62 protein-coding genes are annotated in these 54629 nt (G+C 66.4%); 24 read left to right on the top strand and 38 right to left on the bottom strand.

The window, feature by feature from the left end; all coding sequences use genetic code 11:
• Positions 1-250 precede the first annotated feature (250 nt).
• Complete coding sequence (locus tag VF992_05385; GenBank protein ID HEX9340587.1) at positions 251-1795, bottom strand: kelch repeat-containing protein; 1545 nt, start codon at positions 1793-1795, stop codon at positions 251-253.
• Between the two features lie 88 nt (positions 1796-1883).
• Entirely contained in the window at positions 1884-2813 is a 930-nt protein-coding gene (gene trxB / locus VF992_05390; protein ID HEX9340588.1) for a thioredoxin-disulfide reductase, read from the bottom strand.
• A gap of 87 nt (positions 2814-2900) precedes the next feature.
• Between trxB and VF992_05395 the strand changes: the two genes are divergently transcribed.
• On the top strand, positions 2901-4121 hold the full coding sequence (locus VF992_05395; GenBank protein ID HEX9340589.1) for a hypothetical protein: 1221 nt from the start codon (positions 2901-2903) through the stop codon (positions 4119-4121).
• A gap of 9 nt (positions 4122-4130) precedes the next feature.
• Here the strand turns inward: VF992_05395 and aceA are convergent, their stop codons facing one another.
• From aceA to VF992_05410, 3 genes are all read right to left on the bottom strand, one after another.
• Positions 4131-5471 (bottom strand): isocitrate lyase, encoded by a 1341-nt coding sequence (gene aceA, locus VF992_05400; protein ID HEX9340590.1) that lies wholly within the window; start codon positions 5469-5471, stop codon positions 4131-4133.
• Positions 5472-6205: 734 nt separating this feature from the next.
• Positions 6206-7144, bottom strand: a complete 939-nt coding sequence (locus VF992_05405; GenBank protein ID HEX9340591.1) for a deoxyribonuclease IV — start codon at positions 7142-7144, stop codon at positions 6206-6208.
• 60 nt (positions 7145-7204) lie between these two features.
• The gene (locus VF992_05410) at positions 7205-7927 is read right to left on the bottom strand and encodes a class I SAM-dependent methyltransferase (GenBank protein HEX9340592.1); all 723 of its coding nucleotides are present in this window, start codon (positions 7925-7927) and stop codon (positions 7205-7207) included.
• Between the two features lie 106 nt (positions 7928-8033).
• On the opposite strand from VF992_05410, the gene VF992_05415 reads away from it, so the two are divergent.
• From VF992_05415 to VF992_05430, 4 genes are read left to right on the top strand one after another with little or no spacing between them, the layout of a single operon-like run.
• The gene (locus VF992_05415) at positions 8034-9485 is read left to right on the top strand and encodes an aldehyde dehydrogenase family protein (GenBank protein HEX9340593.1); all 1452 of its coding nucleotides are present in this window, start codon (positions 8034-8036) and stop codon (positions 9483-9485) included.
• A 4-nt stretch (positions 9486-9489) separates the two neighbouring features.
• Positions 9490-10035: a gamma carbonic anhydrase family protein gene (locus VF992_05420; GenBank protein ID HEX9340594.1), complete on the top strand. Its 546-nt coding sequence runs from the start codon at positions 9490-9492 to the stop codon at positions 10033-10035.
• Between the two features lie 44 nt (positions 10036-10079).
• Positions 10080-10508, top strand: a complete 429-nt coding sequence (locus VF992_05425) for a thioesterase family protein (GenBank protein ID HEX9340595.1) — start codon at positions 10080-10082, stop codon at positions 10506-10508.
• Positions 10505-11449, top strand: a complete 945-nt coding sequence (locus VF992_05430) for an NAD-dependent epimerase/dehydratase family protein (protein ID HEX9340596.1) — start codon at positions 10505-10507, stop codon at positions 11447-11449. Before VF992_05425 ends, VF992_05430 begins: the two co-directional genes overlap by 4 nt.
• A gap of 134 nt (positions 11450-11583) precedes the next feature.
• Here VF992_05430 and VF992_05435 read toward each other — a convergent pair whose 3' ends face one another.
• From VF992_05435 to VF992_05465, 7 genes are all read right to left on the bottom strand, one after another.
• Entirely contained in the window at positions 11584-11784 is a 201-nt protein-coding gene (locus VF992_05435; GenBank protein ID HEX9340597.1) for a hypothetical protein, read from the bottom strand.
• Positions 11785-11908: 124 nt separating this feature from the next.
• Positions 11909-12139: a hypothetical protein gene (locus VF992_05440; GenBank protein ID HEX9340598.1), complete on the bottom strand. Its 231-nt coding sequence runs from the start codon at positions 12137-12139 to the stop codon at positions 11909-11911.
• Positions 12140-12296: 157 nt separating this feature from the next.
• On the bottom strand, positions 12297-14402 hold the full coding sequence (locus tag VF992_05445; protein ID HEX9340599.1) for a thioredoxin domain-containing protein: 2106 nt from the start codon (positions 14400-14402) through the stop codon (positions 12297-12299).
• A 25-nt stretch (positions 14403-14427) separates the two neighbouring features.
• Complete coding sequence (msrA, locus tag VF992_05450) at positions 14428-14994, bottom strand: peptide-methionine (S)-S-oxide reductase MsrA (GenBank protein ID HEX9340600.1); 567 nt, start codon at positions 14992-14994, stop codon at positions 14428-14430.
• A gap of 81 nt (positions 14995-15075) precedes the next feature.
• Positions 15076-15927 carry an amidohydrolase family protein gene (locus VF992_05455; GenBank protein HEX9340601.1) on the bottom strand — a complete coding sequence of 284 codons (852 nt, stop codon included), beginning with the start codon at positions 15925-15927 and terminating at the stop codon, positions 15076-15078.
• A gap of 50 nt (positions 15928-15977) precedes the next feature.
• A complete protein-coding gene (locus VF992_05460; GenBank protein HEX9340602.1) occupies positions 15978-16721 on the bottom strand; it encodes an NRDE family protein in 744 nt (247 codons plus the stop codon).
• A 9-nt stretch (positions 16722-16730) separates the two neighbouring features.
• Positions 16731-17342, bottom strand: a complete 612-nt coding sequence (locus VF992_05465; protein HEX9340603.1) for a hypothetical protein — start codon at positions 17340-17342, stop codon at positions 16731-16733.
• Between the two features lie 83 nt (positions 17343-17425).
• Here VF992_05465 and VF992_05470 point away from each other — a divergent pair, with 83 nt between their 5' ends.
• Positions 17426-17926 (top strand): hypothetical protein, encoded by a 501-nt coding sequence (locus VF992_05470; protein ID HEX9340604.1) that lies wholly within the window; start codon positions 17426-17428, stop codon positions 17924-17926.
• 3 nt (positions 17927-17929) lie between these two features.
• On the opposite strand, the gene VF992_05475 is transcribed toward VF992_05470, so the two are convergent.
• The 7 genes from VF992_05475 to VF992_05505 all read right to left on the bottom strand — a co-directional run bounded on the left by VF992_05475 (position 17930) and on the right by VF992_05505 (position 23838).
• Positions 17930-18256, bottom strand: a complete 327-nt coding sequence (locus tag VF992_05475) for a 6-carboxytetrahydropterin synthase (GenBank protein ID HEX9340605.1) — start codon at positions 18254-18256, stop codon at positions 17930-17932.
• A gap of 48 nt (positions 18257-18304) precedes the next feature.
• Entirely contained in the window at positions 18305-18640 is a 336-nt protein-coding gene (locus VF992_05480) for a cupin domain-containing protein (protein HEX9340606.1), read from the bottom strand.
• A gap of 52 nt (positions 18641-18692) precedes the next feature.
• Complete coding sequence (locus VF992_05485; GenBank protein ID HEX9340607.1) at positions 18693-19346, bottom strand: 7-cyano-7-deazaguanine synthase; 654 nt, start codon at positions 19344-19346, stop codon at positions 18693-18695.
• Between the two features lie 110 nt (positions 19347-19456).
• Positions 19457-20584, bottom strand: coding sequence for a hypothetical protein (locus VF992_05490; GenBank protein HEX9340608.1), 1128 nt, complete (start codon positions 20582-20584; stop codon positions 19457-19459).
• A gap of 88 nt (positions 20585-20672) precedes the next feature.
• Positions 20673-21452, bottom strand: coding sequence for an enoyl-CoA hydratase-related protein (locus VF992_05495; GenBank protein ID HEX9340609.1), 780 nt, complete (start codon positions 21450-21452; stop codon positions 20673-20675).
• A gap of 126 nt (positions 21453-21578) precedes the next feature.
• Positions 21579-22367, bottom strand: coding sequence for an enoyl-CoA hydratase-related protein (locus VF992_05500; protein ID HEX9340610.1), 789 nt, complete (start codon positions 22365-22367; stop codon positions 21579-21581).
• A gap of 52 nt (positions 22368-22419) precedes the next feature.
• Positions 22420-23838: a hypothetical protein gene (locus VF992_05505; protein HEX9340611.1), complete on the bottom strand. Its 1419-nt coding sequence runs from the start codon at positions 23836-23838 to the stop codon at positions 22420-22422.
• Positions 23839-23902: 64 nt separating this feature from the next.
• On the opposite strand from VF992_05505, the gene VF992_05510 reads away from it, so the two are divergent.
• Both VF992_05510 and VF992_05515 read left to right on the top strand, forming a co-directional pair.
• Positions 23903-24187 carry a hypothetical protein gene (locus VF992_05510; protein ID HEX9340612.1) on the top strand — a complete coding sequence of 95 codons (285 nt, stop codon included), beginning with the start codon at positions 23903-23905 and terminating at the stop codon, positions 24185-24187.
• Between the two features lie 51 nt (positions 24188-24238).
• Positions 24239-24517 (top strand): hypothetical protein, encoded by a 279-nt coding sequence (locus VF992_05515; protein ID HEX9340613.1) that lies wholly within the window; start codon positions 24239-24241, stop codon positions 24515-24517.
• A gap of 40 nt (positions 24518-24557) precedes the next feature.
• On the opposite strand, the gene VF992_05520 is transcribed toward VF992_05515, so the two are convergent.
• On the bottom strand, positions 24558-25313 hold the full coding sequence (locus VF992_05520; protein ID HEX9340614.1) for a class I SAM-dependent methyltransferase: 756 nt from the start codon (positions 25311-25313) through the stop codon (positions 24558-24560).
• A gap of 121 nt (positions 25314-25434) precedes the next feature.
• On the opposite strand from VF992_05520, the gene VF992_05525 reads away from it, so the two are divergent.
• The 4 genes from VF992_05525 (at position 25435) to VF992_05540 (ending at position 27545) form a co-directional block, all read left to right on the top strand.
• Positions 25435-25581: a DUF2080 family transposase-associated protein gene (locus VF992_05525; GenBank protein HEX9340615.1), complete on the top strand. Its 147-nt coding sequence runs from the start codon at positions 25435-25437 to the stop codon at positions 25579-25581.
• 9 nt (positions 25582-25590) lie between these two features.
• Entirely contained in the window at positions 25591-26652 is a 1062-nt protein-coding gene (locus tag VF992_05530) for a HisA/HisF-related TIM barrel protein (protein ID HEX9340616.1), read from the top strand.
• A gap of 124 nt (positions 26653-26776) precedes the next feature.
• Complete coding sequence (locus VF992_05535; GenBank protein HEX9340617.1) at positions 26777-27214, top strand: DUF1761 domain-containing protein; 438 nt, start codon at positions 26777-26779, stop codon at positions 27212-27214.
• A 58-nt stretch (positions 27215-27272) separates the two neighbouring features.
• A complete protein-coding gene (locus tag VF992_05540) occupies positions 27273-27545 on the top strand; it encodes a hypothetical protein (protein ID HEX9340618.1) in 273 nt (90 codons plus the stop codon).
• A 36-nt stretch (positions 27546-27581) separates the two neighbouring features.
• Here VF992_05540 and VF992_05545 read toward each other — a convergent pair whose 3' ends face one another.
• The gene (locus tag VF992_05545; protein ID HEX9340619.1) at positions 27582-27995 is read right to left on the bottom strand and encodes a deaminase; all 414 of its coding nucleotides are present in this window, start codon (positions 27993-27995) and stop codon (positions 27582-27584) included.
• Positions 27996-28122: 127 nt separating this feature from the next.
• Between VF992_05545 and VF992_05550 the strand changes: the two genes are divergently transcribed.
• Entirely contained in the window at positions 28123-29316 is a 1194-nt protein-coding gene (locus tag VF992_05550; GenBank protein ID HEX9340620.1) for a winged helix DNA-binding domain-containing protein, read from the top strand.
• A gap of 93 nt (positions 29317-29409) precedes the next feature.
• Here the strand turns inward: VF992_05550 and VF992_05555 are convergent, their stop codons facing one another.
• The 3 genes from VF992_05555 to VF992_05565 all read right to left on the bottom strand — a co-directional run bounded on the left by VF992_05555 (position 29410) and on the right by VF992_05565 (position 31833).
• Positions 29410-29592: a hypothetical protein gene (locus tag VF992_05555; protein HEX9340621.1), complete on the bottom strand. Its 183-nt coding sequence runs from the start codon at positions 29590-29592 to the stop codon at positions 29410-29412.
• 65 nt (positions 29593-29657) lie between these two features.
• Positions 29658-30014 carry a hypothetical protein gene (locus VF992_05560; GenBank protein HEX9340622.1) on the bottom strand — a complete coding sequence of 119 codons (357 nt, stop codon included), beginning with the start codon at positions 30012-30014 and terminating at the stop codon, positions 29658-29660.
• A 97-nt stretch (positions 30015-30111) separates the two neighbouring features.
• Positions 30112-31833 carry a long-chain fatty acid--CoA ligase gene (locus VF992_05565; GenBank protein ID HEX9340623.1) on the bottom strand — a complete coding sequence of 574 codons (1722 nt, stop codon included), beginning with the start codon at positions 31831-31833 and terminating at the stop codon, positions 30112-30114.
• 93 nt (positions 31834-31926) lie between these two features.
• Between VF992_05565 and VF992_05570 the strand changes: the two genes are divergently transcribed.
• Entirely contained in the window at positions 31927-32691 is a 765-nt protein-coding gene (locus tag VF992_05570; GenBank protein ID HEX9340624.1) for an enoyl-CoA hydratase/isomerase family protein, read from the top strand.
• 125 nt (positions 32692-32816) lie between these two features.
• On the opposite strand, the gene VF992_05575 is transcribed toward VF992_05570, so the two are convergent.
• Positions 32817-33350: a hypothetical protein gene (locus VF992_05575; GenBank protein ID HEX9340625.1), complete on the bottom strand. Its 534-nt coding sequence runs from the start codon at positions 33348-33350 to the stop codon at positions 32817-32819.
• 149 nt (positions 33351-33499) lie between these two features.
• On the opposite strand from VF992_05575, the gene VF992_05580 reads away from it, so the two are divergent.
• Positions 33500-34702 (top strand): homoaconitate hydratase, encoded by a 1203-nt coding sequence (locus VF992_05580; GenBank protein HEX9340626.1) that lies wholly within the window; start codon positions 33500-33502, stop codon positions 34700-34702.
• A gap of 73 nt (positions 34703-34775) precedes the next feature.
• Here the strand turns inward: VF992_05580 and VF992_05585 are convergent, their stop codons facing one another.
• Positions 34776-35738: an EamA family transporter gene (locus VF992_05585; GenBank protein HEX9340627.1), complete on the bottom strand. Its 963-nt coding sequence runs from the start codon at positions 35736-35738 to the stop codon at positions 34776-34778.
• A 148-nt stretch (positions 35739-35886) separates the two neighbouring features.
• Here VF992_05585 and VF992_05590 point away from each other — a divergent pair, with 148 nt between their 5' ends.
• Positions 35887-37143: a 3-isopropylmalate dehydratase large subunit gene (locus tag VF992_05590; protein HEX9340628.1), complete on the top strand. Its 1257-nt coding sequence runs from the start codon at positions 35887-35889 to the stop codon at positions 37141-37143.
• Here the strand turns inward: VF992_05590 and VF992_05595 are convergent.
• Positions 37140-37523: an aspartyl protease family protein gene (locus VF992_05595; protein HEX9340629.1), complete on the bottom strand. Its 384-nt coding sequence runs from the start codon at positions 37521-37523 to the stop codon at positions 37140-37142. The genes VF992_05590 and VF992_05595 overlap by 4 nt on opposite strands.
• Positions 37524-37628: 105 nt before the next feature.
• Here VF992_05595 and VF992_05600 point away from each other — a divergent pair, with 105 nt between their 5' ends.
• The gene (locus VF992_05600; GenBank protein ID HEX9340630.1) at positions 37629-38135 is read left to right on the top strand and encodes a 3-isopropylmalate dehydratase small subunit; all 507 of its coding nucleotides are present in this window, start codon (positions 37629-37631) and stop codon (positions 38133-38135) included.
• 9 nt (positions 38136-38144) lie between these two features.
• Here VF992_05600 and VF992_05605 read toward each other — a convergent pair whose 3' ends face one another.
• Entirely contained in the window at positions 38145-38636 is a 492-nt protein-coding gene (locus tag VF992_05605; GenBank protein ID HEX9340631.1) for a peroxiredoxin, read from the bottom strand.
• A gap of 237 nt (positions 38637-38873) precedes the next feature.
• Between VF992_05605 and VF992_05610 the strand changes: the two genes are divergently transcribed.
• Together VF992_05610 and VF992_05615 are read left to right on the top strand one after the other, a co-directional pair.
• Positions 38874-40001 carry an isocitrate/isopropylmalate dehydrogenase family protein gene (locus VF992_05610; GenBank protein HEX9340632.1) on the top strand — a complete coding sequence of 376 codons (1128 nt, stop codon included), beginning with the start codon at positions 38874-38876 and terminating at the stop codon, positions 39999-40001.
• 1 nt (position 40002) lies between these two features.
• Positions 40003-41631: an MFS transporter gene (locus tag VF992_05615; protein ID HEX9340633.1), complete on the top strand. Its 1629-nt coding sequence runs from the start codon at positions 40003-40005 to the stop codon at positions 41629-41631.
• Between the two features lie 63 nt (positions 41632-41694).
• On the opposite strand, the gene VF992_05620 is transcribed toward VF992_05615, so the two are convergent.
• The 7 genes from VF992_05620 to lipA all read right to left on the bottom strand — a co-directional run bounded on the left by VF992_05620 (position 41695) and on the right by lipA (position 47385).
• Complete coding sequence (locus tag VF992_05620) at positions 41695-42459, bottom strand: ABC transporter permease (protein ID HEX9340634.1); 765 nt, start codon at positions 42457-42459, stop codon at positions 41695-41697.
• Positions 42460-42461: 2 nt separating this feature from the next.
• Positions 42462-43208, bottom strand: a complete 747-nt coding sequence (locus tag VF992_05625) for a hypothetical protein (GenBank protein HEX9340635.1) — start codon at positions 43206-43208, stop codon at positions 42462-42464.
• 4 nt (positions 43209-43212) lie between these two features.
• On the bottom strand, positions 43213-44139 hold the full coding sequence (locus VF992_05630; protein HEX9340636.1) for an ABC transporter ATP-binding protein: 927 nt from the start codon (positions 44137-44139) through the stop codon (positions 43213-43215).
• A gap of 57 nt (positions 44140-44196) precedes the next feature.
• Entirely contained in the window at positions 44197-44661 is a 465-nt protein-coding gene (locus VF992_05635; GenBank protein ID HEX9340637.1) for a VOC family protein, read from the bottom strand.
• Positions 44662-44822: 161 nt separating this feature from the next.
• Complete coding sequence (locus VF992_05640; GenBank protein HEX9340638.1) at positions 44823-45365, bottom strand: GNAT family N-acetyltransferase; 543 nt, start codon at positions 45363-45365, stop codon at positions 44823-44825.
• A 5-nt stretch (positions 45366-45370) separates the two neighbouring features.
• Positions 45371-46492 carry a pyruvate dehydrogenase (acetyl-transferring) E1 component subunit alpha gene (gene pdhA, locus VF992_05645; protein ID HEX9340639.1) on the bottom strand — a complete coding sequence of 374 codons (1122 nt, stop codon included), beginning with the start codon at positions 46490-46492 and terminating at the stop codon, positions 45371-45373.
• The gene (gene lipA, locus VF992_05650; GenBank protein ID HEX9340640.1) at positions 46489-47385 is read right to left on the bottom strand and encodes a lipoyl synthase; all 897 of its coding nucleotides are present in this window, start codon (positions 47383-47385) and stop codon (positions 46489-46491) included. The genes pdhA and lipA overlap by 4 nt, the downstream gene beginning before the upstream one ends.
• A 276-nt stretch (positions 47386-47661) precedes the next feature.
• Between lipA and VF992_05655 the strand changes: the two genes are divergently transcribed.
• Positions 47662-48252 (top strand): hypothetical protein, encoded by a 591-nt coding sequence (locus VF992_05655; GenBank protein HEX9340641.1) that lies wholly within the window; start codon positions 47662-47664, stop codon positions 48250-48252.
• Here the strand turns inward: VF992_05655 and VF992_05660 are convergent.
• Positions 48249-48563, bottom strand: coding sequence for a 4Fe-4S dicluster domain-containing protein (locus tag VF992_05660; GenBank protein HEX9340642.1), 315 nt, complete (start codon positions 48561-48563; stop codon positions 48249-48251). The genes VF992_05655 and VF992_05660 overlap by 4 nt on opposite strands.
• Before the next feature lie 154 nt (positions 48564-48717).
• Between VF992_05660 and VF992_05665 the strand changes: the two genes are divergently transcribed.
• Genes VF992_05665 through VF992_05680 form a run of 4 tightly spaced genes read left to right on the top strand, consistent with a single transcriptional unit; the run spans position 48718 to position 52543 of the window.
• The gene (locus tag VF992_05665; GenBank protein ID HEX9340643.1) at positions 48718-49317 is read left to right on the top strand and encodes a 4-vinyl reductase; all 600 of its coding nucleotides are present in this window, start codon (positions 48718-48720) and stop codon (positions 49315-49317) included.
• A 54-nt stretch (positions 49318-49371) separates the two neighbouring features.
• Positions 49372-50664 (top strand): FAD-dependent oxidoreductase, encoded by a 1293-nt coding sequence (locus tag VF992_05670; protein ID HEX9340644.1) that lies wholly within the window; start codon positions 49372-49374, stop codon positions 50662-50664.
• Complete coding sequence (locus VF992_05675) at positions 50661-51482, top strand: electron transfer flavoprotein subunit beta/FixA family protein (protein HEX9340645.1); 822 nt, start codon at positions 50661-50663, stop codon at positions 51480-51482. The genes VF992_05670 and VF992_05675 overlap by 4 nt, the downstream gene beginning before the upstream one ends.
• Positions 51479-52543: an electron transfer flavoprotein subunit alpha/FixB family protein gene (locus tag VF992_05680; protein HEX9340646.1), complete on the top strand. Its 1065-nt coding sequence runs from the start codon at positions 51479-51481 to the stop codon at positions 52541-52543. Before VF992_05675 ends, VF992_05680 begins: the two co-directional genes overlap by 4 nt.
• On the opposite strand, the gene lipB is transcribed toward VF992_05680, so the two are convergent.
• Together lipB and lpdA are read right to left on the bottom strand one after the other, a co-directional pair.
• On the bottom strand, positions 52494-53210 hold the full coding sequence (lipB, locus tag VF992_05685; GenBank protein ID HEX9340647.1) for a lipoyl(octanoyl) transferase LipB: 717 nt from the start codon (positions 53208-53210) through the stop codon (positions 52494-52496). The genes VF992_05680 and lipB overlap by 50 nt on opposite strands.
• Positions 53211-53214: 4 nt before the next feature.
• Positions 53215-54612 (bottom strand): dihydrolipoyl dehydrogenase, encoded by a 1398-nt coding sequence (gene lpdA / locus VF992_05690; GenBank protein ID HEX9340648.1) that lies wholly within the window; start codon positions 54610-54612, stop codon positions 53215-53217.
• Between the last annotated feature and the right edge of the window lie 17 nt (positions 54613-54629).

Genomic DNA, 54629 nt, shown 5'->3' on the forward strand with positions numbered 1-54629 from the left:
CATCCCGGTGACGTCGCAGAGGCTGTTGTCGCGGACGAACAGGTCGCCGCGGACCAGGCCGGTCATCGTCGTCGACCGCGGGCCGATCACGACGACGGAGCCCTCGAACCGCTCGTCGAGCACGCCGCCGCGGAAGATGCGCACCATGGAATCCTAGCTCTGCTCTATGGAGGCGAGGTTACTTCAAAATTTCGACATCTCTTGTCGGGCTTGGGTTGGCGGAGACGTCGTTCGACGTCCGACGGCCGTCTCACGGTCTTCGGGCGCGAGCCCTCGCGCCTCGCGTCCACCACCACACGGCAAAGCCTCCGCCACCGACCGCGATTGCGGCCGCCAGCGCCACCGCATACGGCACTCCCCCGCCAGTGGCCGCGAGGCCCGGGACGGATACCACAGACACCACAAGGGAGAAAGTCGCGGACGCGTCGGCGGCGTCGGTCACGACGAATGCAACGCGGTACCCTCCCGGTGCTGAATAGGTGTGGACGGGGTTCGCATCCGAACTCGTTGCGCCGTCCCCGAACGCCCACGCGTAGCGGTACGGCGGTACCCCTCCGGTGATCGAACTCGTGAACGAGACGGTGCCGGGCTGTGCCGCGTTCGTGGTGCGCGCGAAGGCTCGGACGATAAGCGGGTCGATCCCTCGGACCGCATGATACTCCCACGTTTCCGAGTTTCCATAGGCCACCACGACGCCGCGCGGGTCGTACGCGAGCGCCCCCGGCGAGCTGCCGAGCGTCGTCGTGTATGAGAAGTCGGGGGAATCGGCGGACGGCATCCGCATCCAGGTCACGTCCCGTGCGTCGTACCACCAGGTGTCTCGGTCGCACGATCCATCGCCGCATCCGCCGTACATCACCACGGCCCTCGCCTCGGCATCGTACTCCATCCGAAGCCCCGATCGAGCCGTCGGAGGGCTCGCGGGATGGACGTCCTTCCACGCGTAGGTTCGCGGGTCCAATGACCACGTGTCACCGAGGACCCAGCTGCCCGGATATCCTTGGTCGACGGGGGCCCCGCCGAACAGGACGATTGCGGGACCGTTCGGGTGGTACGCGATCCCGGCGTCCGAGCGAGCAGGAGGAGCGACTTCGCTCGTGACGTTCGTCCACGTGTTCGCGGACGCGTCGTACACCCAGGTGTCGTCCAACCTCGGGCCGGAGTCTTCGGGGATTCGGAATGCGCATGAGAAGAGGAGACCGCCGAAAAGGACGACCCGATGGGTCATGGGATCGTACGCCATGGCGTGCCCGGTGCGGGGCGACGGTGAGTCGCGCGGCGTGACGTTCGCCCATGTGTTCGCCAGCGGGTCGTACGCCCATGTGTCGTCCGCGGCGGAGATGCAATGGTCCTCGAATATCCGGATCCCTCCATGCAGGATCACCTTCTTCGAATCAGGATCGTACACCATCGACGCCCCGACCCGCATCGGCGGAATAGGGGAGGGCGGACCAAGTCGGGTCCAGTTGTTCCGCGCTGAGTTGTACAACCACGTGTCGTTGAGGAACGGCGAGCCGCGCGTACCGCCCAGGAGCAGGGTCCCGCCGAGTTCGGGGACGTACGCGATCGCGGCTCCCCAGCCGGCCACGGGCCCGTGCGGCGGGGTGACGTTGGTCCAGTACCCGGCGCTGCTGAGCCGAGGACCAGGCCCGGCGCCATTCACGGAGGACGCGGTGCTCCAGCCGCCAAGCTCCGAGGTGCCGCTAGTGGCCCGTGGAGCGGGCAACGGTGCGGCCGCTGCCAGTAGGAACACGATTAGGACGAACGGCGGCAGGTGCCTGAGCGTGGTTTCCACCGGCCCGACAACTCATCACTTCCCGGTTATTTGGGTCCTTCGTGTGCGCGGACGTCCGTCGGTGCACGGGCACACCGCCTATCGCTCGCTACGCTTGGGCTTGAAGCCACCGCTCCGCGTCGAGCGCCGCCATGCACCCGAACCCGGCGGCTGTCACGGCTTGGCGGTAGCGGAAATCATGGACGTCGCCCGCGGCGAAGACGCCGGCTGCGGAGGTTGCCGTCGAGAATCCATCGTGCGGTTGAAGGGCCACGTAGCCTCGTTCCATCTGGAGCTGTCCCTGAAAGACCTGGGTTGCGGGCGTATGGCCGATCGCGAGGAACAAGCCTTGCACCTTCAGGTCCGAGGTCTTCCCGGTCTTCACGTGCTTGATCCGGACGCCTTCGACCTTCTGCTCGCCGAGGACGTCGACGACTTCCGAGTCCCAAACCACTTGGATGTTCTTCGTCTTGAACAACCGATCCTGCATGATCTTGCTCGCCCGGAACGCATTCCGGCGGTGGACCACCGTAACGGTCTTGCAGAGCTTCGACAGGTAGAGGCTCTCTTCCATTGCCGTGTCGCCGCCGCCGACCACGACGACGTCGAGACCCTTGAAGAAGAATGCATCGCACGTCGCACAAGCGCTCACCCCACGGCCCTTGAGCCGTTCCTCGTTCGGCAGGCCGAGATACTTCGCGTTCGCGCCAGTCGCGATAACGACCGTCCGGCCCTCGTGCATCTTGTCTGTCGTCCATACCTTGAGCGGATTCGTGCGGAAATTGACTCTCGTCACGTCGTCGTCGACGAATTCCGCCTTGAATCGTTCCGCCTGCTTGCGCCATAACTCCATCAGTTCGGGTCCTTGGACGCCGGAGGGGAAGCCCGGATAGTTCTCGACGTCCGTGGTGATCATGAGCTGGCCTCCGGCGACGGCACCTGCGACGACGAGCGTCTTAAGATTCGCCCGCGTCGCGTAGATCGCCGCGGTGAGGCCTGCCGGGCCCGAGCCGATGACGATGACGTCGTATGGAGGCACGGCGGAATGAAGGTCCCGGTTCCCCATAAGAGTTGCCCTGCGCGTCAATGCGCAACCTAAAGGGCACTCTCTCGTTTCCGTCGATGCTTGGCATCCGATCTCGATCGACTGCTCGCCCTGCTCCCGACGTTCGAACACCAGAAAGGCATTAGGCTGTTCGATGAGCTCGCGAAGGATCCCGCGAACGCGGCGCCGATCCTCCAGGAACTCCTCGCGGTCGTCTCGAACCACGACGACCCGCAGCTCCACACGCCGCACGGCATGCTGACCGTCCACGCGGGGCGGGACCTCTTGCGACTCACGCGGCCGCCGGGAGGACTCGGCCTCCTGCGGTTCCTCGTCCTGTACAACTTCAGCCTGCAGAAACGGCCCCTGACGGCGGTCCAGGCCGAGGCGAACGCCCGCGCAGTGCCATCCGCGAAACGCGAGGACATGGAGGCCGGGTACCGGAAGGTCGTCCACGACCAGGTGGGGCCGAAGGCGGCCGCGTTGCTCGGCCGAATCGCGCTGGACCACGGCATCGAGGCGGCCGCGCATCTCGCGATCCGTACGGCCCTCGACGACTTCGGCCGTCTGGGCCACAATCTCTCCATGGCGGTCGCGTATTCCGACGTCGCTTCAGTCCTCGGGGCGCCGCGCGGCCTCACCCCGCTCGCGAACCTCGGGTACGTCCAGGCGATGGCGCTTCAGGGGGTCGCGCCGGTCGAGATCCCCGTGCTCGCGGACGCAGGCCAAGGCGAGGCGGACATGGATCGACTGTCTCGCCTCGTGGAGGAATGGGAATTCGATCGCGTCGAGGGGATGTTGCGCGCCTTCGCCTTCGAAAGCCAGGCGGACGTCGCATATCGTCCGCTCCTTATCGCGGCGAGCGCGGACCCGGGCTTCCTCGGCCACACCCTGAGCCAGGTCAACGCCGCCCGGGTCGCCACTCGATACCTCACGCCCTCCGAGAATGCGTGGCTCCTGTGGAAACTCTACCGCACGCTCACGACGCGATTCGGATACCCGGAGTTCCTGAGGCTCGGCGAGTCGGTGGCGAGCGGGCCGGAATCGATCCTGGCCGCCTTCGAGTCGAGCCTGCGGTACAAGTCGCCCCCCGCGGAAGAGACCGTGCGACGGGCCCTCGAGGCCGGCCTCCCGTTGGAGGATCTCCTCGCGAAGACGGTGGACTTCTACGGCCAATGGACCGTCGGCGAGAAGGAGCACACGATCAGCTATCTGAATGCGGTCCTCCAAACCGCGAGCTTCCTTGGGAAGGATGAAGCGCTCCTCCCGCTCGCGATCGGCCTGAGCAAGTTGCCGTTTTGATTCGCTCGATCAGCCGGTTTCGGAAATCGACGGACGGGCCGAGCGCCTCGCGACCGATGTCTCGGCGGGTGCGGGTTCGTCTTGAAACTGCTCCCGTTCCGTCGAGCCTGCCATCGCGGCCGTTGACGCGTCGCCGCCCGATATGACCCGCGCGATCTCGTCGAAATACGCGGTACCGACGAACGACTGGTGCTGGGCCGCCCGGTAGCCTTCCGCTTTCACGGCGAACTCCTCTTGCTGGAGCTCCGTGTACGCGGTCATCCCCCGCTCCTTGTAAGCCCTCGCCAGTTCGAACATCGAGAGGTTCAGGGTGTGGAAGCCCGCGAGGGTGACGAACTGGAACTTGTACCCCATGTCCGCAAGTTCTCGCTGGAACCGGGCGATCGTCCCCTCGTCGAGTTTCTTCTGCCAGTTGAACGACGAGGAACAGTTGTAAACGAGCATCTTCCCGGGGAATCGGGCGTGAATCGCATCCGCGAACGCCATCGCCTCGTTCAAGTCCGGTCCAGAAGTCTCGCACCAGAGGAGATCCGCGTACGGTGCGTACGCGAGGCCACGTGCGATCGCCGCTTCGAGGCCGCCCCGGTACGCGTGGAATCCTTCCGGAGTCCGTTCTCCGTCGGCAACAAACGGTCGGTCCCTCGGATCCACATCCGTCGTGATGAGTCTCGCGGAATTCGAATCCGTACGCGCGATGAGGATCGTCGGCACGCCGGAGAGGTCCGCGGCGAGACGTGCGGCGACTAGTTTTTGCAGGAAGACACCGGTAGAGACGAGGACTTTCCCTCCCAGGTGGCCGCACTTCTTCGCGCTGGCCAGTTGGTCCTCGAAATGGACGCCCGCTGCGCCCGCTTCGATCATCGCTTTCATCAGTTCGAACGCGTTCAGCGGACCGCCGAATCCGGCCTCGGCGTCCGCGACGATTGGCGCGAACCAAAATGTGGATCTCTGGCCCGACATCGTCTGCTTCTCGTCCTCGCGCCGGAACGCGTTATTCATCCGCCGCACGAGGTTCGGCACGCTGTCCGCGGGATACAGGCTCTGGTCCGGGTACGTCTGGCCCGCGTCGTTTCCGTCCGCGGCGACTTGCCAGCCGCTCATGTAGACGGCCTGGAGGCCCGCCTGAACTTGTTGGATCGCCTGGTTTCCCGTCAGCGCCCCGAGGGCGGGCACATACGGCTCCGAGTGGAGGAGCGACCACAGCCGCTCCGCACCCATCCGCGCGAGCGTATGCTCGATGAACACCGAGCCCCGGAGTCGGATGACGTCCTCGGCCCGGTACGGTCGGACGATCCCGGCCCACCGCTCGTCCTCCTTCCAGCGCGCTTCCAACTCGCTTGCGTCAATCATGTCGGAATCCCCTTGCCCGCTCGTTCGATGATCCTGAGAGGGCGTCGGGCGTCCGCGTGCGGTCGCTCCGCTCCTCCTCCCGCGTCCGTCTCCCGTTCCAGCGTGTGCTCATGCAGTGACCACCCGTGACCGGCCCCGATTCCCAGGAGCCGGTCACCGAAGAACTACCGACGAGACCGCGAGGTGCGAAGATCGTTCGGAGTTCGTCCCTCCGATTCGCACGGCGGTCGACATCGCGTCCATGGGAACGACGCGCATGTCCCTACTTAACGATTCTAATCACGAGTGCACACGCTTGGCCACGATGTGACGTACAATGTGTTCACTCATCTCGCCTGGGTCGGACGCGCTCCCTTCGGTCCCGTGATTTTCAGACGGACCATCTCGAAGTCGTCCTGAACGAGCGTTTCGTTTAAGGCTCGGGATTGCGTAGGAGAATCGAGGGACGATGTCGGCTCGCGAGTATGTGCTCCTATTCGACGGGGAGTGTGGGCTCTGCGGCGCGTTCGGTCGGTGGGTTCACGCCGCGGACCTCCGACGGCGGATCCGCATTCGGCCGGCCCAGTCGTCGCGGGAACTCTTGCGCGGCGTGCCCGACGACCAAGTGCTCGCGGTGTTCCACATGGTCGATCCGGGAGGCCGGATCACCTCCGCCGGGGACGCGGTGCCGACCCTCATCGAAGCGTTGCCGATGGGCGTCGGCCTCGCGCGCGTCGTCCGGGGCTCGGAAGCCCTCATGGGCCGCGCGCGGCGGTCTTACCGGTTCGCTGCGCGGTTCCGGGACCGGCTCGTTTGCCGGGTGGCGCCCGCGGCGACGTCGGTGGGTTCGGGCCCGTGACGAGCGAGCGAAGCGTTTTCAGGTTCCGCCGGTAGCCGCCCTCCTGTCCGGGGAACTCGAGGCATCCGGGGACTTCGCGGAAGCGTTCGTCGTTCACCAAGAAGCGGAACGCCTCCTTGCCGAGCTTGCCTTTCCCAATGTCCTCGTGGCGGTCCCAGTGGGACCCGAGGTCGCCGACCGAGTCGTTCAAGTGGAACGCCCGGATGCGGCTCAGCCCGACCGTCTCGTCGATCGTCCTCAGGAGAGCGTCGTATCCGTCTCGCGCGCGGAAGTCGTATCCCGCGGCGAACGTGTGGCAAGTGTCCACACAGACCCCGAGCCGGTCCGGGTGGGCGGATCCCTTGACGATCTCCGCGAGCTGCTCGAACTTCGATCCAATCACGGTGCCCTGCCCCGCCGTGTTCTCGAGGACCGCAAAGACGTCCGGGGCGTTCGCATGTTCGAACGACCAGTCGAGGCTCTCGGCCGTCGCCCGAATCGAATACGCTTCACCTCTCCCGCCGTGGCTGGCGGGATGGAAGACGACGTCGCGGACCCCGAGAGCGTGTGCCCGATCGAGTTCCTCGACGAACGCCACGCGGCTGTAGTTGAGCGTGTTGTCATCCGGGCCGCCGAGGTTGATCAGGTAATTCGCGTGAATCACCGCACGCGCAATCCCGTTCTTCGCCATGTTCTCGCGGAAGCCCCGAGTCTCCTCTTCGGTCAGCGGCTTCGTCTTCCGAAGCATGCGCGGGCTGCGCGAGAAAATCTGGATTGCTTCGGCGCCGACCGCTCGGCCCCGTTCCGGCGCGAGGGCGATGTTCTCCGCGATCGAGACGTGTGCGCCCAGATACATGGCGTTCCCCCGGCCCGGGAACGGCTCCGGGCGGATGAGCTTTGCCGAATCGACACGGCTCTACTCGGCGGCGTACGGACCGGGGATGCGACGCGCCTTCCCGATGAGGAAGGAGAGGGTGAGCTGCTTCTCCCCCCGCGCGAACGAGTCCGCGAGTTCCTCCCATCGCCCGTCCTCGACCCATTGGCGGACCGTCGCGTCTCGGAGGAAGAGCTCGACCTCCCGCAACACTTCGAACGTCGCGACGGCCGTGTCGACGCCCATGAACTCGACCGTGAGGCGGTTCTCCTCGAGCAGGTCCGTCATCGTGTCCTCGTAAAACGCCCAGCGCGATCCACGGCGGGTCTCCTTCCAGTGGTCCCCGTGATGGCAGCAGAAGATGAACAGCCCGCCGGGGCGCAGGGCGCGGGACGCGTGCCAGACGATCGGCGGCGACATGCAGAGGTTGCTCGTCACCGCATCGATCGGCCCGTGGACGAATTCCGCGTACGGCGTCTTCTCGACGTCGCCCCAGACGAATTCCGCGTTCCGGACGTCCCGGATGCCCGCGTAAGCGCGGGCATGGAGGAGCTTCGCGCGATCGAGGTCCACGCCGACCACGCGGGCTCCGCCCGCCGCCGCGACGAACGCGAGTCGACCCTGTCCCGTGCCGAGATCCAAGACGGACTTCCCGCGGAGATCTTCGTGGCGAAACTGGTCGAGGAGCATCGGCCGGAGGGCGTCGACCTCCTTTGCCGCCTCCCGCCACGGGAGCGTGCGGCTGACACGCACGACGTCCGGCACGGCACTCCTCGCTGCGCATCGGCCGCGCGAGATAAGAGGCCACCGGTGCGTCCGCGCCAAAGCCACACGCTTATAGGTCGCGGCCCGTTCGTGGAGCGAGACGACGATGGACGTGCAAGAACACGGGTTGTACATCGCCGCGAAATCGGTCCCCGCTTCCTCGGGCGCGACCACGGACGTCCTGGATCCCGCGACGAATCGGCCGATCGCCCGCGTCGCAGCCGGGACGAAAGACGACGTCGATTCGGCGGTCGATGCGGCCCGACGGGCCTTCGAGGCGCCGGAATGGCGGGACCTCGATCCGAGCAAGCGCGGGCGGCTGTTGTGGCTCCTCGCCCAGCAGGTTCGGGACCGCTTCGATGAGCTCGCTCGGCTCGAGTCGTTGAACGTCGGCAAGCCGATCCGAGAGGCGAAAGGCGACATCGCGTACGTGTACAAGCTGTTCGAATATTATGCAGGTCTTGCCGATAAAATTCAGGGCGACACGATCCCCGTGCCGGGGGCGCGGCTCGACTACACGTTGCGTGAGCCGCTCGGCGTGACCGCCCACATCGCGCCCTGGAACTACCCCCTCCTCCTCGCCTCGCGGGGCGTCGCGCCCGCCCTCGCGGCCGGCAACACGGTCGTCCTGAAACCCGCGACGCTCACGCCGCTCACCGCGCTGAAGCTCGGAGAGCTCGCTGCGGCGGCCGGTTTTCCCGCGGGCGTCGTGAACGTGGTCACGGGCCCCGGTGCCGAGGTAGGCGGCGCGCTTGCGGCCCATCCGAACGTCGATTCCGTGACCTTCACGGGGTCGACCGAGACAGGCAAGCAACTCCTGCGGATGGTGGCGGAGCGCATCGTGCCGTCGACGCTCGAACTCGGCGGGAAGAATCCCCAGATCGTGCTTCCGGACGCGAAGATGGATCGCGCGGTCCAGGGCGCGCTTTGGGGCGCGTTCCAGAACGCCGGCCAGATGTGCTGGGCGGGCTCCAAACTCTTGGTTCACGAGGATATCGCCTCGTCGTTCCTCGCCAAGCTCGCGGATCTTGCGGCGAAGATACGGCTCGGGCCTCCCTTGAGCGAGGGAGTCCAGATGGGGCCGCTCGTTTCGAAAGACCACGCCGCAAACGTCGCGAAGGCGATCGAGGACGGAATCGCGAACGGATCGAAGGTCTTGGCCGGAGGTCGCCGCCCCGACGCGCCCGGCCTGCAGGAAGGGAATTTCCTCGCGCCAACGATCTTCGAGGAACCGCCAGCGGCGGCACGCGTCGCGGGCGAGGAGGTGTTCGGGCCCGTCTTGGCCGCGTGGCGGTTTTCCGATCTGGACGATGCGGTTGCGAAGGCGAACGACACGCCGTACGGACTGTCCGCGGGGCTCTGGACCCAGGATCTCGGGAAGGCCCATGCGGTTGCACGGAGGCTCCAGGCGGGGATGATCTCGGTCAACGAGTACCCGGTCACGTTCCCGCAGACGCCGTTCCTCGGCTGGAAGCAGTCCGGCCTCGGTGCGGAGCAGGGCGCCGACGCGGTGCTCTTCTACACGCACGTGAAGAACGTCCTCGTGAACCTCGAGTGAGCCGATGATCTACGTCGCGCCGAGCGCGGTCGTCGTCGGAGACGTCACGATCGAGGACGGCGCGAGCGTTTGGCATGGGGCCGTACTGCGGGGGGACTTCGACGGAATTATCGTCGGACGGGACTCGAATGTGCAGGACCACGTCGTCGTGCATGTGGATCGCGGGATGCCCGCACGGATCGGCGCTCGAGTGACCATCGGTCATTCGGCGGTCGTCCACGGATGCACGATTGGCGACGAGTGTCTGATCGGCATGAATGCGACCGTCAACAGCGGCGCCGTGATTGGATCCGGCTCTCTCGTCGCGAGCGGCGCCGTGGTCCGGGAGTCCGCGGAGTTTCCCTCCGGCCAGCTGATCGCCGGAGTACCCGCGAAGGCGATCCGAGCCGTTGACGAGACCTTGCGACGACGGATCAGCTTGTCCTGGTCGATTTACCGAGACCTGGCAACGGCGAGCCTCCCCCCGAAGCGGGCCGTTCGGGGCGATTCCTCGAAACAGGTGGTCCTCGCGCCGTCCGAGGAATTCACCCGCCTGATCCAGCGGGAGTGAGCCGAACCCAAACGTTTTTCGAGAAACCCTGGCATCGCCCCGGGATGACGCGCTTCACGACGGACGTCCAGATGCGGTTCCGGGACATCGACGGGATGGGACACGTGAACAACGCGGTCTACCTCTCGTACATCGAACTCGCCCGGACGCGGTTCTACATGGAAGTCGCCGGCAAGCGGAGCCTCGATGAGATCGACTTCATTCTGGCCCACGTGGACATCGACTTCGAATCCCAGTCGGTCTGGGGAGACCAGATTCAGGTCGCCGTCTGGCCTTCGAAGATTGGGACGTCGTCCTTCACGCTAAGCTACGAGGTTGCAGAGAAGCAAAGCCGTCGCGTGCTCGCTCGCGCGAAGAGCGTCCTCGTATCCTATGACTACGAGAAGAGGAAACCGAAGCCGATCCCTCCCGACTTCCGTCAGCTCCTGGAGAAGAATCTGGAAGCCGCGTCGCCGCAGGTCGGTGAATCGTGAAGGCCTTGATCACGGGCGGTGCGGGCTTCCTCGGCCTCCCGCTCGCGCGCGCCCTCGTGAAGCGGGGTGATTCCGTCGCGCTCCTGGATCTCGCGTTCCCCGAAAACCGCCTCGCCGACCTGGGAGGGAAGGTCGAGAGGCACGTGGCCAACGTGGCCATCTTCAGCGAAGTCCTCGAGGCCTTCCGGAGGCATCGGCCGGACGCCGTGTTCCACCTCGCGGCCTTGCTCTCCGCGGGCGCAATCGCCAGCCCGACGGAGGCCTACCACGTCAACATCGACGGGTTCTTCCATGCGATCGAGGGCGCCCGCCTGTTCGACGTCTCGCGATTCGTGTTCCCGAGCTCCATCGCGTCCTTCGGCCCGGGGACCCCCGACCCCACGCCGAACGAGCAAGACCAGAAGCCCACGACCCTATATGGCGTCTCGAAAGTCTTCGGAGAGCGGCTCGGCGAATATTACCAGCGGACGTACGGCCTCGAGTTCCGCGCCCTCCGTCTCCCGTCAGTCCTCGGCCCGGGCCGCGGGCCCGGAGGGATGAGCGCGTATTCGACGTTCATGATCGAGCGCCCGATCCAGGGCGAGCCGTACGAGGTGTACTGCCGCGAGGATACGCGGATCCCCCTCCTCTACGTCGAGGATGCCGTGGACGGCCTCGTCCGGGTCCACGATGCGCCGCGCGCGAAGGTCACCCGCTGCTCGTACAACGTCCAGGGGTTCAGTCCGGCCGCGGGCGAGATCGCCGCGGAGGTCCGGCGCCGCGTGCCTGGTGCGAAGATTGCCTTCCGGCCGGATCCGGATCGGCAGAAGGTCCTCGACTCGTGGCCGCGGCGGCTCGAAGACACGCCCGCGCGGGAGGACTGGGGATGGCGGCCTTCCTTCGACCTCGCGGCCACGGTGGACGGGTACCTCCGGGGGCAGCGGGTCCGCGCGGGCGCGTGAGGCGCATGAGTCTTGCGGACTCGCATAATTAGCGTGGCGCCCGGGTTCGAAACCCGTCGGGAGCACTTCTATCTTGGGAGTAAGGACCGCGTGTCGGATATCCAACTCCTATGCTGGATCGTTCTCCCGGTTGTTCATCCATATCTCAGCAGCAGAGCCCCACCGAGCGCGTCGACGGAACCGAGACCGAAAAGGGCGATTCCAGAGGCCAGACTTGGGAACCAGTCTAAAGCAAGGCCCGCCAAAACAACGAATAGCATGACCGAGCCAGTCAGAACCATGGCCAGGCCAGCGCGTTGGTAGAAGTTGAGCCGATTCTCAAGGGCGAGCTGCATTCCAACTCGAAGGGACGCGAAAACCCATAAACATGACTAGCCGTTCTAAGATAGTTGTCAATCCCGCCGGGAGCATGCCCGCGCGGGTTCGCTATCAAGGTCGATCTATCGAACGCTGCACGGTTCAGAGCATGTCCCGCCACGGCTCAACCTGAATCTTTCGGCGGTGAGCGACGAATCCGGCAAGGGCGAAGACTCCAATGACTCCACCCGCGATTAGGCCGATCGTCCAGTTCTGGTCGAACCGAGTAGGGTTCCGAAGCCAAACAAGGAGCGTGAAGACGCCGGTAGCGGCTGCGTACGGTATGGCGAAGTAGAAGAGGAAGTCGCCAAGCGCACTCTGAAAGCGGGCCATACGACTATTCACCATCTCCGTTCTGTCCCCAAATACATTCCGACACACCTTGGCCCAACTTGGCGTCGTTTATGTGGGGTTGAGATGTTCACTCGCGCCGGTTTACTCCCGGGCGGGAGCATCCCCACGCGGGTCTGCTCTACCATCGGCGTCGTTGTCATCGGGCCTTCGGTTCGTTGCCGGCGAGGAGCGCGCGCAGGCGCTCGGGATCCGCCGTCGGCGGGGAGCAGGCGTTCCCCTGGCAGACGAAGGCCACGGGCCCCGCCTTCGCTTCGCGGGTCGCGCGCATCGGCTCGACGAGCGCCGGGACGTACGCATCGTCGCGGTCCACGACGAGGACGCTCTTCCCCGGCGCGAAGGTCTCCGTGGCCGCGGCGCGTAGCGAGAGCGTCGTCGGGTCCTCCCGCGGACCCAGGATGACGACCTCGGCGGGCGGGTGGATCCACAGCTCGGCCGCGAGGTGGTACGTCCCCGCGAACACGGGGCCGTAGCGGCTCGCCTCGCCGGCGAATGCGATCATGAGTTCGTCGTGGTGCAGCCGGTAGTCGTCGTTTCCGGTGAGCGCATGCAGCCGCTGGAGGGCCAGCGCCGCAACCGCGTTTGCCCCCGCGTACGGGGAGTCCTCCACGGGCCGGCGGCGAAGTTCCTTGAGCGGGAGTCCTACTCCCTCGTGCAAGTCCGCCGCGATATCGACGAAGCCGCCTTCCTTGTCCCAGAAGTGCTTGAGAGTGAAGGCCATCACGTCCTCCGCGTTGCGCAGGAATGCGGGGTCAGCGGTGGCGGCGTACGCGGCGAGCAGCCCGTCGGCCGTGTAGACGTGGTCCTCGAGGAGTCCGCGCACTTTGCGGTTTCGACCGGCGAGCGCGTGCCACATGCCGTCCTCCTTCGACCACAGGTCCGTCAGGATCCGCTTGAGGGACTTCAACGCGAATCCGCGGAGGTCCTCCCGGTCGAAGGCCATCGCCGCCTCGAGGACGGAAGAGATCATCATCCCGTTCCAGGAGGCGAAGATGGTCGGATCGACGGCCGGCGCCGGTCGCTTGTCCCGAGCGGCCATCAGTTTTCCCTTCCCGCTCGCGATGAGCTCGAGGATTCGCTCGGCTGGTAGGCCCAGGGCCTTCCCGATCGCCTCGGGCTCCTGGTCGACGAAAAGGACGTTCTTCTTCGGATTGTGCCGCATCTCGCCGCGTTCGCCGACCTCGTACAGGAGAGCGAGGACGCGCGCTTCGTCCACGGTCACGGCATCCTTGAGTTCGTCGAGCGTCCACGTGAAGTAATCGCCATCGTCGTCGAGACCGACGTCCGCATCTTGACTGGCGTAGTATCCGCCGTGCGCGCGGTCCGAGAGGACTTCCTCGGCCCATCGGAGGATTCCGTTCGCAGTCTCGCGATAGAGCGGGTCCTTCGTGAGCTGCCACGCGTGCACGTAGTTCGCGAGCAGGCCGGCGTTGTCGTACAGCATCTTCTCGAAGTGCGGCACGATCCACTGCGGGTCGGTCGCGTATCGATGGAAGCCCCCGGCGACTTGATCGTACACGCCGCCCCGGGCCATCGACATGAGCGTCCGCGTGAAGATTGTCGCGAGGCTCGGCTCCCGGGTGCGATGGTAACGGGCCATGACCCACTCCATCGTGCCGGGATGCGGGAACTTCTGCTGGCCGGAGATGCCGCCGTTCACCGGGTCGAACTGGCCGCGGAGGGTGTCGACGCTCTCCTTCAGCATCGCGTCGTTCACGACGCCCTCTTCGACGAGAGCCGCGCGGCCTTCGGCGAGGGCGCGGTGCAGCGACTCCGCCTCCCGCACGGTGTCGGCCTTGTTCGTGCGGTACGCCTCCGCCATCGACAGCAAGACGCGGCGGAAGCTCGGCCGTCCGTGTGCGTCCTTGGGCGGGAAGTACGTGCCGCCGTAGAACACCTTGCCGTCCGGCGTCAGGAAGGCGGTGAGGGGCCAGCCGCCGGATCCGGTAATTGCGCCGACCGCCTGCTGGTACCGCGCGTCGACGTCCGGCCGCTCGTCTCGGTCGACCTTGATCGCGACGAAGTTCTCGTTGATCACCTTCGCAAGGTCGGGATCCTCATACGACTCGCGGTCGATCACGTGGCACCAGTGGCACCATGTGGCGCCGATGTCGAGGAGGATCGGCCGGTCGAACTCCTTCGCGCGGCGGAACGCCTCCTCGCCCCACGGATGCCAGTCGACCGGCTGGTGGGACGCGCCCTTGAGATACGTCGATGTCTCCCGGGCGAGGCGGTTTTTCCCCATCGGTTGTGCGGAGGCGCGGGGCGCGTTAAGTGCCTTTGGGTGCCGTCACCGGCGCCTTCAGCTTCGCCGCGTACTGCTTCCGGAACTTCGCGACCTTTGGCGCGACCACCGCGCGGCAGTAGCCCGCCGTCGGGTTCTTGCGGAAGTAGTCCTGGTGGTACTCCTCCGCCCGGTAGAACGCGGAAAGGGGTGCGAGCTCCGTGACGAACGGTCCGTGCCAGATCTTCGCCGCCTCGAGTTCCGAGATGACCTGCCGTGCGGCCTGTTTCTGTTCGTCGTTCGAATAGAAGACTGCGGATCGGTACTGCGTTCCGAAGTCCGCGCCTTGGCGATTCAGCGTCGTCGGATCGTGCACGGTGAAGAAGATGCGGAGGATCTCGGCGAGGGAGATGATCGTCCGGTCGAACGTGATCTGGACGGCCTCCGCGTGGCCCGTCGTGTCGGTGCACACCATCTCGTACGACGGGTCCCGGACCTTGCCTCCGGAATATCCGACCTCGACTCTCTCGACGCCTCGTAGTTCCTGGAACACGGGCTGCAGACACCAGAAGCAGCCGCCGGCCAGGGTGATCGTCTCTCGTCCGTTCTCCATCGGATCAGAGCCCCGTCGGGTTCAGGATGGTCGGACCGGGATTAAGGTTTGCCAGGCTTAGGCCGCAATCCCACCCTCCGGCTATTGGAAAATCCGCGCTGCATTCGTGCGGAAGATGCGTTCCTTCGTTTCGGATGAGAGGGCCAGAGCCCCCAACGCGTCGATCTCCTCCCGGATTCCGGGGATTCCCGGGGCTGGCCAGTCCGAGCCGAAAAGGACCTTGTCCCGGATTTCCTCGAGGCGCGGGAACCATTCGAGGAGCCGCTTCGGCGGGATGCTCGAGATGTCGAGGTGGACGTTCGGGTGGCGGCGGAGGAGGTAGAACGCGGTGTCGCACCAGAGCGGCCGGCCGCCGTGCGCCATCAGGATCGTGAGGTCCGGGAAGTCTTGTGCGACGTCATCGAGATCCATCGGGTCTCCATACTTCGACCGCGCCCCGGGGAAGATCGACGTGCCGGTGTGGACCATCACCGGCATTCCAATCCTCTCGGCGGTCTTGTAAATCCTCCGCAACGCCGGGAACCGCTCGTCGACGTACGCGTTCGCCGCGAACAGCTGATGGGGCGGATGGATCTTCATCGCGCCCATCTCGAGCTTCGACGCTAGGCGCTCCACGTCCCGCTCCGGGTTCTTCGTGCGCTTCGGGTGGACAGAGCCGAAGGGGATGAGGCGCTTCCGGTCCGCCTTCGCGAACCCCGCGACGAACTCGTTGACGGCTTCGGTAAATCCCATGACCTCCGGTGCGACGTAGTTGATCAGGCACGCCCGATCCACCTTCGCGGCATCCAGATGGTCCAAGAAGGCTCGTGGGTCGTCTGTGAGCCGCTGGGCGCGATCCCTGTCAGGGATTTCTCGCCATAGCATCTCGAGGACGTTCGGCTTGATTTCGCGATACGGCTCGAGGTGCACGTGGACGTCCGTGATTCCGGGCAACGCGCCGCCGTAGCCCAGGGCTCACGAAAGCCTTTTCGTAGGCGCTCAGGTCACACCGGACTCGGAAGACGGCGGATCACTTCTCGGTAGTCGCGATACGGCGTCGAGCACGGCTGGCCGTCGGCATACAGCAAGACGTTCTCGCCGGGATCCGCGTTGCTCAGAGCGAGGATTGTCGAGGAGACCGTCCCTCCACCGGGGGAGTGGACGCAGATGCTCACGCCTCCCGGGCCGGACGCGTGCGTCCGGAGCGTGGACTGGAGCGCCCGGACAACGTCCTCGATCGACCGGTTCGACGTCTTTGAGAGGAGGCCTTGGATCGTCTGCACCTTCGGATCCGTCGCGATATTCCCTCCCTCGTTCGTGAGGACGTTGAGTCCCTCGCGGCCGCGCGTCATTCCAATCTCGCCATTGTACCGGAAGAATCGCACCTCCTTCCGGGAGGCGACGAACAGGTTCCAGAAGTTGTACTCGTGCTCGCGCACCTCGCGTTCCAGGAGGATGTCCACCGCCGGAACGGAGGTCTGCCTCAGGGTGTCGAGGACGAGCTGTCCACGGGATCGCGCGCTCGCCGAGGTCCGGCCGCGGCGGTTCGACAGCGCGACGACGAGCCCGGTGCCGCTCGCGCCGAGCCAGGTGCCGCCCGCCTGGCGGTCACGCGGGGCTACGATGACCGGGTCCTCCGCGATGAGGGCGGGCGGATCCGCGGGACGCATCGCGGACTCGTCGCGGTTCATCCCGACCACGAGGTCGTATCCGGGGACGGAGTGCCAGAGGGCGATGAGCGTGCACATCGTCCGGCCTCACGGATTCTGTTTGAGATCGTACGCCCGCATCTGGGCCACCCGAGCCACATCGGCCCGGCCTGCCTTCGTCGCAGACTCCATTGCCCGCTCGTACGCGACGATCGTCGCCTGACGAAGGGTCGGGTCGCCGCTCGTCGAGGCCTGCTCGCTCATCGCCTCCGCCGTGTCGAAGAAGTACTTCGCCGCGCTGAGATGATCACCGAGCGTCCGGAAGAACGCCCCCGCGAACAGGCCCTCGTGGGTGAGCCCTTCCGCGCCGGCGGAGAAGTTGTCCTTCAACACGGAGGCATATTCCTTCGCGATGTCGGGAAGCGAGGGGTCGCCATGGAGGTCTTGTACGGCGTTGCGGTACTCGACGAGGGCCAAGTATTGGCGTTCGTCGCGGGCCATCACGGCGTCCTCGAGAGAAAGGTATCCCTGGCCAGCTTTCCGTCGCCACACGCCCGCCTCGGGGAGCCGTCCGAGCTTCTCGCTGCAGCGCGCGAGCGCCTGGAAGATTCCGACCCGATCGAGGGAAGAACCGGACTCCGTGAGCGTCGCGTAGTGTGGGAGTGCCTTCGCGAACTCCCCGCGCGCCTCCGCGTCGATCGCCTCAATGAGGTCGGACATGGAGTGGCGAAGTCGCTCACGGGATATGAGCCTGCGCTCGTCGTCGGAGAAGAAAATTTAAGTGGGTCGGCTATTCGCGGCGCATGGCCGAAATCATCATCGCCTTGATCCTCCGGTTCCTCCATATCTTGTTCGGAATCGCTTGGATTGGCGCGCTCGTGTACGGTGTCGGGGTTCTCGGTCGCGTACTCCCCCGCGTCGACGCGGCCTCCCGAAAGGAATTCATGAAACATTTCATCCCGGTCGTCACCCAGTTCCTTCCGGGGAGCGCGGTCATGACAATCCTCTTCGGGTTCCTCCTCTACCTGTACCTTGGCGAATTCGACGTCGCCATCCTCGCGGGGAGCGCGTGGGGGCGGACTCTCCTTTTCGCCCTCGTCCTGGCGCTCGCGACGTTCGCCATCGGCATGGTGTTCGGTGTCGGGAGCGCGAAGAAGATCCTCGGACACCTGAAGGAGGAGTCGTGCACCCACGGTCCCGAGGTCGGGGCCCTCCAGAAGCGGTTCAACCTCTCCCAAGTCATCAGCCTCGGTCTCGGGCTTGTGATCGTCGTGCTGATGGTCCTCGCGACCGAAGGGATGTGAGCCTCAGATCTCGGCCCACTTGCCGTGGCCTTCCCACACCCGGACGTGCAGCGGGAACTTGATCTTCGCCTGGAGCCGCTTCGAAATCAGCTCGCAGATGTTCTCGACGGTCGGGTACTCGAGGAAGTCGTTCCAGTCTTTGTGGTCGTACTCGGCGAGGATCGTGCGCAACGCCTTCTTGATCTCCGCGAAGTCGAGGAGCATCCCGCCCTTGTGCTCCCCTTCGATGGTGACGTCGATCTGGTACGTGTGACCGTGGAGGGACCCGCAACGCTCGTGGCCCGGGAGGTGGTGCGCGCAGTCGATGTACTCCGTGACCCCGAGCTTCATCGTCCGCACGAAGAGCCCGGCGGCCATAAAGATTGGCCACCGCGGCCATCAAATCGGCGTCACGGTGAGGAACCTCAACGGTCCCGTACCCCGCTGCATGAACTGGTGTTCCTCGTTCGACTGGACGAGCAGCACGACGCCCGGGCGGAGGACGAGCTTCGAGCCGCCGATGATCGCGGTCCCGCGGCCTTCCGTGACGACGAGCTGGTGGTCCCACTCGTGGCGGTGCATCGCGGAGTATCCGCCCTTGCCCAGGATCAGCTCGTGCATCGAGGTCTTCCGCGCGCCGTCCTCGCGCCCGATGAGCTGGCGCATCTTGACGTTGTAGCTGCCGTCCTCCAGGAAACGCACGGGCCCGACGGACCGGACCGTCGTCGTGTACATGGTGTGCGGCCGGGGAATCGCCCCACCCGAATAAGATTTGCGTCTCGTCCGCTCACGCCTCGTGCGCGACCGGATCCTCGACGCCGACGGCGGCGAATGCGGTGCGCCGCTCCTTGCACGACTCGCAGGTGCCGCAGTGGACGTCGCGGTCCCAGTAGCAGGACCACGTGATGTCGAATGGGACGTTCATCTCAAGGCCCATCCGCACGACTTCCTCCTTCGACTTGCCGCTCAGCGGCACGAGGATCTGCACCGGCGACTTGTCGTACGACCAGAGGCTCAGGTGGAACACGCTGTTCAGGAAGTTGAAGAACTTCGGACTCGCGTCGGGGAACGACTCCGGGTCGATTCCGTTGTGTCCGCCGACGATGTACCGCACCCCGCCGAGCTCCGCGTAATAGCCCGCGAGGGCGTAGAAAATCAGGTTCCTCCCGGGGATGTAGCCCTCGGGGGACTCGAGGAGCAGCCGGTTCTCGATCCCCTGCGCGCGGAGGTCGTGGACCTCCTTCAGGAAGGGGAGATCGACGTGGCGGGCGTTTTCGATGCCGCTCCGTTCGGTGAGTGCGGCGATGGCGGCGTTCTCGCGCCGCGGCCGACCGAAGTAGTCGAACGTCAGCGGCTGGAGGTCCCAGCCCCGCGCCTTCGCCCACCACAGCGTCACGGCCGAGTCGATGCCGCCGGAAAGCAGGACGATCGCGCGGTCCATGCATCATGCCGCCTGGGCCCCTCGTCGAAGTCGCGAGGGACCCGCGGACGGGAGCCCTCGGCGCCATAAATATCTGTCCCAGGAACGGACACGCGTCGGTGCTTCGGTCGCTACGCGGCGGGCGGCGGAGGCACGTGGTACGGCTGCCACAGGACGGACAGCTCGTCCTCGATTCCCTCGATCGTCTCGCCCGACCAGTGCACGAGCCGCGCGCCGTACCGGTCCTGGAGCACCGCGAGCAGGTGACGCAGCCGGTGGACGATATCCTCCGTCTGGCCAGACTTCACGAGCACCGCCGCGACGACCCCGCTGTCGTTGCACATCACGAAGCGGTGGTCCCCCAATGTCACCTCGTGGACCTCGCCGTCCCGTTCGGAAAAGGCCTCGCGGACGAACGACGAGATCGCGGAGATCATGCTCCCGACCACGTCGCGGTCCTTGTCGGACATCAGGCTCCGGGACATGTGTTTGACCAGGAGACCGTTCGGCCCGATCAGGAAGACCTCCTCGACCACGGGCTCCGGCGGGACCTCGACGACAAACTCGGTCGGCGGGGGCGGAGGCAACTCGGGCTCGACCGCCGAGGCCCTTGTGAAAGGGGTGAGCTCGACGGCGCGCGCCGGGGTCCCCTTCTTCGCCGTCTTGACCGACGCGATGTGCCAGACGTCCGACGAGGCCCAAGCGAGCGCGAGCCCCGCGACGATCGCGAGGACCCAGCCCGTGGCCGGCGTCCATGCGAGGACCGTCCCGGTCGCGGGGTCGTACGTCTGGCCCCGGAATTCGGGGATGCCGGCCCCGAGGCTCGGCAGGTCTGCCGTCGCCGCGGCAGGCAGTGTGAAGACAATCGCGAAGGTTGCGTACAGGATCGAAGCACAGGCGCCGAGGAACGCGACGCCCGCGTATGTTCCGCGTATCCCCTTCCAACGCGAGAGCGCGGTCAAGGCAACGCCGCCGAGCGACGCGATCATCCCGATCAGAAAGAACTGGGCGAACTCGCCGAACGCGCGGGCCATGTTCGGTTGCGACGCCGAGAGCTCGGCGTAGCTATAGGACCGGGACTCTTCGAGTTGGTTCGATGTCTTGTTGAACCGTTCGCGATGCGCGGAGAACAGGCCGTATTGCCAGACGTCGCGGACTTGCGCGTTCTCGAGCCGCCACTCCCAGGTCGGCTGCCCGAAGACGGCGACGGCTAAGGCGATGGCTACCCCTGCGGCAGCGATGCCCGACCAGACAGACATGTCTGGAAATTCGACGCCGCCGTGCGGTTATGAGGCCTCTCACGTGGTTATCGGGGCTGACACGAAAAATCAAGATTGAGAACCGACCTTAGCGGCCTTTCCATGCCGGATCGCGCTTCTCGAGGAACGCCCGCACGCCTTCCTCCTTGTCCTCGGACGCCATCGCGAGCGCGAAGAGGCTCTGCTCGTACCGACGGCCTTGGTCTAAGGGTAGCCGCGTCGCCGCGTGAATCGCCGCCTTCGCCAGTCGGACCGCGACGGCGCTGTGCGCCGCAATCTTTCCGGCGATCTCGAAGGTGCGCTCTTCGAGCCGCGCGTGCGGGACGACCTCGTCCACGAGGCCGAGCCGGAGGGCTTCTGCCGCATCGATTCGATCTCCGGTGAGGGTGAGCTTCATCGCGTTGCCCATGCCAACGAGCCGCGGCAGTCGCTGGCTCCCACCTCCACCTGGGATGATCCCGATGTTGATCTCCGTCTGCCCGAGCGTCGCCTGCTCCGATGCGATTCGGATGTCGCATGCCATCGCGAGCTCGAGTCCGCCACCGAAGCAGTAGCCGTTGATCATCGCGATGATGGGCTTCGCCACCCGATCGACCGCGTCGTACAAGGTTCCGTGCTCGTTCATGCGCCACTGTTCCATCGGCGTCCGACCTTGGAACTCGTGGATGTCTGCGCCGGCCGTGAAGGCCTTGTCGCCTGCGCCCGTCATCACGATTGCGCGCACCTTCGCGTCCGTGTCGGATTCGTGCAATGCGCGGATGAGTTCCTCTTTCATCATCATCGACATCGCGTTCAGTTTGTCGGGACGGTTGAGGATGATGAGGCCCGCGGAATCCCGACGGCTTGTGACAATCGTCTCAAAGTTCATGATATCGGCGGGAGGAAGGCCCTCAGGCGACTTGAGTCCTCGCTCCGGGGTTACCTCTAAACGGGGTAAGCCGCCCGGTTCCCGTCGGTCGCCTCGGCGGTTTCCATCGATTTGCGGGGCCCCCGCTCACTTCCCCTGGAACGTCGGCTTCCGCTTCTCGAGGAAGGCCCGGAATCCTTCTTTCGCGTCGGCCATGGCGAAGAGCCGGTTCTGCAACTCCCGTTCGAGCGCGAGGCCCTCGTACATCGGCATCTCGAGGCCTTCCGTCACGGATCGCTTGATGAGGCCCACGGCCCGCGCCGAGTGCTGCGGATACGTCAGCCCCTTCGCGAAGGCCATCGTCTCCTCCCAGAACTTTTCCCGTGGGAAGACCCGGTTCAGGAGGCCCCAGTCCAGCGCCTCCTTCGGCGTCAGCATGCGGCCCGTGGCCATGAGGTCGATTGCGCGGCTCTTGCCGACCAGGCGCGGCAGACGCTGTGTGCCGCCTGTGCCGGGTAGGACGCCGAGCGTGACCTCCGGCAAGCCGATCCGCCACGCGCCGTCCGATGCGACCCGGAGATCGGTCGACATCGCGATTTCGAGGCCGCCGCCGACGCAATGTCCGTCGATCGCCGCGATGAACAGCTTCGGCGTGCTCTCGAGCTTGTTCAGTGTCTCCTGGCAGTCGAGGCAGAACATCGCCTTGTAATCCGGCGTCGAGGTCGCGAGGAGGTTGATGTCCGCGCCCGCCGACCAGATGCCGTCGAGTTTCGACGCGAGCACGCAGAGGTCGACGTTGTCGTCGAACCGCACGTCGTCCACGACCGCGCTGAGGTCTCGCATCAGGTCCGCATCGTAGGTGTTCGCCTTCGGCTTGTTGAGCCACGCAATCGCGACGCGGTCTTTCTTCTCGAGGGAAATGTATCTCAGGTCCATCGCACTGCCTCGGGCGTGCCAAGGATTCAAGTCGTTATAAAAGCTGGCTCTTTCAGCGGGATGCGACGGACTCGGGCGTCCCCCACTTGTCGTTGAACAGGAACTCGTCTTTGACGAACTCCCAGTGCCGGCTCGTCATGTAGCGCGCGGGCAGGACCGTCTTGAGGTAGTCGACGTACTCGGCGCGTTCGACCGGTCTTCCGTCGTCGGCCAGCGCTCGTCCGTGAACGTCGTACGGCAGGTACACGTACCCGACCCCCGCCGCGTCGGATCCGGGGAGCCGGTAGTCGCCGTACTCGCGGAGTCCTCGGATCCGGAAGAACCGCCGGTCGGGGAGGAACAACAGATCGTCCTTCGTGAGCCCGTGGACGGTCTCGCCCTTCTCCTGGGTTCGACGCAGGATCGCCTCGGCCTCCTCCCGGGAGCATCGCGTCCTCGCCTGGACAATCGCGAGGTTCGCGTCCTTCACCTTCCCGAGGACCTCGTCGATGTAGATCGCCTGCGCCTCGGCGTTCTTCAGGGTCTTGAAGACGCCCTTGACGAGATCCCCGCCGAGTTCGGACCCGAACATCTCGAGCCCGCGGGGGTACCACATGTTCAGCGTCGCCTGCAGATCCGCGATTCCAAAGTTCCCGCCGTCGAGGGTCGCGGCGACCGCGATTGCCTTCATGAGCGTCTCGCCTGCGGCGAGATGGTACGATTCCTCGAGGAAGCGCATCCAGGGCATCGAGATTGCCATGGGGCCGTAAAGGAAGTGATGTTGCATCTCGAGCTGGAACTTCCCGACGCGGTCGATGAACGACAGGAACGTCGCGGAGTCCATGAGGCTCTTGAACTCGATGTTGAAGGCGTCGAGGACGTGCTCGCCCGGCTTCATCGCGAAGAGCTCCTCCATCGTCTCCGTGGCCCAGCGGCGGCCCCACCGCGCCTTGTCGAACGTCTCGTCGAGCGTCAGCACGCCCGCCATCTGCATGTGGTGCCGCAGTTCCTCGACGCATACCCGTTTCTTCGAGAACGAGATCGCATCGAGCCGGTGGCCCGTCGGGTCCGTCCGGTGGATGCCCTCGACGATCTCCTTGTCGAAGCCGGTGAGAGAGCCGCCGTCCAGCTGTTCGTACACCATGCGGTGTTGCTGAATCGACCCGAGCTCCGTCGACGCCTGCGCGCGGATGATCTTGAGCGCGGTCATGAACTGCGCATCCGGCATCTTGTCCGCGGTCCAGACCCGGTTCGAGAGGCTGGCCGTCGCCGACGTCGACCCGACGACCTTCTGAGCGAACCCGCCGAAGCCGTCTGGCTTCGCCATGATCACGCTCAGGCGTGGCATCGGCGTCTCTGGGTAGTACCGCGACCAGTTCGGCTGGTCCAAGACCTCCGGCATCTCGGGGAAGTACGTCTCCTGCCAGCGCTTCCCCTCGTCCTGCCATTTTTTCGGGAGCGACTCGATCCGGAATTGGTCGAGGAACGGCATGCCGCCTGTACGATGCACACGGGGAAGGATGAACCTTTCTTGCGCGCGCCCTCACGCCCTCGCGATGCGTCGGTCGGCCTCGGATCCGAGCACGACGACTCCGAAGGCGACGAACGCCCCCAGCCCGCGGGTCCCCACCCAGGAATCACACGAGGATTTCGAAGAGCGCGAGGAGTCCCACGACCGCGACGAGGCGCCGCAGATACTTGTGGCGCCCGATCTTGGGATCTTCTCCGTGGGGGCGAAGGCCGATCGCCTACTTCCCGCTCCCTTCCTGCGGATCGAGGTCCTCGCGATCCTGCGCCGACCGGCGCCGGAATCCATTATCCCTTTGACGACCGTCCAATAACCTACTTCTAGCGGGCACTCGTGCTCGACTTGCGAAGAGGTAAAGCCCCGCATGAACAGAGCATTCGGAATTGCGGCGTTCGCCCTCGCCGTGGGCCTCGCGCTCACGGCTGCCGTGGCACTCGGGGTCGGTTTGCCTTCGCAGGCGAATCAACATGCCGCGGACGCGGCTTCGGCAGCACAGTCCGGAGCCGACGTCAGCGGCCACCCCAACGCCACGGTGAACCAAGTGCCGCCGGGCCCGCCCGCGTGGCTCAACGACAGCGCCCCATACGGGCCGCCGACTTGGGTCACGTCCGGAGGACCGCCCACTTGGGTCATCCTGCCGTAGTCGGATGTCGATCCGGACGGCAGGACTTCCCCCTTTTGCCTCAACGACGCTCGAGCACGCCGACGTAGTCCCCGGGCACGTATCCGCCTTCCCAGATTACGCGGACGAGTTCCCATCCCGTCCCCTCCGCGAGCCGCGCGAGTTCCTCCGGTGAAATGAGCAGGAGTTCGAACCAGTCCCCCACCTTGCCTCTGTAGCGCACGCGCAAGATGAGCAGGCCGGCCGGCCGTTTCCTCCGCAGGTTCCGTTTCACGTACGGCAGGTGGTCGTCCGACCACGTGCCGGGAATCCGGCTGTTGCCGATGATCCGAGCGCGCGTCCGGGTGATTTCCCGGAGCTCCCGCAGGAAGCGCCGCGTCCGTGGGAGATCCCCCGGCAGGCCGAGGTTGTTGCCCAGCATCAGGACCGTGTCGAACGTCCCCAGGCCCCGCGGCAGGCGCCGCACGCTCGCCTCGTACACCTGCGCGAGGCCGCGGATCCGTGCGAGCGCAACCTGCGTCGGGGACGCGTCCACGCCGACGACGTCGAACCCTTTCTTCTGGAGGAAAAGGGCGTGTCGGCCGGGTCCACATCCGAGGTCCAGGACGCGGCCGCGGACGAGCCGCAGCGCCTCCCGTTCCATCCGAGGCCACCGGCTCGAGGGCGCGAAGGAACCCTCGATCTTCGAGGCGCTGCGGTACCCGTCGTCCCGCTCGAACTCCACGAGGACCTTCTTCCCGAGCCAATGATCGAGCATCGCGCGCGCGTACAGCTCGAACGAGGATCCGGGAGGCGGTTTCTGCGAGGACGTCGGCACGGTCGCCGCCGGATGCGACGTTGTCGTATTGAGCCTTCCCCCCGCGAGCGCGCAGCTACAAGATAGTCGGGGCGCGCAAGCCTTTATGCCGTCCGATGCCCTAGCGCCGCCGGGGTCGGAGATGGCGCGCGTCCGCAAGGAAGCGAAGTTCGAGGTTTTCGGTCAGGAGATGCTCGAGAAGGTCGTTGCGAAGAGCGGCAGCTCGGGTCGCGTGTACTTGCCGCCGGACTGGATCGGCAAGCGAGTGAAGGTCATTCGCGTCGAGTGAGGACCGCGTATGGCGAGCCGCTTCGGGCCGACCGACTTCGCTGCCTGCGCGCGATGCGGCAGCGACCAAGTGCACCCGAAGCTCCTCGTGATGGGGCCGATTGCGGGGATCGATAGCGACAGCCGGGCCTACGTGTGCCATGTGTGCGGCTACGAGGGCCTCCCGATCCTCTTCGACACCGCCGAGGAGCGCGCGCAGTTCGAGCGGGAGAAGAAAGGGCTGTGGCCCGCCGAGCCGAAGTCCGCGAACAAGGGGGTTCGCAGCATCCCGATCCTCCCGATCCAAACGGACCCGCTGATTGACATCAAGGTCCTCGACCTCATCCCGATCCGCGTCGCCAACGTCACGGGCGTCCGGTGGGAGGACGGCCGGCTTCAACCGACGGCGTACCGCGCCTCGTTCCAGGAGTACTGGGACGCGATCGGGGGCCCGCGGTACAATGCGGCCCTCGTATTCATGCTCGACCTGAGCGGCGTGAACCGCGCGAACCCGAACTTCGATGTGACGCGACATCTCGTGAAACGGTGCGACGTCTGGCTCGACTCCGGCGGCCGCGAGCCGGAAGAGGTCATGGACGGCTACATGCTCGACGTCGAGCGGGTCGTCGCGGGTTCAAAGACCCTCCGCGGCATCGGCGCGTTCGCGGAGCTGTACGGGCTTTCGTCGGAGGTGTTGCCGTGCCTCGACTGGGACGGCCGCGTCGTCTGGGGAGACCCGCGGGAAACGCAGGTCGAGCTGCGGCACGTCGCGAAGCGCCTTCGATCGATCGGCTTTCCGTCGTTGTGCGTCATGGACTTGCGACGCCTCGGGACGGAACTCGGCCCCGACCCGGCGCTCCTCGCCCTCCTGGAAGGGCTGGACGCGGAGCTGTACATCGGCGGCGGCATCCAGGAAACCGACGTGGCGGCGCTGGGCGAGCGCGGGTTCGCGGGCGGCCTTGTCGATCCGTACACGCCCGTAATCCGCGACCTGATGCGCCCTCCGAAAGAGCGGTCGACGACGGAAGCGACCGCACCCGCCGCCGCGCCACGCACCCCGCCGGCCCCGGACGCCGTGCCGGGTCCCTCCTGAAGACGTGGGACGCCTTTTACCGGGGATCGCACAGAAGTTCCGTCCCCGCAGCCAGTCCGTTAAGAATTCTGACATAACTATAAGGCCGCCAAGCGGCTCCGCGCGACGGGGAGGCGGACTGGGTATGGCATTAATGCTGGACGTGAACTTCTTCATCGCCATCATCGCGGCGACAATCGTGAGTTTCGTGATCGGGGGACTGTGGTATGGACCCCTCTTTGGGAAGGCGTGGATGGCCGCCATGGGGAAGACCGAGGCGGACCGGGAGGCGATGCGAAAGCAAGCGCCGAAAGGGTTCGTGGTCGCGCTCGTCGGCGCCTTCATCGCGTCGTTCGTGCTCGGGATCTTGCTTCAATACGCTCGGCTGGCGAACGTCGGGTTGCCCGCCGGGGTCGTCGGAGGGCTGGCGCTCGGATTCCTCGTCTGGTTCGGGTTCCCGTTGACCGGGATGATCACCGGGGCCATCTTCGAAGGCGCCTCCGGAAAGCTCGTCGGGATCAACCTCGGCCACGCCCTCGTAACCTTCCTCGCGATGGGGCTCGTCCTCGGGATCTGGGTCTGAGCCGAACTCCGCGGAAAGAGTCAAGTCCCAGGGCCCCGTCCGGGACCGGAGGGAATCGATGTCCGCGCGAAAAGTCCCGAGGCCGTTCGACCTGCATTGGGGGAAAGGCGTCATCGCCGAAGAGGCGTCCGTCGTGACGCCGTTCCACGAGCCGACGATCCAGTTGCTCGCCTTCGACGACGGGTCGAGGTCGTTGCGGTTCTGTGCATACCACGACTCGTCCTTCGCGCGGATGCCTCTCATCGTCTCGGAAGAGCACATCGGGGCGCTCGCGAAGGCAGTCAGGAAGAGTCCGCAGATTCGGCGGCTTCTGAAGGAACTCGTCGGATGAGCGCCCGCGCATAGCGGGCATGTTGGCGGAGTGCGCTCAGACGCGTTCGACCTCGACTCCCACCTTTCGGATGATGTCGAGGCCTTCGTCGGACCGATACGTGGCTCGGTAGTACACCTTCGAGACGCCCGAATTCACGATCGCCTTGGCGCATGTGATGCACGGCTGGGCGGTCACGAAGACGACCTTCCTTGGGTCGTTGACCCGCACCTTGATCAGCGCGTTTACCTCCGAGTGAACGCAGCCGCACCCGCCGGGCTGGTCGGCTTTGCAATCGTCGTGAGATAGTCCTCTTGCGGTCCCATTGTACCCGAATCCGTAGATTTGGGTCATGTCTTCGGACGCGATGACGCATCCGACCTGGAATCGTTTGCACGTGGCCCGTCGGGTGAGGGACGTCGCGAAGTCCATGATGAGGCTCTCAAGACTCGGTCGTTCGATCGTCCCCATGGCGGATCTCCTCAGATGCTCCCACGCAAACCCTGGGTCGGCTTAAGGTTTCGGAAGGATCGAGGAACGGACGTTCCGCGGTCCCGCTGGAAGCCTTAATCCTCATTCGCGGCGATGCCCGCGGACGATGAGATTGGAGTCGGCCTCCGTGGCCGCGCCAAGCGTCTCGCCGGAACGAGTCGCAGCCTTCCGCCTCGCGAGGCACCACCTGTCTGAACGCGCGCCGACCTCGGCCTTGGCGCGGGTCGCAGGCGACATGGTGGGCGCGCAGGCCCAGGTCCTGTCTGCGGCGCAGATCTCCCTATGGGCGCGGACTCGGGGCTTGCGGCTCGAAGACGTCAATGCGGCGCTCTCCGAACAGCGGACTCTCGTGAAGACATGGTGCCTCCGAGGAACGCTTCACATCATCCCTTCCAACGACTTCGCGGTGTTCGTTCGCGGATCGGCACGGCGGGGCGCCCGCTGGACCGCGTGGATGCTTCGCGCTGGGATCCCGATCGACGCGGTCGACCGGCTCCTCGAGGCGGTGCGGGATGTGCTGGACCGGCCCCTCACGCGAATGGAAATCGCGGGACGGATTCGAGACACGCTCGGCATCAAGATCGCTGCGAAGTCGGGCCGCGGCTGGGGTGGGCCATCGAACGCGACCGGATTCCAGATCGCCGGCACCACCTTGTCCCTCGATGGGATCATGTTCCTCGCGGGTCAGCGGGGCCTCGCCTGTTTCGGTCCAATGCGCGGCGCGGAGGCGACGTTCGTCCGCCCGGAGGACTGGCTCCCGAACTGGCACGACATGCCCGCCGAGAAGGCCGAACCCGAACTCCTGAGGCGCTACCTTCGGGGGCACGGCCCCGCGACGGTGCCGGATTACGCCCGCTGGACGTACATGACTGCCGCCGACACCCGCGATGTCTGGCGACGTCTCGAACCGGAGATGGCCCCCGTCGACGTGGCAGGACGGGTCGGTTGGGTGTTGCGCGGGGACCTGGCCGCGCTGCGACGGGCGAAGCTCGACGGGCCGATCGTCCGCCTCCTACCATCCTTCGATTCGTTGCTCCTCGGCCTGGTGGACAAGGGCCACCTCGTGGACGCGACGCACTACAAGCGCATCTACCGCCCGCAGGGATGGCTCTCGCCGGTCGTCCTCGTGGATGGCCGGGCTGCGGGTGTGTGGTCGTACGAACGGAAAGGGCGGCGACTCGCGGTCCGCGTGGAGGCGTTCCGCCGATTCCCTGCGGCGGTCCGCTCTCGAGTCACGGATGAATCGGAAGACCTCCGGCGGTTCTTCGGTATCCCCGAGGTCACCGTCGCCTTTCGCTGAATCCGAAGGCGGGCGGCGTATGCGACGCGGACCGAGACTTCGTGCATTGCCGGTTTCGCAATTCCCGGCGCAGCCTCGTCCCGACGCCGGCGTTCAGTCCGGGGTCGCTGTGGTCCATCCGCCCGCGGAAGGCAGGGGGATCGATCCCTCCGCTTCCGGTCGTTCCTTCTTCGTGCCTCGATTCCACAGGATGATGAGGACGCGCAAGGTGTTGGGGAACCTGCGGAATCGCATCGACACGCCGCTCTCCGCGATTGTGACGACTTCCAGGTTCATGGACTCCTCCTTCGAATCTCGATTCGGTCGCCCTCGTGAGAAAGGGAGAGCTTCGGGCCGCGCAATCACGCGGCCCGCGCGAGCCACACGTCGCCCCCGCGAAGACGATCGTCCTCGTCCGGAGACCGATTCTTCCGCCGAGAAGCGGCGGGCCGCCGCCGGCGACGATCGCGCTGCTTCCGGGTGTTCTTCTTGCTCATCGCATAGCCGATCAGCGCGAGTCCGCCGAGGACCCCGAGGAAGATTGCCTCGATTGGCGGTGCCACGGGCTCGGGCCGGCCCGCGATGGCGAGGCCATACACGACGACGCCCGCAAGGGCGGCAATCGCGGTACCCACGACGGTGGGAGCTGGGGAACGCCAGAAGGACGGGTCCCCCGCAACTGCAGGCCATGTCTCGTTCGATGCCAAGAAGTCATCCACCTCGCCGCCTACCCGCGGCGGCATCGCACTTAACCATCATTGGACGCTCCTCGAAGGAGCGAAAAAAGGCTCCGTCGCGGGCGTCGAAACGAAAATACTAAGAAGCCCGGTCCGCGGCCGGCCGCTTGGCGAGCTCCCGTTCCCGGAGCTCCCGGCGGAGGACCTTCCCGACGAGGGACTTTGGCAGGTCGGCCGTGAACTCAATCTGTTTGGGCACCTTGAACGGCGCGAGGCGCTCCTTGCAGAAGGCGATGATGTCGTCGCCCGACGCGGCCATCCCGGCCTTGAGCACGACGAACGCCTTGACCGTCTCGCCGCGGTACGGGTCCGGGACGCCGATCGCGGCGGCGTCCGCGACGGCCGGATGCATGAAAAGGACTTCCTCGACTTCCCGCGGGTACACGTTGTATCCGGAGCACAGGATCATGTCCTTCTTGCGGTCGACGATCGAGAAGTACCCGTCCGGGTCCATCGTGGCGATGTCGCCGGTCAGGAGCCATCCGTCCCGCAGCACGGCCGCCGTCTCCTCGGGTTTGTTCCAGTATCCTTTCATCACCTGTGGACCGCGGACGGCAAGCTCCCCGACCGCGCCTTGCGGGAGTTCCTTCGTCGCGTCGTCGGGATCGACGATCTTCGCGTCCGTGTCCGGGACCGGGATCCCGATGCACTCCTTCACCACGCCGTTCAGCGGGTTGCAGTGCGTGACGGGCGACGCCTCCGTGAGGCCGTAGCCTTCCACGAGCCGCCCTCCGGTGGCGGCCTCGAACTGCCTCCGCACCTCGTTCGGGAGCGGCGCGGCGCCCGAGACGCACGCTCGGATCGAGCGGAGGTCGTACTTCGCGAGCTTCGGATGGCGGAGGATCGCGATGTACATCGTCGGGGCGCCGGGGAATTCCGCCGGCTTCGTCTTGTCGATCAGCTTGAGGATCGCGCCGATCTCCCTCGGGTTCGGGTAGAGGACCATCTCGTTGCCCCGGACGACGGAGAAGAGCATGACCGCGGTGAGTCCGTAGACATGGAACAAGGGGAGCACGCCGAGCACGCGCTCGGGCCCGGTGGAACCCACGGCGAACCAGGCGGACGTCTGCAGCGCATTCGCGACGAGGTTGCGGTGCGTGAGCATCGCCCCTTTGGGCGTCCCCGTCGTCCCGCCCGTGTACTGGAGGACCGCGATGTCGTCCGGCGCCACGCGGGCCTCCTGGCTCGGATCGGCGGGAGTTCGCGCCAGGTCGGCGAATCGGTACACCCAAGGCTCCCTCGGAATGTCGAGCGGCCAGTGGCCCTGCTTCTTGAGGTCGTGCCGCCTCTTCATCGGGTAGAGCTGGCGGAGCGGGGTCCGGAGGAACTCGCGGACATCGCAGACGATGACGCGTTTCACGGGCGACCGCGTCTTCGCCTTGGAAACGTTGGCCCAGAACAGGTCGAGTGCGACGACGGTCTCGACGCCGGCGTCGTTCCAGATCTGTTCGAGCTCCCGCGGCACATAGATCGGATTCGTCTGCGCCACGACGCCTCCCGCCCGCAACACCGCGAAGAAGGCGACGACGAAATGGGGCGTGTTCGGGAGGAGAAGGGAGACGCGGTCCCCGACCCGCACGCCGATCCGGCGCAAACCCGCCGCGAACCGGTCGACGGCCGCGTCGAGTTCTCGATACGACAAGGACTTGCCGTAGAACGTCACCGCAGCACGATCGCCGTAGTCCCGCGCGGTGCGGCGGAGCAGCTCCGCGAGCGGGATATCCGGATAGTCGAGGGATCTCGGTACGCCCTCCGGCCAGCTCCCGGACCATGGCCTCGCCGACGCCGCTTCCGCGTGCATCCTTCGCCGACAACGGGGGCGAGGCCTAAAAGATAGTGGACCCCGGACGGTCTCTCGAAACGATTATCCGTCGCAGGGTCGCTCGGAGGCCCGATGCCCCAGGGGCCCGGCCTCCGCGCGGAACGGAAAGGACCCGTGGCCGTCCTCCGAATCGAGAACCCCCCGTGGAATCTCCTGACGCTCTCCATGGTCGCGGCCCTCGCGACGTCCGTCGCAGAACTCGAGAAGGACGACTCCGTCCGTTCGGTCGTCGTGACGGGGGATGGCCGCACGCACTTCTGCGCGGGCGCCGACATGGGCGAGTGGTCCCGACTCGGTCCGAAGGAAGCGCAAGCCGAGATCAGCCGGGGGCAAGATTCATTCTGGGCGCTCGAGCATCTCACGAAGCCGACGATCGCCGCGGTCGCGGGTTCGGCGCGCGGGGTCGGGGCCGAACTCGCCCTCGCGTGCGACATCCGCATCGCGGACGAGAGCGCCATGTTCTCGTACCCGGAGGTGGACCTTGGATGGATGCCGAGCCACGGGGCGACGGCGAGGCTCTCCAAGATCGTCGGTCGATCGAGGGCGCTCGAGATCCTCTTGAGCGGGAAAGAAGTGAAGGCGCTCGACGCGCTCCGCCTCGGGATGGTCGACCATCTCGCCTCTCCCGGCGGGGCGTTCGACCAGGCGGAAGCCCTTGCGACCGCATTCGCCGCGAAGCCCCGGCCGGCGGTGAAGGCGATCAAACGGGCGCTCACGGAAGGGGACGAGAAACCGTACCGCAACCGCTTCCTCCTCGAGTCGCAGCATGCGGTCCAGCTCGCTTGGACGGACGAGTACAAGGCCGCGATGGAGCGACTTCGCGAGAAGAGTCCCTGATCTTCGGAGGCGCGGACCAAGCGCGCGGCCGGAAGGTCCGGACGTGGCAGAGCCACGGACCCGCGAAAACCGCACCTTCGCTCGCGCGGCGGTCGAACACGGCCGTGGAAGGCGACGGGGGCTCCTCAGCCCCGACGCATGATCGTCTCCTTCGGCCCCCACCGCTTCAGCTCGATGTCGACGCCGACGTCAGTCGCGACGAACGAGCCGTCCCGAAGGCCCGCGTCCTTCAAGACCTTGCGGCGTTGCTCGCCGTCCTCGAATCCGAGTTGCGTCTGAAACATCCCGAAGTCGATCTCCACGGTCCCGTCCACCCGGACGGCGCCGACGAGCCGCGTCCCGCTCTCGAGGACCGCTCCGGGCGTGACGATCCGATGGGCACGGACCCGTTTCAGGTACCCGAAGCAAATCACCCGGCCCTCCGCCCACTCTCCCGCACGGACCTTCAGGTACGCATCCCGCGGATCGATGCCGTAGATGTCCACGAAGCTCGCGGAGTCCTTCGGATCGTACGACCAGCCTTTCTTCGGGTCCCGCGCGATGCGCATCCGGAGGTAGCCTTCCGCCTCGCAGTCCGGACACAGGACGGCCTCGAGGATCCGGCCCCTCACGGGGAACGCCGCCTCGAACTCGAGGCCCGATTTGATGGCACGAGGCACGGCGATCCCAGCGACTCCGATGGCGATAATGACGACGCGAGAGCTTCAAGCCGTCGCGGGCCTTACACGAGCCAACGCGCGGGGGAGCGGCGATCCCGGACGAACGCCTGGTCCACAACTACCTCATCGAGGCGGGCCTCGCGGAGCGCATGCCGAAAGGCATCCGCATCTGGGAGGAGACGTTGCGCGACGGCGAGCAGACGCCGGGCGTGGCGTACACGCCCGAGGAGAAACTTCGGATCGCGAGGCTCCTCGATGAGATTCGCGTCCCGATCATGGACACCGGTATCCCCGTCGTCTCCAAGGAGGAGGCGCGCGCCGTCCGGATGATCGCGGGCGAGGGGCTCGACGCGACGATCATGGCCGCCGCCCGCACGGTGCGCAAGGACGTCGACGCGTGCATCGCCTGCGATGTCGACGAGATCGCCCTCTTCACGGCGGGATCGGACCTGCACATCAAACTCAAGCTCGGCATGACGCGCGAGCAGGTGAAGGAAGCCGCGGTCCGCGAGACGGAGTATGCGGTCGCCCACGGCGTCGCGGTTTCCTTCGTCACGGAGGACACCTTCCGCGCGGACCTCGGTTTCGTCGTCGACCTCTACAACGCCTGTGCGGATGCGGGCGCCCACCGCGCGGTCGTGTGCGACACGGTCGGCATCATGACGCCGCCCGGGGTGCGATGGTTCTTCGAGCAGCTCCGGGGCCGCCTCAAGTCGACGGAGCTGTCGTTCCACGGCCACAACGACTTCGGCCTCGCGGTCGCGAACAGCCTCGCGGCGGTCGAGGCGGGGGTGCAGGTGCCTCACACGTGTGTGAATGGCCTCGGGGAGCGCGCCGGGAACGCGAGCTTCGAGGAACTCGTCCTCGCGCTGGAGGCGCTGTACGACTACGACACGGGGATCGACGTGTCCCGCATCTACGAACTCTCCCAGCTCGTGGAGAAGCTCAGCGGCATCCCGATCGGGACGAACAAGCCGCTCGTGGGCCCCAACGCCTTCGCCCACGAGTCCGGCATCCATGCCCATGGGGTGATCCGGCACACCGCGACCTACGAGCCGATCCAACCGGAGAAGCTCGGGAGGCAACGCACGTTCGTCTTCGGCAAGCACACCGGATCCCTCGCCGTCGCGGAGAAGCTCCGTGCGCGCGGCATCGAGGCGTCGCCGGAGCAAGTGGCGGAGCTCGTCCGGCTCATCAAGGGGTCCGCCGAGGCGCGTTCGAAGGAGGATCAGCAGGCGTTCATCGTCTCGCTCCGGGAACGCACGGAGCGGGGCCGCGGCGTGACGGACGACGAGTTCTGGTCGCTCGCCCGGAAAGCGGGCATCGAGGCGTCCGGAAATCGCGACGCATGAAGGGCCGGTTGCGGCTCACGACACCGTCAATCCGGTGTGCGAGTTCTGGAAATCGCGCTTCCGCCTCGGCGGCCTACCTCCTCGCGTCGGAAGGTGCCGGAGGACCGGCTTCCCCGACGGCGACGGTCTCGCCGGCGATGCCCGGGACCCCCGAGGCGGCGCGCTTGAGCAGGGACAGGTAAATCCCGCCGAGCGTCACGGCCGCACCCACGATTGCGAGGGGATCGAACACCTCGCCTCCGAGGGAGACGCCGAGGAAGATCGCGACGACCGGGATGATGAGGGCGATGAAGGACACGTAGGTCGCTTGGATTTGCTTCAGGAGCCATTGCCAGGCCACGAACGTGACGACGGACCCGGCGAGCGCGAGATAGAGGATTGCGCCGAGCCCTTGCGGCCACGAGGGGATCTGCCATGGCTCGCTCGCGACGAGCGAGACCGCGGCCAAGCCCGCCGCACCGACGGCCATCGACGCGGCGTTGAACGTGACCGGCTCGGTCTCGTGGCCCCACCGTTTCAAGGCGATGGTCGCGAACGCGGCGCACGTCGCGGCGACGACGATCGCCAGCATGGGGACCACTTTCTCGAGGCCCGCCGTCGCGAGCTGGCCGCGGAAAATGAGGACGACCCCGCCGAAGCCGACGACGATCCCGAGCAGTTTCTGCAGGGTGAGGCGCTCCGCCTTCAGGAACGCATTGGCCACGAGGGCGGTCTGCAGGGGGAACGACGCGAACAAGATCGCGGAGAGGCCGCTCTCCACCCCGTTGTTCTCGCCCCAGTAGATGAGCCCGTAGTCCGCGGTGAAGAGGACGATCCCGACGAACCCGACGAGGGCCCACTCCGTGCGGTTTTGCGGCCACTTCGACCGGAGGGCGAACGCGAGGACGAGGAGTGTGAGGGAGGCCACGGCGAACCGGAGGGACGCGGCAAGGAAGGGGGGCGCGCCCTCCAGGCCGATGCGGATCGCGAGCCACGTGGATCCCCAGATGATGCACAGCAGCGCGAACGCAGCGACCTGGGACCGCCGAGGGCTCACGGCCCGCCTAACGCCCTCCCATTTAGCCTTGGGCCCGGCATCCGTGAACGCAGATTCCGTTCGGCGCCGCCCCGCGAGGCGCTGTGGGTCTCGCGCCTCCGGACGAGCCAGGTTTATGAGCCGCGCGGGGGATGAGGTACGTCGCACGATGACCGCGCTCACGATGTCGGAGAAGATCCTCGCGCGCGCGAGCCACGTCGGCGTCGTCCGGCCGGGACAGATCGTCGACGGCGCCGTCGACCTGCTCTACATGCACGAGATGCTCGCGATGGCCCTCCTGCCGTTCAACGAGATCGGCACGATAAAGGTCTGGGACCCGGAGAAGATCGTCGTCACGCTGGACCACTGGGTCCCGCCGCCGACGCCCGAGATAGCGGCGATGCACCAGACGATCCGGGACTTCTGCCACAAGCAGGGGATCAAGCGGTTCCACGACGTCGGGGATCACGGCATCGTCCACCAGCTCATCGCCGAGCGGGGCTACGCCCATCCGTGGGACCTCGTGATCGGGAGCGACAGCCACACGAACATGGTCGGGGCCGTCGGCGCGTTCGCGGCGGGGATCGGCGCGACGGACACGGCGGCCGTGATGGCGACTGGGCGCCTGTGGCTCCGTGTGCCGGAGACGATCCGCGTCGACATCCGCGGTACGTTAGCGAACCGCACGGGCGCGAAGGACGTCATCCTCAAGGTCATCGGCACGACGGGCGACGACGGCGCGCGCTACGCGGCCGTGGAGTTCGCCGGGCCGACGGTGACGGCGTTCCCGATGAACGAGCGGTTCGTCCTATGCAACATGACCACGGAGATGGGGGCGAAAGTCGGGATGATCGAGGCGGACGAAGCCACGAAAGCGTATCTGGCCCATGCAGGCCAGCCGTTCCGGCCCATCGAGTCTGACGAGGATGCCTCGTTCGCCAAGACGTACGCCTTCGACGTCGACGGGATGGGCCCGCAGGTCGCGTGCCCGTCGAACCCTGCGAACCTGAAGCCGGTCGAGGACGTCGAGGGGACGAAGATCGATGTCGCGTTCCTCGGCTCCTGCACGAACGCCCGGATCGAGGATTTGCGAATCGCGGCGGAACTCCTGAGAGGCGAGAAGGTGGCGCCCCGGGTGCGGTTCCAAATCACGCCCGCCTCCCAGATTATCTACCGCCAAGCGCTCAAGGAGGGCCTCGTGGAGGTCTTCCTGGACGCGGGCGCGACGTTCACGTCGTCTACGTGCGGCCCGTGCTTCGGTGGCCACCTTGGTACTTTGGCGGGCGATGAGGTCTGCATCTCCTCGACGAACCGCAACTACCCAGGCCGCATGGGTTCGCCGCAAGCCCAGGTGTATCTCGCGAGCCCGTGGACCGTCGCGGCCTCGGCGATCCACGGAGAGATCACGGACCCGCGAAAGGTCTAGCCGGTCGCGAGCGCGAGGTAGACGTCCACTCGCTTGAGCGCCCGGGCGCTGGGTTCGACCTCAAGCCCCAAACCCTCCAAGGCATATGCACCAAGCACAGGGGCGTCTCGAGGCCGCGCGAAGACCACGAACGTACTAGCCCGTCGTCCCTCGCATTCGATCCTGGCCTCGCAAACCGGCCGATCGATCACCTTCCCGTCGACGGTCCGGAATTGGCGCATCTCGGAAGGCCGATGCCCGAGCTTCACCATCGTCTCCTTCGGCACCCAAGTCAAGAACGAGCCCGTGTCGACAATCATGTCAAGTACTTCCCGACGCGAAAGGTCCGCCGAGAAGACGATGACTCGCGTGTGGACGATGCCCATGGGGGCGGGACACATCGCCGTGCTTATCCCCGGTTCCACTACAAGTACATTAACACTCGCTATTTGTCGGCCGGAGCGTTTCAGCAACCTATATCGCACGCGATCGCTTTCGAAAGCTCGATGCAGACCCGCTTCAAGGGCCGGGTGTGGACGTTCGGCGACGACATCTCCACGGATCATATCATCGCGGGCAAGTATCTCGGGACGACGGACCCGAAGGTATTCGCGGAGCACGCGTTCGAAGCCATGGATCCGACGTGGGCGAAAAGAGTCCAGGCCGGAGACATTGTCGTCGCGGGAGCCAACTTCGGATGCGGCTCGAGCCGGGAGCAAGCTCCGATTGCGCTGAAGACGCTCGGGATCAGCTCGATCCTCGCGAATTCGTTCGCCCGCATTTTCTTCCGGAACGCGATCAATCTCGGATTCCCGGTGATCGAGTGTGCAGGGCTCCGTGAGAAAGTGAAGACCGGGGACACGGTCGAGATCGACATGGCCCGCGGCGAGGTCCATCTGCCGGATGCGAGCGTGATGCGGTTCGCGCCCCTCCCTCCAAACGTCCTCGAGATTCTCGAAGCGGGTGGGCTCGTCCCGAAATTGCGGAAGGAGCTCGCGGCGAAATCGTCGTGAGCGCGGACGTCATCGCGGCGGGCGTTCTGTCTGTAGATAGCCGATGACATCTTCCGGATGGCGATCCGGTGGAAAAACCGGATAGAACACTTTCTTCACGCGATCATTTGCGAGGATGAGCGTAAGCCGCTTCAGGAACACGTGGCCCTCGAACTCGAACGTCGGGAGGCGGAGGGACTTCGACCACGATCGGTCGGCATCGCTTAGCAATTCGAAAGGAAGGTGGAGTCGCCCGACCGCTTCTCGCTGCCACTCCCGGGTGTCCGTGCTCACGCCGTATACCTGGGCCCCGAGCGCGCGAAGTTCTGCATGGTGGTCTCGGAACGCGCACGACTCGGGCGTGCACCCGCGGGCCCCGGGGATGAGGTCCCATTCTTTCGGCGTCGGCACGTCGGGCCGACCCGTGTGCGGATAGACGTAGACGACGGTCGTCCCTCGCGCGGCGGCGAGATTGACGGAATGGCCCGCGGTCGATCGTAAGGCGACGGCTGGGAGTCGCATTCCGGCAAGGTGGTCGCATGCCCCGTCGTCAACCGGGACCGGAAGGTCGGGCGGGAGAGACGTAGCCGGTGCGCCGGCCATCAAGGAACCGCACACCCCCCGGACAGAAAAGGCCATCGGGGCCCAGCCGCCGGTCTGTGCAAGTTAACCTTGAACAAGGTTAACTTGGCGTGGTCCGTGCGATTCCCTGCACGGCCTCCGAATCCTTATTGCCGGCTCTCTCCTTCCGGCGGCTCGATGGCGTATAGGCTCGTCCTCCTCGCCGGAGACGGCGTGGGGCCCGAGGTGATGCGCGAGGGCGTCAAGATTCTCAAAGTCGTCGAAGGCGCGTACGGTCTCTCGTTCGATCTCGTCCCGTACCCGTGCGGCGGCCAGCACTACCTCGAGACGGGCGAGGAATGGCCCGACGGCGCGTTCGAGTCGTGCAAGGCCGCGGACGCGATCCTCCTCGGGGCCGTCGGGCTCCCGGAGGCCGTGCTGCCGAACGGCGAGATCGCGGGGATCGGGGTCGTCTTCGGATTGCGATTCGGCCTCGATCTTTACGCCAACGTTCGCCCGACGAAGCTCTACCCGAACGTCCGGCACAAGATCCACGACGGCTTCAAGCAGGTCTGGGAACCGGGCAAGGTCGATTTCTCGATTGTGCGGGAGAACACGGAGGGGCTCTACACGCCGACCCGAGGGTTCCTCGAACGCGGCGGCACGAGAGAGCTCGCGGTGGACAGCCGCGTCATCACGCGGAAGGGCGCGGAGCGCGTCATCCGCTTCGCCTTCGAGTTGTCAAAGCAGCGGGACGGCGCGCCGGCGGATCGGAAACGACGCGTGACGTGCGTCGACAAATCGAACGTGACCGCGGGTTGCAAACTGTTCCGCCAAGTCTACGACGAGGTCGCGGTCGGCTACCCGACGATCCAGAGGGACTACGCCTATATCGACGCGTTCCAGCAGTGGCTCATCCGGTCCCCGGAGGGCTACGACGTCGCCGTGACGTCGAACGTGTTCGGGGACATCGCGACAGACCTCGCGGCGGTCCTCCAAGGCGGCATGGGCATGGCCGCCGGAGGGAACATCGGCGACGCGCACGCGATGTTCGAGCCCATCCATGGGAGCGCGCCGAAGCACGCGGGGAAGGACGAGGTGAATCCGATCGCGATGATCCTGGCGGTCCAGATGATGCTCGACTGGCTCGGACGGCGCAAGGCGGACGGCACGATGCGAGAAGCCGCGGCCTCCGTCGAGAAGGCCGTCGCGACCGTCCTCAAGGAAGGCAAGACGCTCACCTACGACCTCGGCGGCGCCGCGAAGTGCAGCGAGGTCGGGACGGCCGTCGCGAGCGCCCTCTGGAAGCGTCCAAAGGGAGCGTAGGATGGCGGAACCGCTCGCGACCGAGTCCGCCTGGGCCGCCCTCGCGACGCCTGCGTTCCGCGCCCTATGGATTGCGGCGCTCGTCTCGAACCTCGGGACTTGGATCCAGGACGTCGGCGAGGTCTGGACGATGACTTCCCTCACGACCTCGCCCCTCTTGATCGCCCTCGTCGAGACGGCGACGACCTTGCCCGTGTTCGCCTTGGCGATCCCGGCGGGGGCGATCGCCGACGTCCTCGACCGGCGTCGGTTCCTCCTGGTCTCCCAGGGTTGGATGCTCGCCGTGGCCCTCGCGATGTTCGCCGTGGTGTCGGTGGGAGCGATGTCGACGACCCTCCTGCTCGTGTTGATCGCCCTCCTCGGGGTCGGCACCGCCCTGACCTTGCCGGCCTTGAGCGCGATCATCCCCGAGATCGTGCCCCGCTCGCAGTTGTCGAGCGCCGTCACGCTCAACGGGGTCACGGTCAACGTGGCCCGCGCCTTGGGCCCGGCGATCGGGGGGTTGCTCGTCGCCGTGGCCGGCCCGGCCGCGACGTTCGGGTTGAACTCCCTGTCGTTCGTCGGCATGATCGTCGTGCTCTTCGTCTGGCGGCGTCCGGTGTCCGGCGGGACGCTGCCCGCGGAGGACGTCGTGGGCGCGATGCGGGTCGGACTCCGCTACGTGCGCCACGCGCCCGCCATGCGGGCCGTCCTCGCCCGCGTGGCAGGCTTCGCGTTCCCCGCGAGCGCGATCTTCGCTCTCCTCCCGGTGCTCGCTCGGATCGAGATCGGTGTGGACGCGGCGCAGTACGGCGTGCTCCTCGGGAGCCTGGGGACCGGCGCAATCGCGGGTGCGGTCGGGCTGCCGCGCCTCGGCCGACTCCTCCCGATCGACCGTCTCGCGGTCGCGGGCGGGATCCTGTTCGCCGGCGTCTTGGGCGTCCTCGCCCTGACTCGAAACGTCATCGTCATCGGCGCCGCGGCCTTCCTCAGCGGCGTCGCGTGGATCGCCGTTCTGTCGACGTTCAACATCGCGGCCCAGACCGCGGCTCCCGCGTGGGTCCGCGCGCGCGCCTTGGCCGTCTACCTGCTCGTCTTCTTCGGAGGATATGCCCTCGGCGCGTTCGCATGGGGAGCCCTCGCGGCCCGCGTCGGCCTCTCGGGTGCGTTCGCCGCGGCCGGCGGGGTCCTCCTCCTCACGACCGCCGCATCCGCCCGCTACCGCCTGTCGCCGCACGCGGGTCTGGACCTCACCCCATCGCGTCACTGGCCCGAGCCGATCTTGCGAGGATACGGCCCGGAGGACGTCGAACGGCCCGCGAAGGTCACGGTGGAGTACCGAATCGATCCAAGCCGGACCGCCGAGTTCCTCGAAGCGATCCGAGACCAGCGGCGGATGCGCCTGCGGGACGGGGCGCTCCGCTGGGATCTCGCCGCCGACGCGGCGGAACCAGGTCGTTTCGTCGAAAGCTACGACATAGAGTCGTGGACCGAGCACCTGCGGCAGCACGAGCGGGTCACGGTCAGCGACCGCCAAGTGGAGGCGCGAGTCCAACGATTCCATGTCGGGCCGGAGGCGCCGACGGTCCGTCATTTCCTCGTCCACGCAGTCCCGTCGAAACGGCCCGAGTCGAAACGCCGCAAGGACTAGGCCCGGAAGGCGGAGCCCAAGCGCGACGTTGAGCCGCATCGGGCACGGTCCGTCTCGCTCGCCTCACCGCTCCCGCCACTGGTACAGCCGCCACGCCGCGACGAGCCCGATCGCCGTCGAGACGGCGAGGAGCGCCGCGTCGAGCGCGAGGTCTCCGGAGTCCGCGGATCCGAGCCCGAGGGCGCCTTGGACGAGCAACGCCGCATACGTCGCGGGCAGGAGGCGGGCGAGTTCCCGCCAGACCGGCGGGAGGATCGAGAGCGGGTAGTACAGGGGCGAGAGGATCCCGAGGAGCGTGAAGATCAGGTTCCCCACGGGCCACACCTCCCGCTGGCTTCGCAATCGACTTGAGACGGCGATCCCGATCGCGGAATACAAGATCCAGATGGTCAAGATGCACGCCGCCAAGACCAGCCATCCTACGAGGGTGACGTGGACGACCGTCGCGAGGAGTACACCGAGCACGATCAGCGCGGGCGCGGCGGGGATGAGATTCGAGAACGCGACCCCGAACAGGTACCGCAGCTTGTCGTGCGGTGAGGCGACGAAGATGTCCTGGAGCCGCAACTCGATCCGGAACACGGCGGAGTCGGAGAGGCACCAGCTCCCGATGTTCTGCGTCGAGAACAGCATCGCGCCGGCGACTTGCAGCGGGAAGTAACTGGCGGGCGCGATGAGGTGCAGGAAGTACAGGAAGAAGAACGGTTGAAGGAGCGGCACGATCGCGGCGGCCGGGCTGCGCCAGACCCAGCGCCAACCGATCCATGCCCACGCCGGCAGCACGCGACCTCGTTGCGGCAACCCCGGCCGGCCGACGTCCGTCGCCATCGTTACTTCTCCCGGGCCGTCCTTCGGGCCCAGACGATTCCGAACGCGAACAGCCCGAGCGCCTCGAGGAACAGCGCGCCGGCCGCGACGATTGACTCGCTCGTCGAGACGGTCTCGAGGCCCGCCGCCGCGTCGACGAGCACCGCGGCCGCGCTCGTCGGGAGGACCAACACGACGGACCGCCATTCGATCGGCACTCGTCCTAGCGGGTAGAACACCGGCGGGACGATGCCGAACAGGTTCGTCAGCAGGGCGGAGTACGGCCAGATCGTCTTCATGTCCTTGAAGAGCGTCGACACGACGTACCCGATCGTCGAGGAGACGGCCCATACGGCGATCAAGCAGGCACCGAGCACGAGCCCCGCGGCCGGGCTGAGCGGGTGGAGGACTTCCAAGATGACGACGAGGACGAGGCTCGGCGGGAGATACGCCACGAGCATCCCTCCGGCGATCCCGAGGAAGTATCCTTCCGGCGACAACGGGCTGGCGTGGTACAGCTCGTTCAGCTTGTGGTCGATGCGAATGTAGGCGGCCTCGTTGAGCACGCGCTGTCCGATCAGGAACATCGAATAGACGAGCGCGCCGATGACCGTCACGGGCAGGAGGCCCGGCGCCAGGACGGCGACGAACACGAGGAGCGCTCCCGGCGTCAGCGTCCCGGTGACGATCGCCAGCCACTCGTGCAGCTGGACGCGGATCTCGGTGGCGAGGAACATGCCGGACCCGGACCACTTCAGCCCGAACGCCATCGTCTCACTCCGCGTCGATCGAACGTCCGACGATCGTGAGGAACGCCTCCTCGAGGGTCACGGGTCCGACGGTCGCCGAGAGGCGGTTCCGCAGGGCGACGTCCATCACCTCGTGAATGCGTTCCGGTTCCGTGATTACGTGCAACGAGGACCCTTGATCGACGGTCTCCCCGAACGAAGTGAACAGGTCCCGGTGGTCCCCCCCGTTCTCGATCGACACGCGGAGGGTCCCGCCGATCTGCCGCTTCGCCCGGTCCGCGGTCCCCTCGAACAGGATCCGGCCCTCCTCGACGATGTACAGCCGCTCCGCAAGCGCCTCCGCCTCGTCGAGATAGTGCGTCGTGAGAAGGACCGTCGAGCCCTTCCGGGTCAGCTCCCGCAAGACGTCCCAGACCGCCCGCCGTGCGAACGGGTCGAGGCCGATCGTCGGCTCGTCGAGGAACATGAGGGGCGCCTCCGTCGCCATGACGGTCGCCACCATTGCCCGCTGTTTCTGTCCGCCGCTCAACGTGACGCTGAGGCGATCCGCGACTTCTTCCAGCCCCATCTTCGCAAGCGATTCTTCGGTGCGCGCCTGGGCGACCTCGCGGGAGAAGCCGCGGGCGCGGAGGTAGCAGTACACTTGTTCACGCGGCGTGAGATGGAAGAACGGCTTCCCCTCCTGGGGCACGACGGCGATGAGCGGCCGGACCCGCTCCGGGCTTTCGACGACGTCGTGCCCGAACGCTGTGACCGTCCCGGACGTCGGGATGAGGAGCGTCGACGCGATTCGCAGGAACGTCGTCTTGCCCGCGCCGTTCCGCCCCAGCAAGGCGATGCGCTCCCCTTTCCGGAAGGCGAGGGACACCCCTCGGAGCGCCTCGACGCCCGGTCCCCTCCGGCCGCGGTACACCTTCCGCACGTCCTGCGCGCGGAGGGCCTCCTCGGTCATGCGCCGGAGCAAGCCAGCGGTGCGTATAAAGCTAGATTCGCGCCGCGGTCCCGTCGATCACTGCTGGAAGCCGGGATGCTCGCCCTTCTCGAACATACCGAAGGCGGCCTGACGCTTCGCCTGTTTCTCGGACTCGCTCATCTTGACGACCATTGCGACGGACCAGATGTGGCCGAACGGGTCCTGGAGCTTGCCGTACCGCTCGCCCCAGAACTGGTTCTCAAGCGGCATCGTCGGCTTCGCGCCCGCATTGATCGCCTGATTCCAGAGCTTGTCGACGTCTTTCGAGTAGATGTGCATGTTCGATGTCGTCCCGCCCGCGGATGTCGGCGACTTCGTGTCGCTCCCGGGGAATTCGTCGGACATCATCACGAGCGAGTCACCGATTTTGATCGTCGCGTGCATCAGCGTGCCGTCCGGCATGGCTTGGCGCGTGACTTCTTTCGCGCCGAACGCCTTCTTGTAGAACTCGATTGCCCTTCCGGCTCCGTTGATTACCAGATACGGCGTCACGGTCCGCATCCCCGTCGGGACGGGAGCCGTTCGCGTCGCACGCGCCTTGCGCGCGGTCGTCTTCTTCCGTTGAGCAGTGCGCTTCGTCTTGCGGGCCGTGGAAATTTCCCCCGCGGCAGCAAGACGGAAGGGGCACTTAAGGATGTCTCACCTTCGGGCGTCGGGAGCGGTCACGGACCGAGCCACATGCCCATCAGGACCTCGTCGACGTATTCGTCGCGGATGCGCACGTGCCGCCGGCGGACGCCCTCCTCACCGAAGCCAAGCGACTCGTAGAGGCGCCGGGCGCGGACGTTCGTGGCGAAGACGGCGAGTTCGGCCTTGGCGAATCCGCGCGCCCGCATCCACTCGAGGATTCGCCCCATCATCTGTCGGCCGAGGCCCACTTCCCGCCAGCCGTCTTGGATCGCGATCCCGATCCCGCCGACGTGGCGATCCTTCGGAAAAATGCCCGCGTGACAATCCGCGGCCCCGATGACCTCGCCCCCGTCGACGGCGACGAAGAGGACATTTCGGGTCCCGTCGAACTCGCTGAGCCAGCGTCGCTCCGACTCGAGTTCCGGGACTTCCTCCACCATGATGTAGATTCCTTCCCGACCGATGCGGTTCACGTTCCGCATCGTGGACTTGGCGTCCTCCATCCTCGCGGGGCGCAGCACGACCGTGCGTCCGTCGCGGAGGGTGATCTCCTCCGCACGCAGCGGATCCGACATGCGTCTCACAGCGGGAACTTGTCGAGCATCTCGGGCCGACGCCGCTCCCCGGAGGCGAGGTACGCCTCCATCTGCTCCTTGAGCTGAGGCGTCAGCTCCGCGTACACGTCGGTGAAGAGGCTCTCGATTGGCGGAGGCGGGTGTCGCTCGACCTCTTTGATCGTCGTCTGCAGGAGGTCGTCGAGTTCCGCGCGGAGTTTGTCGTCGGCGTCGCGAGACCACAGGCCTTTCAGCTCGAGGTACTTCCGCATCCGCTCGATCGGGTCCCGCTGCCCCCAGGACTCGACCTCGTCCTTTGGGCGATAGCGGGTCGGGTCGTCGCTGGAGGAGTGCGGCCCCATGCGGTACGTGACCGCCTCGATCATCGTCGGCCCTCCGCCTGCGCGCGCCTTGTCGACGGCGGCCTTCGTGGCTGAGTAAACCGCAAGGACGTCGTTCCCGTCGACGCGGACGCCCTCGAAGCCGTACGCCTGGGCCTTCTGCGCGAGTGTCTTCGCGGCGGTCTGCCGGGAGAGCGGCACGGAGATCGCCCACTGGTTGTTCTTGCAGAAGAAAATCGTCGGCGTCTTGAAGACGCCCGCGAAATTCATGGCCGCGTGGAAATCGCCCTCGCTCGTGGCGCCGTCCCCGAAGAACGTCAGCGTGACGACGTCGTCCTTGCGGATCTTCGCGGCCCAGGCCGCGCCGACCGCCTGCGGGATCTGCGTGCCGACCGGGCTCGACACGGTCACGAGGTTCACCTCGCGCGAGCCGATGTGGCTCGGCATCTGGCGGCCCTTCTGCGCGTCCTTCGCGTTGCCGTACGCCTGGGCGATCAGCAATTCGAGCGGGAAGCCCCGCCAGAGGGCGCCGCCCGGCTCGCGGTACGCGGGGAAGACCCAGTCCCGCTTCTCGAGGGCCATCGCGCTCCCGATCTGGCACGCTTCCTCGCCCGTGCTCGGGACGTAGAAGCCGATCCGGCCCTGCCGCTGGAGGGACAGCATCCGGTTGTCGAGCACGCGGACGAGGACGAGGGCGCGGTACGCCTGCTTCAGGAGATCCGGAGGGAGCTTCGGCTCCAGCTTCGAATCGTACGTGCCGTCGAGGTCGATGATCCGGAGGAGCGTCTCTTCGGCGATCGCCCTCACCCCACCCGGTCCCGGTTGCGCTCCCGAATCACCCGCTCCAAGAAGAATTCACCGGCCCGATACGACGACCGGACGAGCGGGCCCGCGGCGACGTACGCGAAGCCCATTGACTCGCCGATGTCGCGCAGCTCGTTGAAGGTCTCCGGGGGCACGTATTCGTGCACGACAAGGTGCCAATCGCTCGGCCGGAGATATTGACCGAGAGTCAGGATGTCGACGTCGTTCGCGCGCAGGTCGCGCATCGTCCGTAGGACCTCGTCGCGCGTCTCCCCGAGGCCGAGCATGATCGACGATTTCGTGAAGAGGTCGGACCGCATCGCCTTCGCGCCGCGGAGCACCTTCAGGCTCTGGGCGTAGTTCGACCGTCGGTCCCGCACGGTCGCCTGGAGGCGCTCGACCGTCTCGACGTTGTGGTCGAGGACGTCCACGCCCGCGTCGACGACGGTCCGCACGGCACCCAGGTCGCCTTGGAAGTCCGGGACGAGCGCCTCGACGAGCATGTCCGGACGGCGGGCCTTGATCTCCCGCACGGTCTGAGCGAAGTGTCCCGCGCCGCCATCCGCGAGGTCGTCTCGGTCCACGGACGTCAGCACGACGTACGAGAGATCCATCTCCGCGAGGGCCATCGCGACCTTCCGCGGTTCGTCGATGTCGAGGACGCCGTGCGGGTTGCCCGACTTGACGGCGCAGAAGCGGCAACCGCGGGTGCACGTGTCGCCCATGAGCATGATCGTGGCGGTCCCTCCGCCCCAGCATTCCCAGACGTTCGGGCAATGGGCTTCCTCGCACACCGTGTGGAGGTCCAAGGATCGGAACAGGGTCTTCAGGTGAACGTATTGCTCGCCCGACGGAGGGCGGACCCGGAGCCATTCGGGCTTCGGTTCTCGAATCATCAGTAGCGAGTACGAAGGCGTCTCGCGTTTATGTAGATAGCCCAAGAGTCAGCGGCATTTGCGGGCGCAGGCCTGAACTGCAGTCGAGCGGAGCTATCGTGGGGAATGCCACCACAACAGCCATGGCGTCGCATGGGCGTCAGGATGATAATGGAGGCGCGTTCGGAATCAGTCCACTCCGTCGAGTATGTCCAACCTCGATGGGAATTCCTCCTCCGTAAGGGAGGGAACCTGGGATTCGCAATCCTTCTCTTCACGCTTGCGATTGGCATCATCGTGATTCCGTCCGAGACTGGGGACCGCCGCGTTGTCGCCTTCATTTTCGGCCCCGTGCTGATCGCGTTCAGTGGATTGATTGTGTATCAATGGTTGTTCGTGAAGCCGTACCGGTTGTTCGGCGATGGAATCCAGTATTCCTTCAGGGGGGTCCAGTTCTGGCCTTACTCGGACATCCGCGATGCGCAACTCCTCACCGGACGACGCGGCAGGCCCGCGTTCCTTTTTGTGACTCACAGGGATGGAACGAAGATAGTCGTCGGGCGCCAGTTCTGGACGAAGAACGTCACGTTCAAGTCGCATGAGTTCGACCGGGTCGCAACCCTGGTCCAGCGAAACGTCGAACGCAAGGGCGCTCGCCCCGCCGTGCCTTGGTCAGCAGAGGCATGGGCTGCCGTCGAGCCCCTCTTCCTACGGGGCGGTCTAGTTGCCCAGATGGAAAAGCGTGCCCAAGCCGAGGGTGTGCCAATCATCGATGCCGCGTTCGTCTCGCGCGCAATTTCCGCTGACAAGGGCCTCCGGCGCGCATTTGCGATCTCTCTTGTGACGACGGAAGCCGAGAAGCAGCGGAAGCAGAAGCGCGCGATCTAGCCAAACCGGAATTCGACGCCGTACGAGCCGCGCGGATAGTTCCAGTGGATCGCGTTCTTGCCGATGTGCTTGCAGACGATCGCGCACGCACCGAGTTCGATGCAGCCCTCCGTGTTGTACACGAGCTCGCCCTTGTCGAGGCGGTAGACCTTCGACGGACACACGTAGAGGCAGGGCTTCGTGTCGCACGTTCGGCAGACGTCCGTGTCGACCGTGATGAAGGGCTCTTCGTCGAACTCGAACCGGTCGAGTCCGACCCGTTCGTCCACGGGCAGAATCTTCGAGGCCTCCGGCTTCGGGGACTCGGGCATGTGTCCGACGTCGAAAAGCGGGGCACGGGTAATAAGGATTGGTAACTCAGGGCGCCACGTTATCAGGGAGGGCAATTGAGGAGAAACATTCTATAGCGGTCCTTCGGAATCGCGAGCCCCGCGACCTTCCGTCGTCCGTGTAGGATTTGCCTTCATGCCGCAGAGCGATCAGGACGCCCCAACGATCGATCCAAAACGCGATTTGTCCGCGATTGGCACGACGCTCGCTCGCAAACTGCTCGCCGTCGCCCTCACGCCCGATCCGGAGACGGGAATCCTCCTCCTCTCCGGCCAGTCGTGCCTCATCGTTCGACCCGATGTCATCATGAACATTCAGAAGCAACTCGAGCAGACGATGGGCAGTTCGTCGAAGGGGATCATGTACCTGTCCGGCGAACGGAGTGCGGGGGCGGGACTGAACCCGCTGGCATCGATTGAATCCGAATCCAAGGGGGCGTTCAACTTCGATCGAGCGCGGCGGATCATCGAAGCTTCCGCCTTCCTTGGCTGGGGCCGCGCGGCGATTCGTTTGTTCGACCCGGACGCCGGCCGTTTCGTCATCTCGATCAAGAACAGCCCGCTCGCCCGTTCGTACGGTCCGTCGAAGAAGCCCGTGTGCCACTTCCTCGCGGGCTGGCTCGCCGGGTTGGGCCGCATCCTGCTGTCGAAGGAGCTCCTCTGCGAAGAGACGGTGTGTGCATCGCAGGGACCGGATCACTGCGAGTTCGACCTCCGTCCGATGCCGCTGCGATGAGCCCCGGAAAGACTTTTACCTGCTCCGCTTTTCTGCAGCGGGAAGCGGGACATCGTGGAGCGTTTTGACGCCGTCGTGGTGGGGGCCGGGCCCGCGGGCTCTGCGGCCGCGCTGACGCTCGCGCGGAAGGGATTCTCGACGCTCCTCGTGGAGCGAGGGCGCTCGCCGGGGGTCAAGGGGATGTTCGGCGGTCGCATCTACGCGTGGGCGCTCCAGGACCTCGTGCCGGGCTGGGAGAAAGACTGCCCCGTCGAGCGACGCGTCGTGCAGGAGAACCTGGCGTTTCTCTCCGGGGACGCGTCGCTCACGATCACGCTGGATGCGCCGCGGTTGGCCCACGGCCGCGGGGCGAGCTTCACCGCGCTCCGCGCGAAGTTCGACGCCTGGCTGGCGAAGAAAGCCGAGGAGGCCGGCGCGACGCTCGTCACGGGCATCCGGGTCGACGACCTATGGCGGGAGGACGGCCGCGTAAAGGGCGTCTTCGTCGCGCCGAACGACCGCGTCGGCGCGGACCTCGTCGTGATCGCCGAGGGCGCGACGTCGGTCCTGGTGCGGAAAGCGGGCCTGAAGGCCGACCTCGAACCCCGCGAGGTGTCGGTCGGCGTCAAGGAGACGGTCGAGTTGCCGGCGGAGACGATCCAGGAGCGGTTCGGCGTCGGCGACGCCGAGGGCGCCGCCTACGTGTTCGCGGGGGAGGCGTCGATGGGGCTCCGCGGCGGCGGCTTCCTGTACACGAACAAGGCGTCCGTTTCCCTCGGACTCGTCGTCTCCTCCGAGGACCTCTCCCGCAAGAAGGTCGAGATCGAGGAGCTCCAGACGAAGTTCCGGATGCATCCCGCCGTCCAGCGGCTGATCAAGGGCGGCAAGGTCGCCGAGTACAGCGCGCACCTCGTGCCGGAGCTCGGGGCGGGGATGATGCCTCGCCTGGCGGCGGACGGCGTCCTCGTGGCGGGCGACGCGGCGGGCTTCCTGATCAACAACGGATACACGTTCCGCGGGGTCGACCTCGCGATCGCCTCCGGCATGGCGGTCGGCGAGGCGGCGGAGACCGCTCGCGCGGCGGGCGGCATGACCGCCGGAAACCTCGCACCGTACGAATTGTTCCTCCGGTCGCGGAACGTGCTGACGGATCTCGAGCGGTTCCGGCGCGCACCGTTGTACATGAAGAACGAACGGCTCTTCGAACTCTACCCTCGGATGCTCCTCGAGATCGCGCAGCGGCTCTACACCGTGGACGGAAGCGGCAAGGAACGCCTCATGGAGATCGTCCTCGAGGAAGCCTCCGCCGCCCGCGTCTCGAAATGGAAGCTGTTGCTGGACTTCCTCCAGGGGGCCCGATCGATGTGACCGATGCCGGCGCGAAGGCGCTTTCCCGGATCGTCGTGTGCATCAAGCAGGTCCCCAAGGCGCAGGAGCTCCAGGTGGATCCCGTCACCCAGACGCTCAAGCGCGTGGGCGTGCCGAGCGAGATCAACCCGCCGGACGCGAACGCGCTCGAGATCGCGTTGCAGCTGAAAGACCGCCACGGCGCGGAGGTCGTCGTTCTCTCGATGGGGCCGACGTCGTTCGACGAGAGCCTCGAACGCGCGGTCGCGATGGGCGCGGACCGATCCGTCCTGCTCACGGACCGGATCCTCGGCGGCTCGGACACGGTCCCGACCGCGTATGCGCTGAGCGAGACGATCCGAAAGATCGGCGGGTACGACCTCATCCTCTGCGGCGAGGAGACGACGGACGCCTCGACGGGCCATGTCGGTCCGGGGATCGCAGGCCATCTCGACATGCCGCAACTCACGTACGTCTCGGAGGTCCAAGTTGTCGACGGGAAGGTGCGCGCGCGGCGCACCGCGGAGGACGGCACCGAGTGGTGGGAGACGTCCATGCCGTGCCTGGCCACGGTGAACTTCGGTTGCAACAAGCCACGAGAGCCTTCCCTCACCGGCAAGATCCGCGTGAAGCGCGGCGGCGTGATCGCGCACTGGTCGTGCGCCGACGTCGGGATCGACCCGAAGAAGGTCGGCCTGCTCAACTCGCCGACGATCGTCGCGAAGGTCGACACGGTGAAACTCCCGCCCCGGGCGGGAAAGCTCTTTAGGGGCGACCCGAGGGACGCCGTCCAGCGGCTCCTCGCGGCCCTCGTGGCAGACCGGGTGATTTCGACGTGACGGATGCCCACGTCCTGGAGGACAAGTCCCACTTCCGCGGCGTCTGGGTGTTCCTTGAGCATCGGAAGCACGGCCTCCGCGACGTCTCCGTCCAGCTGATCGGCGAAGGCCGTCGACTCGCGGACCTCCGCCGCGCCGCCTTGACGGGCGTCCTGTTCGGACGCGACGTGGACGCGCTCGCCGGACATGCGATCGGCTACGGCCTCGACCGCGTGATCGTCGTGGACCACCCGCTCCTCGAGATCTACCGATCGCGGCCCTACGCGCAGGTCATGGCCCAGTTGATCCGGCGGCACAAGCCGGAGGTCGTCCTCTACGGCGCCTCGAAGAACGGCCGGGACCTCGGCGGCCGCTTGCACGCAATCCTGGAGACGGGCCTCGCGGCGGACTGCGTGAGGTTCGACGTCGACGCCGACGGGAACCTCGACATGATCCGACCGAGCTTCGGTGGGAAGTCGCTCGCGCACATCCTATGCAAGAAGCACCGCCCGCAGATGGCGTCCGTGCGCCGCAACGTGTTCATCGCGCCGCCGCACGACCCGGCGCGGCAGGGCGAGGTCGTCCACGAGCCGGCGGATCTCTCGGAGGACGACGAAGATGTGACGCTCCTCGAGTTCAAGGAGTTCACGAAGGAAGGCGGCCTCCGGCCGGAGGAAGCGGCCATCGTCGTGAGCGGTGGCTACGGCCTCCGCGACCCGAAGAACTTCGCGATGCTCCAAGAACTCGCGGACCTCCTCGGCGGGACGGTCGCCGCATCCCGGAAGGCCGTGGACAGCGGGTGGGTCCCGAAGATGTTGCAGGTCGGGCAGACCGGCATGACGGTCCGACCGAAGCTCTACATCGCCGTCGGGATCAGCGGGGCCGTCCAGCACCTCGCGGGCATGCAGGAATCCGAGAAGATCCTCGTGATCAACCTCGACCCGAAGGCGCCGCTCTTCGAGATTGCGGACTACGGGATCGTCGGCGATCTGTTCGACGTCGTGCCGGAGATGATCCGACAGCTCCGGGCCCTCAAGGCCGGCGGCGCGTCCCCGGCGGCGGTTCCGGCAGCAACTCGGTGACGTTCACGCGCCGCAGCGCGACGCCGAAGACGGCCTGGAAGTGCGCGATCACGGACGCCTTGACGTCCTCCAGCTCGACCGGATGCCCGAGGACCCGCTCCATCGAGGTCATGATGCCGCCCTCGTGCCCGCACGGACGGATCTTGAGGAACTGCCGGAGGTCGGTCGTCACGTTGTGCGCGAAGCCGTGGAACGTCACATTCCGATGCACGGCGAGCCCGATCGATGCGATCTTCTTGCCGCCGACCCACACGCCGCGCTCGGGTCCGGCGCGCGTCGCATCGATCCCGAAGTCCGCGCACGTGCGCAGGAGGACCTCCTCGAGGTCCGTCACGAGCCGCTTGACCTCGAGCCGGTCCGGGAGCTTGAGGATCGGATAGCCGACGAGTTGGCCCGGGCCATGATACGTCGCTTCGCCGCCCCGCTCGACCTCGACGACTTCGAGACCTGGGTCGAGGACGTCATCGCGCGCCCCGCGCCGCCCGAGCGTCGCGACCGGATCGTGCTCGACGAAGATCAGGCCATCGGGGATCTTGTCCGCCGCCCGACGGTCCACGAGCGCCTTCTGGAGGTCCCAGACCTCCCGGTACGGCCGTCGCCCGAGGTCGAGGAGCCACGCATCCCGCGCGATGAGGATCGCCTTCTCGCCCTCTTCCGTGGTGAGCATGGTCTCAGCGGTTCAGGACGTGGATCGCCTGCCCGAGTGCCGCCTCGGCGCTCTCCATGATCCCCTCCGGCAAGGTCGGGTGCGGATGGACCGTGAGCGCGATGTCCGTGATCGTCGCGCCCATCTCGATCGCGAGGGCGAGCTCACTGATGAGATCGCTCGCGTCCGGCCCGACGATCGTCGCGCCGAGGAAGATCTTCGAGTCCGCGTCGGCTACCAGCTTCACGAATCCGTCGGATTCGCCCGTGGTGAGCGCGCGACCGATCGCCGCGAACGGGACCTTCCCGATGCGCACCTTGCGCCCTTTCGCCGCCGCGTCCGCCTCCTGCATCCCGACCGTGGCGATCTCGGGGTCCGTGAAGATGGCGGCGGGCATCGCGCGGTAGTCGACCTCGACGGGATGGCCCGCGATGACCTCGGCGGCGATGAGCCCTTCCTTCGTCGCTTTGTGCGCGAGGAACGGCGGCCCGATCACGTCGCCGATCGCGAAGACGTGCGGATTCGACGTCCGGAGCTGCGAATCGACGGCGATGTACCCGCGCGGCCCGAGGGTTACGCCCGCGCGGTCCGCACCGAGGCCGTCCGTGTTCGGACGACGGCCCACCGTCATGAGGACGACGTCCGCGCGGCGCGCGAGCAGCCCCTCGGGCGACACGACGTCGACGACCCGTTGGCCCTTATCCTCCCGCCAACCCCGGGCTTGGGACTTCACGTGGATTTCGACCCCGAGCTTCCGCAGGTTTCGCTCGACGACGCGCACGGCCTCGAGGTCGGTCCCGGGGAGGAGCTGCTCCATGATCTCGACGACGACGACGCGGCTCCCGAGCTTCGCGTAGAACGTCCCGATCTCGAGCCCGGAGATGCCTCCGCCGATGATCGCGAGGTTCTTCGGGACCTCGGTCAGCTCGAGCGCCTCTTTCGTGCCGATGACCCGCCGGCCGTCGAACTGGAAGGCGGGCAGGTCGGACGGCCGTCCCCCGGTCGCGATGATCGCGTCGTCGAACGTGATCTCATCGGGGGCGGCCCCCGCGATCCGGAGGGCGTTCGGGCCGGTGAACGCGGCGGTGCCCGTGACGACATCGACCCGGTTCGCCTTGCAGAGCTGGCCGATCCCGTTCACGAGTCGTTGGACGACGGAGGCCTTCCACGCCTGCAAGCGCGCCATGTCCACCTTGACCGGTCCCGTCTCGACCCCTCGCTCGGACGCCGCCTCGATCGCGTGGACGAGGTTCCCGGTGTGGATCAGCGCCTTCGAAGGGATGCATCCGTAGTTCAGGCACTCCCCGCCGAGACGGTCGCGTTCGACGAGGAGGACCTGCTTGCCGAGCTGCGCCGCCCGGATCGCCGCCGGGTAGCCGCCGGGGCCGCCGCCGATCACGACGAGCGGGACGTGCCGAGGCATCGGCCGCACAAAAGGGC

This window comes from Thermoplasmata archaeon (assembly GCA_036395115.1).
GTDB lineage: Archaea > Thermoplasmatota > Thermoplasmata > RBG-16-68-12 > RBG-16-68-12 > RBG-16-68-12.

Bases quoted from the DNA above. Each gene is read 5' to 3' on its own strand.
- VF992_05600 (HEX9340630.1), top strand. From the start codon at position 37,629: ATGCAGACCCGCTTCAAGGGCCGGGTGTGGACGTTCGGCGACGACATC.
- VF992_05485 (HEX9340607.1), bottom strand. From the start codon at position 19,346: ATGGACCGCGCGATCGTCCTGCTTTCCGGCGGCATCGACTCGGCCGTG.
- VF992_05500 (HEX9340610.1), bottom strand. From the start codon at position 22,367: ATGGACCTGAGATACATTTCCCTCGAGAAGAAAGACCGCGTCGCGATT.
- VF992_05510 (HEX9340612.1), top strand. From the start codon at position 23,903: ATGCGTCGGTCGGCCTCGGATCCGAGCACGACGACTCCGAAGGCGACG.
- VF992_05535 (HEX9340617.1), top strand. From the start codon at position 26,777: ATGGCATTAATGCTGGACGTGAACTTCTTCATCGCCATCATCGCGGCG.
- VF992_05475 (HEX9340605.1), bottom strand. From the start codon at position 18,256: ATGAAGCTCGGGGTCACGGAGTACATCGACTGCGCGCACCACCTCCCG.
- VF992_05545 (HEX9340619.1), bottom strand. From the start codon at position 27,995: ATGGGGACGATCGAACGACCGAGTCTTGAGAGCCTCATCATGGACTTC.
- VF992_05625 (HEX9340635.1), bottom strand. From the start codon at position 43,208: ATGGCGTTCGGGCTGAAGTGGTCCGGGTCCGGCATGTTCCTCGCCACC.
- VF992_05610 (HEX9340632.1), top strand. From the start codon at position 38,874: ATGGCGTATAGGCTCGTCCTCCTCGCCGGAGACGGCGTGGGGCCCGAG.
- VF992_05555 (HEX9340621.1), bottom strand. From the start codon at position 29,592: ATGAACCTGGAAGTCGTCACAATCGCGGAGAGCGGCGTGTCGATGCGA.
- VF992_05415 (HEX9340593.1), top strand. From the start codon at position 8,034: ATGGACGTGCAAGAACACGGGTTGTACATCGCCGCGAAATCGGTCCCC.
- VF992_05635 (HEX9340637.1), bottom strand. From the start codon at position 44,661: ATGCGGACCGTGACGCCGTATCTGGTAATCAACGGAGCCGGAAGGGCA.
- VF992_05515 (HEX9340613.1), top strand. From the start codon at position 24,239: ATGAACAGAGCATTCGGAATTGCGGCGTTCGCCCTCGCCGTGGGCCTC.
- VF992_05665 (HEX9340643.1), top strand. From the start codon at position 48,718: ATGCCGCAGAGCGATCAGGACGCCCCAACGATCGATCCAAAACGCGAT.
- VF992_05605 (HEX9340631.1), bottom strand. From the start codon at position 38,636: ATGCGACTCCCAGCCGTCGCCTTACGATCGACCGCGGGCCATTCCGTC.
- VF992_05440 (HEX9340598.1), bottom strand. From the start codon at position 12,139: ATGGCCCGCTTTCAGAGTGCGCTTGGCGACTTCCTCTTCTACTTCGCC.
- lpdA (HEX9340648.1), bottom strand. From the start codon at position 54,612: ATGCCTCGGCACGTCCCGCTCGTCGTGATCGGCGGCGGCCCCGGCGGC.
- VF992_05590 (HEX9340628.1), top strand. From the start codon at position 35,887: ATGACCGCGCTCACGATGTCGGAGAAGATCCTCGCGCGCGCGAGCCAC.
- VF992_05550 (HEX9340620.1), top strand. From the start codon at position 28,123: ATGAGATTGGAGTCGGCCTCCGTGGCCGCGCCAAGCGTCTCGCCGGAA.
- VF992_05505 (HEX9340611.1), bottom strand. From the start codon at position 23,838: ATGCCGTTCCTCGACCAATTCCGGATCGAGTCGCTCCCGAAAAAATGG.
- VF992_05615 (HEX9340633.1), top strand. From the start codon at position 40,003: ATGGCGGAACCGCTCGCGACCGAGTCCGCCTGGGCCGCCCTCGCGACG.
- VF992_05465 (HEX9340603.1), bottom strand. From the start codon at position 17,342: ATGTCCGACCTCATTGAGGCGATCGACGCGGAGGCGCGCGGGGAGTTC.
- VF992_05425 (HEX9340595.1), top strand. From the start codon at position 10,080: ATGACGCGCTTCACGACGGACGTCCAGATGCGGTTCCGGGACATCGAC.
- VF992_05420 (HEX9340594.1), top strand. From the start codon at position 9,490: ATGATCTACGTCGCGCCGAGCGCGGTCGTCGTCGGAGACGTCACGATC.
- VF992_05660 (HEX9340642.1), bottom strand. From the start codon at position 48,563: ATGCCCGAGTCCCCGAAGCCGGAGGCCTCGAAGATTCTGCCCGTGGAC.
- VF992_05460 (HEX9340602.1), bottom strand. From the start codon at position 16,721: ATGTGCACGCTCATCGCCCTCTGGCACTCCGTCCCCGGATACGACCTC.
- VF992_05525 (HEX9340615.1), top strand. From the start codon at position 25,435: ATGGCGCGCGTCCGCAAGGAAGCGAAGTTCGAGGTTTTCGGTCAGGAG.
- lipA (HEX9340640.1), bottom strand. From the start codon at position 47,385: ATGATTCGAGAACCGAAGCCCGAATGGCTCCGGGTCCGCCCTCCGTCG.
- VF992_05640 (HEX9340638.1), bottom strand. From the start codon at position 45,365: ATGTCGGATCCGCTGCGTGCGGAGGAGATCACCCTCCGCGACGGACGC.
- VF992_05565 (HEX9340623.1), bottom strand. From the start codon at position 31,833: ATGCACGCGGAAGCGGCGTCGGCGAGGCCATGGTCCGGGAGCTGGCCG.
- VF992_05470 (HEX9340604.1), top strand. From the start codon at position 17,426: ATGGCCGAAATCATCATCGCCTTGATCCTCCGGTTCCTCCATATCTTG.
- VF992_05530 (HEX9340616.1), top strand. From the start codon at position 25,591: ATGGCGAGCCGCTTCGGGCCGACCGACTTCGCTGCCTGCGCGCGATGC.
- VF992_05620 (HEX9340634.1), bottom strand. From the start codon at position 42,459: ATGGCGACGGACGTCGGCCGGCCGGGGTTGCCGCAACGAGGTCGCGTG.
- VF992_05490 (HEX9340608.1), bottom strand. From the start codon at position 20,584: ATGTCTGTCTGGTCGGGCATCGCTGCCGCAGGGGTAGCCATCGCCTTA.
- VF992_05595 (HEX9340629.1), bottom strand. From the start codon at position 37,523: ATGTGTCCCGCCCCCATGGGCATCGTCCACACGCGAGTCATCGTCTTC.
- VF992_05480 (HEX9340606.1), bottom strand. From the start codon at position 18,640: ATGTACACGACGACGGTCCGGTCCGTCGGGCCCGTGCGTTTCCTGGAG.
- lipB (HEX9340647.1), bottom strand. From the start codon at position 53,210: ATGCTCACCACGGAAGAGGGCGAGAAGGCGATCCTCATCGCGCGGGAT.
- VF992_05435 (HEX9340597.1), bottom strand. From the start codon at position 11,784: ATGCAGCTCGCCCTTGAGAATCGGCTCAACTTCTACCAACGCGCTGGC.
- VF992_05495 (HEX9340609.1), bottom strand. From the start codon at position 21,452: ATGAACTTTGAGACGATTGTCACAAGCCGTCGGGATTCCGCGGGCCTC.
- VF992_05540 (HEX9340618.1), top strand. From the start codon at position 27,273: ATGTCCGCGCGAAAAGTCCCGAGGCCGTTCGACCTGCATTGGGGGAAA.
- msrA (HEX9340600.1), bottom strand. From the start codon at position 14,994: ATGGAGAACGGACGAGAGACGATCACCCTGGCCGGCGGCTGCTTCTGG.
- VF992_05570 (HEX9340624.1), top strand. From the start codon at position 31,927: ATGCCCCAGGGGCCCGGCCTCCGCGCGGAACGGAAAGGACCCGTGGCC.
- VF992_05445 (HEX9340599.1), bottom strand. From the start codon at position 14,402: ATGGGGAAAAACCGCCTCGCCCGGGAGACATCGACGTATCTCAAGGGC.
- VF992_05580 (HEX9340626.1), top strand. From the start codon at position 33,500: ATGCCGAAAGGCATCCGCATCTGGGAGGAGACGTTGCGCGACGGCGAG.
- VF992_05630 (HEX9340636.1), bottom strand. From the start codon at position 44,139: ATGACCGAGGAGGCCCTCCGCGCGCAGGACGTGCGGAAGGTGTACCGC.
- aceA (HEX9340590.1), bottom strand. From the start codon at position 5,471: ATGATTGACGCAAGCGAGTTGGAAGCGCGCTGGAAGGAGGACGAGCGG.
- VF992_05405 (HEX9340591.1), bottom strand. From the start codon at position 7,144: ATGTATCTGGGCGCACACGTCTCGATCGCGGAGAACATCGCCCTCGCG.